The organism is Coralloluteibacterium thermophilum (assembly GCF_042654365.1).
In the GTDB taxonomy this organism is placed as follows: Bacteria; Pseudomonadota; Gammaproteobacteria; order Xanthomonadales; family Xanthomonadaceae; genus Coralloluteibacterium; species Coralloluteibacterium thermophilum.
Genome location: NZ_JBHSGG010000023.1, coordinates 1 through 56847 on the forward strand (window position 1 = coordinate 1; position 56847 = coordinate 56847).

Below are 56847 nucleotides of genomic sequence, written 5' to 3' on the forward strand. Positions count from 1 at the left end.
GGCCGGATCGACGGCAGCCTCACCGCCACCAGCAACGGTGGAAACGTGGGGCAGAGCGGCGCGCTGTCGGTCGGCGGGACCGCAGGGATCGACGCCGGCAGCGGCGACATCGCGCTTGCCGACGCCGGCAACGCCTTTGGCGACGTGGTCACCCTGACCGGCGGCGTCGCAGCGATCCACGATTCCGGCGGACTGACGCTCGGAACGCTCGACGTGGCCGGCCTGACCGCCAGCAGCGGCGGCGCCCTGAACCTCGGCCAGGGCCGCATCGGCGGCGACCTCGTCGCCGCAAGCGGCGGGAACGCGATCACCCAGTCGGGTGCGCTGACCGTGGACGGCACCAGCGCCCTCGACGCCGGCAGGGCGACCATCGACCTCACCCACGCCGGCAACGACTTCGGTGGCGCGGTGAGCCTGACCGGCGGCACCGTCACGATCCGCGATGCCAATGCGCTGACGCTGGGTACGCTCGACGTCACGGCGCTGGATGCGGCGAGCGGTGCCACGCTGGACCTGGGGCAGGGCGATATCGCCGGCAACCTCACGGCGAACGCGGGCGGCGCAGTGAGCCAGACCGGTGCGCTCGCCGTTGGCGGCATGACGACCATCGACGCGAACGGCCACGCCATCGTGCTCGACGACGCCGGCAACGACTTCGCGGGCGTGGTGAACCTCGCCGGCGGCGCAGCCGCGATCCGCGACGCGAACGCGCTGAGGCTGGGCATGCTCGACGTGGCCGCACTCGATGCCACCGCTGCCGCTGCGCTGGACCTGGGGCAGGGCGACATTGCCGGAGGTCTGATCGCGAACGCGGGCGGGGCAGTGAGCCAGAGCGGCGCGCTCGCCGTCGGCGGCACCACGCGCATCGACGCCAACGGCCATGCCATCGCGCTTGCCGATGCCGGCAACGACTTCGCGGGCGTGGTGAATCTCGCCGGCGGCGCGACCGCGATCCGGGATGCGAACGCGCTGACGCTGGGCGCGCTCGACGTGGCCGCACTGGATGCGACCGCTGCCGGCGCGCTGGACCTGGGGCAGGGCGATATTGCCGGAGACCTGACGGCGAACGCGGGCGGGGCAGTAAGCCAAGCTGGCGCGCTCACCGTCGGCGGCACCACGCGCATCGACGCCAACGGCCACACCATCGTGCTCGACGACATCGACAACGACTTCGGCGGTACGGTGAGCCTGGCCGGCGGCACCGTCGCGATCCGCGACGCGAACGCGCTGAGGTTTGGCACGCTCGACGTGGCCGCGCTGGATGCGGTGAGCGGCGGCGCGCTGGACCTGGGGCAGGGCGCCATTGCCGGCGACCTGGCGGCGAACGCGGGCGGGGCAGTCAGCCAGGTGGGCGCGCTCACCGTCGGCGGCACGACGCGCGTCGATGCCAACGGCCATGCCATCGCGCTTGCCGACGCAGGCAACGACTTCGCGGGCGTGGTGAATCTCGCCGGCGGCGCGACCGCGATCCGGGGTGCGAACGCGCTGACGCTGGGCACGCTCGACGTGACCGCACTGGATGCCACCGCTGGCGGGGCGCTGAACCTGGGCCAAGGCGACATTGCTGGCGACCTGACGGCGAATGCGGGCGGCGCAGTGACGCAGAGCGGTGCGCTCACCGTCGACGGCACCACGACCGTCGACGCCAACGGCCACGCCATCGTGCTCGACGACGCCGGCAACGACTTCGCGGGCACGGTGAACCTCGCCGGCGGCGCGACCGCGATCCGGGATGCGAACGGGTTGAGGCTGGGCGCGCTCGACGTGGCCGCACTCGACGTCGCTGCGGGTGGCGCGCTCGACCTCGGGCAGGGCGGCATCGCCGGCAACCTCACGGTGGATGCCAGCGGCGCAGTGAGCCAGCGCGCTGCGCTCACCGTCGGCGGCACCACGACCATCGACGCGAATGGCCACGCCATCGCCCTCGCCGATGCAGGCAACGACTTCCGTGGCGTGGTCAGCCTGATCGGTGGCGACACGATCATCCGCGACGTCAACGCCCTCGCGTTGGGCACGCTGGACGTGGGCGCGCTGAATGCGACCAGCCACGGCGACCTCGGCCTGGGTCGGGGCAGTGTGTTGGGCGACTTGGTCGCGACCACGAACGGCGGTGCCGTTACGCAGTCGGGAGCGCTCGGCGTAGGGGGGAGCGTGCGCATCGACAGCCAGGCGGGGGGCGGCAGCAGTCGCATGGCCGGCACGATCACGTTGGCGGACGGCGGCAACGACTTCCGGGGCGGCGTCCATCTCCGCGGTGGCGACACCACGATCCGGGATGCGAACCAATTGACCCTCGGCACGCTCGACGTCGGTGCCTTGACCGCGACGAGCCAGGGCGAGCTGGACCTGGGCCAGGGCAGCATCCGCGGCGACCTCGACGCGCGCAGCAACGGCGGCGACATCGGCCAGAGCGGTGCGCTGCGCATCGGCGGCGAGACCGTGCTGGCGGCCGGCAACGGCGACATCGTGCTGGACGACATCGGCAACGACTTCGTCGGCGGCGTGCGCGCCGGCGGGCACGGTGTACGCCTCGCCGACGCCAACGACCTGCACGTGCTCGGGCTGGACAGCGGCGGCGGCGACGTCTCGCTGCACGCGCTCGGCAGGCTGACGGTGCCGGCGCTGGACGTCGGTGGCGGCGCGCTGACCCTGATCAACGGCACCGGCAGCCTGACGACGCACGGCGCGCTGCGCGGCGCCGAGATCTCGCTCAGCGCGCAGGACGACATCGTCCTGGCGCACGACATCGCCGCCGGCAGGCTGGCGCTGGAGGCGGGCGGCGACATCGCCCAGCAGGGGGGGGCGCTCGCGGCGGATGCGCTCACCGGTCGCGCCGGCGGCGTCGTCTCGCTGGAGGGCGCCAACGCCGTCGCGGCGGTGGGCGGCTTCACCGCGGGCGCGTTCACGCTCCGCACGTCCGGCCCGCTGGCGGTCACCGGCGATCTCGTCGCCGACGGCCCGCTGTCGCTGCACGTCGGGCAGGGTGGTCTCGCCCTGGCTGCGACCGCACAGGGCCGGGATGTGCGCCTGGAGGTCGATGGCGACATCGAGGCGGGTGGGGCGGGCCGGATCGGCGCCGGGACGCTCAGCGGCCATGCCGGGGGCGCCACGCGGCTCGGCGGTGCCGACGGCTTCGTCGACAACCGCATCGGTATTCTCGGCGACTTCCGTTCGCACGGCGGCTTCAGCCTGAGCAACGGGCAGGACCTCACCCTGTCGTCGCTCAACGGCAGCGCCCATTCCGTCGATGCCGGCGAGGCCGCCTTCCACCTGTCGCTGCAGGGCAGCCTGCGACAGGCCGGAACCGCGCCGATCCTCAACGGTACCGGGAGCTACGCGGTGACCGGGGGCATCGGCACGATGGATTCGCCCATCTACGTCGTCGGCCATCAACCGCAGGTGGTCCAGGCGCTGGGCATCCCGCCGGCCTACTTCTATGCGACCCACGTCGACGGAACCCCGCTGCCGATCGAGGGAAATGCGGTGAACGTGCCCACCTCGGTGTTCTCCAGCCGCGCGCAGGCGTCGCTCAACCGCACCGTGGCCTACGTGGACCTCGGCGCGGATGCCTCCAACTACCGGCCCTACGGCGTGGTGCAGCCGGGCGTCCGCCTGCCGGCCGACCAGCAGCCGGAGTGCGATCCCGACTTCCCGTCGCCCGAGTGCGTCGAGGCGCAGGCGGCGTCCGAACCCGTCGCCAGCGCCCATCCGGGCGCGGCGGCACAGCAGAGGATGTGGCTCCAGTGAGCAACGAACACGGCATCGAGGCCCTGCTCGCTCCCCTCGGGGACGAGGCGCCGGCCGGCACCGACCTGGAATACGACCCCGAGTTCCTGGCGCTCGAGACCGCCGCGACGCCGAAGGCGGAGCGGGCCATGGGCGACAGCGTCATCGCCGCCGAGGAGCCGGACTGGGCCAGGGTCGAGGACATGGCCCTGGCCCTGTTCCGCCGCACCCGCGACCTGCGGGTCGCGGCGCACCTGTGCAGCGCCTGGGTGCGCCGGCGCGGCCTGGGCGGATGGAACGACGGCCTGGCCCTGGTGCGGGGCCTGCTCGAACAGCACTGGGAGCACGTGCATCCGCAGCTCGACGCGGAGGACGACGACGATCCGACCGCACGGGTGAATGCGGTGCTGGCGCTGACCGACCTCAACGGGCCGCTGGGCTGTTTCCGCACCACGCCGTTCGTGCAGTCGCCGCGTCTGGGACGCTTCAGCCTGCGCGACCTGCGCATCGCCAACGGCAGCATCAAGCCCGCCGGTGCGGACGAGGAGGGACTGCCCACGCTGAGCGAGATCGAGGCCTGCTGCCTGGACTGCGCGCCGGAACTGCTGGAGGGCTCCGCGAACGCCGTCGCCGAGGCGCTGGCGCACGCGCGGGCGATCGACGCGCTGTTCATGGACCGCATCGGCACCGCGGCGCCGGACCTCAAGCCGCTGCTCGGCGACCTCCACGAGCTGCACAGGTTCGTGCAGCCGCAGTGGGCCGCACGGGGCGGCGCGGCGGGCGAAGGCGACGGGGATGAGGTCACGACGGCGGACGCGGCGGCGACGCCGGCCGGCGCCGCCGCGGTCGCCGCTGCGCCCGCGCGCATCGCCAGCGCCGCCGACGTGGTCAAGCGCATCGACGAGATCTGCGAGTACTACGCGCGCGCCGAGCCGTCGAGCCCGGTGCCCATCCTGCTGCGTCGCGCCCAGCGCCTGGTCGGCCGGAACTTCATGGAACTGCTGCAGGACCTCGCGCCCGGCGGCATGAGCGAGCTGCAGCACATCTCCGGGCCGCAGGAGGAGTAGGCGCCAGGTCCGGCCCCGGCGCCCGCGGGCCTAGGGATGCAGGTCGTCGCCGCGTGTCGCGGCGCCGGCCTCGGCGGCCGCCAGCCGGTAGGCCGAGTTCACCAGGGCGACGTGCGAATAACCCTGCGGGAAGTTGCCGAGCATGCGGTCCGCGCGCGGGTCGTACTCCTCCGCGAGCAGGCCGACGTCGTTGCACAGGCCCAGCAGGCGCGCGAACAGGGCCCGCGCCTCGTCGAGGCGCCCGAGCAGGGCGTAGTTGTCGACCAGCCAGAAGCTGCAGGCGATGAAGGTGCCCTCGTCGCCGGGCAGGCCGTCGTCGGCGTCCGCGGTGTCGTAGCGCAGCACCAGTCCGTCGACGGTCAGCCGCTCGGCGATGGCGTCGGCGGTGGCGGCGACGCGCGGGTCGTCCGGCGGCAGGAAGCCGACCAGCGGGATCAGCAGCAGCGAGGCATCCAGCGCCTCGCTGCCGTAGCTCTGCACGAAGTACCCGTCGCGGTGGACGCCGCAGCGCAGGACCTCCTCGCGGATCTCCTCGGCGAGCGCCCGCCAGCGTGCGCGCGTCGCGGGGCTGGCGTCGGTCACGCCGTCGCGGGCGCCGCAGTCGAAGGCGAGCCACGCCATCACCTTGGAGTGGACGAAGTGCCGCCGGGCGTTGCGGATCTCCCAGATGCCCTCGTCCGGCTCGCGCCAGCGCCGCTCCAGTTCGTTGAGGAAGGCGCGCATCAGGTCGCGCGCATGCTGCGGCGGCGCCAGGCCGCGGGTCTGCGCGTAGTAGAAGGCGCCGACGAGTTCGCCGTAGATGTCGAGCTGGAACTGGCGTGCCGCGGCATTGCCGATGCGCACCGGTGCGGAGCCCTCGTAGCCGGGCAGCCAGTCCACGGTCCACTCGTCGATGCGGCGTTCGCCGCCCACGGCGTAGAGCGCCTGCAGCTGGTCGGGCGAGCCGGCCACCGCGCGCTTGGTCCATTCCTTGAAGGCCGCGGCCTCCTCGACGTAGCCGGCGGTGAGCAGGGCGACCAGGGTGAACACCGCGTCGCGCAGCCAGCAGTAGCGGTAGTCCCAGTTGCGCGTGCCGCCGAGCTTCTCCGGCAGCGAGGTGGTGGGCGCGGCGACGATGGCACCGGTGGGCAGGTAGCTCAGTCCCTTCAGCACCACCAGCGAGCGGCGGACCTCGTCGGTCCAGCGACCGGCCGGGGTGCAGCGCTGCGACCAGTCGCGCCAGAAGCGCTCGGTCTCGGCGAGCGCGCGTTCGGGATCGATGGCGCCGGGCCGTTCGCGGTGCGAGGTGCCGTGGCCCAGCACGAACCAGGTGCTCTCGCCGGCGGCCAGCTCGATCTCGCTCTCGGTCACCAGGTCGTGGCTGCACAGCGTCTGCGGCGAGCGCAGCACGACCTGCTCGCGGCCGGCGATCGCGGTGATGCCGTCGTCCTGGCGGGTGATCCAGGGGATCGTCCGCCCGTAGTTGAAGCGCAGGGTCAGCGCCATGTGCAGGCGCATGCGTCCGCGCAGGCCGCGGACGATGCGCACCAGGTGGCTGTGTTCCTCGTGCCCCTTGCCGGTGACCATGAAGTCGATCAGCGCGACCGCGCCGTGGTCGTCCTCGAACACCGTCTCCAGGATCAGGCTGGCGTCGCGGTAGCTGCGGGTGCTGCGCGCCGGCGCCCAGGGCCGGATGGACCAGCGGCCGTGCTCCGGCCCGCCCAGCAGGGCGGCGAACATGGCGTCGGAATCGAAGCGCGGCAGGCACAGCCAGTCGATGGAGCCGTCCCTGCACACCAGCGCGGCGCTGCGGCAGTTGCCGAGCATGGCGTAGTCCTCGATCCGTGCGGGCATGTGCTCCTCCGGGAAAACGACCTCGACTGGATAGCAGGCCGGCCGTGATCCGCGGGTGGCGTCGCGGCGTCGGCACCTGCCGGCAGGTGCCGAGTATGCCGCGTCGCGCCGTGCGGCCCCGCGCAGGCGCGGCGGTGGCCTTCCTACCGCACCACCACCTCGGCGGGCACGCGGTCGATGCGCAGTTCGCCGTCGTCGGTCCAGGTCGCGGGTGCGCCGTCGATCCGCGTCGCGCCAGGCCCCTGCGCGCCGGGCCAGCGGAAGACGATGCCGCCGGGGGGCAGGGCCGCGTCGGCGGGGATGCGCAGGGTGGTCGTGCCGGCCTCGCGGGAGAGGGCGTAGCCGAATTCGCCCCAGGGCGTGCGCAGGCGTTCGATGGCGACGCCGCCGTCGTCGAGCCAGTCGTCCGGCACGCCGGCGGCGATCACCAGCGCCGCATCGCTCTCGCGCTCGTAGGCGAACAGGTCCAGCGCGGAGCGGATGTAGTCGGAGGCGACCCAGCCGTGCGGCATGTCGCCGATGAAGACCTGCCGGCGCGGCTCGCGGGCGACCACCTCGGCCCACTGGTTCCAGGCCGCGGGGCGGCGGTCGGCATGGAAGAAGTCGAGCAGTTCGTGCGCGCGCGCGGTCCAGCCGAGGCGGACGAAGGCCGCGACGTTGCGCAGCTCGTAGGGCGTGTAGACGTCCCACGTGCGGTCCACGTCGCGGCGTGCGACGAACTCGTTCCAGTAGCGCTCGAAGGTGCCGTGCAGCAGGTCCTGCGGCAGGTTGGCGCGCTCGCCGCCGGGCGAGAGCGCGATGGTGGTGGAGGTGGCGTCGAAGTCGCCCAGTTCCGCCGCGCCGGGGATGAAGCCGATGCCGTGCAGCGCGGCGCTGGCGCGGATCGAGGCCATCAGGTCGGCGTGGAATTCGTCGCGCGAGGCGGCGATCCAGCCGGCGTCCTCCCGGCCGAGCGCCTCCGCCAGCCGTGCGCCGTCCTTGTAGCCCTTCAGCGCCCAGAAGTCGTCCCAGTAGGAGTAGGCCGGCTTCGCCGCATAGCCCTCGTGGCTGATCGAGGGCGGCATCAGCCCGTACTGCGGCCGACGTTCCGGCACGAGGTTGGCCTCGGTGCGCTCGGAGCGGCGCAGCGCGTCCATGTAGCGCAGCGCGGCCTCGGCGTGCGGCCACATCGCCTCGGCGAGGGCGCGGTCGCGGCCGTAGCGCCAGGTCTCGGCGATCAGGTGCACGAGCTGACCGTGGCTGTCGTTCTCGGGCACCGGGTCGGAACCGCGCACGTCCACGCAGCAGGGGACCTTGCCGCTGTCGAACTGGTAGGGCGCGTACCACTCCAGGAAGGCCCGCGCGACCTCGACGTGGCCCATGCGCATGAGGCCCTCGGAGGTCATCGTGCCGTCGCGGATCCAGGCGCGTGCGTAGGAGCGCGTGCCGGGCCGGATCATCGGCCCGTCGCGGTTGATCAGGATGTGCGCCAGCGCGGTGCGCACGGTGTCGGACAGCACCCGCGCGCGCTCGGGAACGCGGATGGCGACGCGGTCGAGCTTCTCGTGCCACCCGGCCTCGACGCGTCGCTGGACGGCGTCGAGCACGGCGTCCAGCGCGCCCGCCGGCAGCGGCGCGGGCGTGCCCGAGAGCGGGACGTCGAGCGCGATCGTGCGGCGTTCGCCCGGCGCGAGCGCGACGCGGTAGAGCAGGGCGCCCGACGCGAGGCCGGCCTCGTCCTCGACCGCCTGCGCATCGGGGTGCGGGCGCTGCGACAGGCGCTCCACGTCCATGCCCGCATCGAAGGACGTCGCGAAGAAGCCGTCCGGCGCGACCAGCGGCCGGATGCGGGGGGCGCCGTCGATGCGGACGTGCTCGCCGTCCCAGGCCAGGGCGCGGATCGGGCTGACCCCGCCCGGCGTGGTGAGGAACTGCACCGGGCCGTTCACCTGCAGCGGGCGCACCGCGAGCGCGAGCGTGGTCGCCCGTGGCGTGGCGCCGGTGTTCTCCAGCGTGTAGCGCACCAGCATCCGCGAGGCGTCGCGGTCGCCGTCGGCGAAGGCGGTGGTGGTGAGGGCGAGGTCCCCGGCCTGCCAGCGCACGCTCGGGATGGGCATGTAGCCCTGCGCCAGCGACTGCCGGGGCGCGACGTCGGCCCAGGTGGTGAGCGTTCCGGCGTCGTCGAGCAGGAAGGGCTCCACGGTCGCGCCGCCGCGACCGATCTCCACCGCCCCGTCCTCGGAGAGCAGGCCCTGCTCCGGGCCGCCGTCGATGCCGACCAGGGTCCAGTAGTTCTGCTCGCGGTGGAAGCCGCGCGGGAAGTGGCCGCGCGGCCGGGTCTCGGCCATCGCCGTCACCAGCGCGTTGCGGTCGGCGCCGAAGGCGACGTCGCGCACCTCGATCTCCGACAGGGCATAGGCATCGCCGGGGCCGGCGTGCAGGACCAGGCGCAGGTGGCGCGCCTCCGATTCCGGCAGGTGGATCCAGTCGGTGCCGCCGTTGCCCTCGACCACGCCGCGCAGCCTGCGCCAGTCGCGCCCGTCGTCGGACGCCTCCACGTCGTAGCGGGTGGCATGGCGACCCGCCGCCCAGTGCAGTACCAGGCCGCCGAACTCGCGCGCATGGCCCAGGTCCAGTGCCAGGGTCTGCGCGCCCGCGGCCGCACTGATCCAGGTGCTGGACGGATCGCCGTCGACGGCGCGGCCGGCGTCGCCGCCGGCGCGCTCGCTGCTCGCGGTCGCCACCGGCACGGGCGGTTCGGCGGGCGGGACGGGGAGTTCCTGCAGGGCGAGCCGGTCGAAGCAGACCTCGCCCGCGCCGCCCTCGCCGGCGTAGACGGTGAACTCGACCTGGGCGCTCTCGCGCAGCCTGCGGTCCTCGCGCGGGCCCCAGGCGAAGTCGATGTGCCGCCTGCGGTAGCGCACCTCCGTCCATTCCTGCGGAAACCGGGTGTCCGGGCGGTTCACCCACCACACGTTGTCGCCGCTGTCGTCGAGCAGCTTGAACTGCAGCGCGTTCACCGGCGCGTCGCCGCGCAGGCGGAACGAGAAGGCGTACTCGTCGGGATAGGCGATCGGCAGCCTGCGCCGCATCGCGGCGTGGCCGGACACGCCGTTGAAGTCGAAGTCGAGGCAGGCCGCACGGCCTTCGGCGCCGTCCACCGCGCGCAGGCGGGCGACGACCTGGTCCGAGACGGCGACCTCCCAGGGGCCGAGGCCCTCGAAGTCGTCGATCACCCGCTCCGGCCCGGGCGTCGCCACGGCCGGCGCACCGCTCCCGGCGGGCGCGGTCGTGGATGCCGGTCCGCCGCAGGCCGCCAGGGCCGCCACGGCCGGGAGAAGCAGGATGCGGACGACGCGGTGCGGCGCATGGATCACGCGGAGTCTCCTCGTTGTTCGGGCCGCCGGCGCACGCGGCTCAGCCCTTGACGCTGCCCAGCAGCAGTCCCTGGATGTAGTGGCGCTGCAGCAGCAGGAAGAGGGCGAGCACGGGCAGCACGGTGACCACGGCGCCGGCCATCATCATCTCGCTGTCCTGCACGTGCTCGCGCGAGAGCGCGGCGAGCGCGACGGGCAGGGTGTAGTTCTCCTGGTCGGTCAGCACGATCAGCGGCCACATGAAGTCGTTCCATGCCGCCATGAAGGTGAAGATCGCCAGCGTCACGACGATGGGCCTGAGCACCGGCAGCACGATCTGCCGGAAGATGCGGAACTCGCCCGCGCCGTCGATCCGCGCCGCCTCCAGCAGTTCGTCGGGGATCGAGCGCGCGTACTGGCGGACGAGGAAGATGCCGAACACCGTCGCCAGCGCCGGCACGACCACGCCGCCGTAGGTGTTGACCAGGCCCAGCCCCTTCATCATCAGGAACAGCGGAAGCATGGCCACCTGGGCCGGGATCACCAGTGCGGCGAGCAGGGTCTGGAACACCCGTTCGCGCCCGGCGAAGCGCAGCTTGGCGAAGGCGTAGCCGGCCATCAGGTTGAAGGCCAGCGACAGGACGGTGATGCCCCCGGCGACCAGCACGCTGTTTAGGAAGTAGCGGCCCATGCCCGCGCGCGCGAACAGCTCGCGGTAGTTGTCGAGGGTGAAGCGCGCGGGCAGCAGCGGCGGCGGGAAGGCGCTCGCCTCGCCCTGCTGCATGAAGGACACCGACAGCATCCACAGCAGCGGCGCCAGCGCGATGGCGGCCAGTCCGATCAGCAGGCCGTTGACCAGCGCGGAGACCATCGGCGATTCGCCCACGCGCCGGCTCATGCGTGGCCCCGGCGGCGGGCGCTGCGCAGCAGCACGGTGGTGACGGCCAGGATGATCAGGAACAGCAGGAAGGCCACCGCCGAGGCGCGTCCCAGGTTCCACCACTTGAAGCCCTCCTCGTACATGAAGTACAGCACGCTGACCGTGCTCTGCATCGGGTCGCCCTGGGTCATGACGTAGGGCTCGGCGAACAGCTGGAAGTAGCCGGAGATGGTGATGATGCCGACCACCAGCAGCACCGGCGCCAGCATCGGCAGGGTGATGTGCAGGAACTGGCGCCAGGCGCCCGCGCCGTCGATGCGCGCGGCCTCGTAGAGATCGCCGGGGATGGCCTGCAGGCCGGCGAGGAAGATCACCATGTTGTAGCCGAAGTTCTTCCATACGGCGAAGAGGACGATGGTCGGCATCGCCCAGCGCGGGTCGCCGAGCCAGTCCACGGGATCGATGCCGAGCCAGCCCAGGCCGTAGTTCACCAGGCCGTAGCGGGTGTGGAAGAGGTAGCGCCAGATCACCGCGACCGCCACCAGCGTGGTCACCACCGGCGCGAACAGCGCCGTGCGGAAGAAGCCCTTGAAGCGCGCCACCTGCGAATGCAGCAGCAGCGCCGCGCCGAGCGAGAGCGCGATGGACAGCGGCACGCCCAGCACGACGAAGTAGACGGTGTTGCCCAGCGCCTTCCAGAACGGCGGCGACCGCAGCAGCTCGACGTAGTTCTCCAGCCCGACGAAGCGCAGGTTGCGCAGGTCGGCCAGCGCGTACAGGTCGAAGTCGGTGAGGCTCAGGGCCAGCGCGGCCAGCACCGGCAGGCCGAAGAACACCGCGATCACCACCAGCGCGGGGCCGGCGAAGATCCAGCCGGCGAGTCCCGGCCTCATGGCGCGGTCTCGGTCGGGTCGGGGCGCCCGGCCTCGCGGTCCAGGACCCAGCGGCGCTTGGCGAGGATGGCGTCGACCCGCGCATCCAGCGCCTCCAGGCCCTCGTCGGCGGTCTGCTGGCCGCGCACCACGCGTTCGGCCATGCGCTGCATCTCGATGACGATGCGCTCCCACTCCGCGACCTTGGGCGTGGGGCGGGTGCGTTCGAGCTGCTCGCGGAAGGCCGCGGCGTGCGGGTCGGCCTGCAGGGCGGGCGCGGCCCAGGTCGATCGGCGCGGCGGCAGGTTGCCGGTGAGGGCGTGGAAGCGCTCCTGCATCGCCGGCTCCGACAGGAACTCGACGAGCTTCCACGCCGCGTCCTTGTGCCGCGAGGAGCGGAAGATCACCAGGCTGGAACCGCCCGCGACCGAGGCGCCGGGACCGTCGCGGCCGGGCAGGGGCGCGGTGCCCCACTGCTCCTGAAGCGCCTCGGGCATGCGCCGCCGGAACTCCGCGATGTTCCACGGCCCGGACACGTAGTAGGCGAAGTAGCCGCGCCCGAATTCGTTCCAGACGTTGGAGATCTGGGTGTTGGACATGCGCGGCGCCAGCCCTTCCTCGAAGGCGCCGAGGTAGAAGGCGAAGGCCTCGCGGAAGCCGGGGCCGCGGAAGTTCCCGTAGCGGCCGCCGTCGCGCAGCATCGGCTCCCCGGACTGCAGTCCCAGTGCGACCAGCGGCTCGTACTCGTTGAGCGGGAACAGGATGGCGTAGGCGTCGGGGTCCACCACGCGCCTGACCGCGCGCATGGATTCGCGCCACCCGGCCCAGGTCGTCGGCGGCGCGTCGTAGCCCGCGCGGGCGAGCAGGTCCTTGCGGTAGTAGATCAGGCGCGTGTCGACGTACCAGGACACCCCGAGGGTGCGCCCGTCCACGACGTTGGTGTCCCAGATGCCCTCGAAGTAGTCGCCGCGGTCCACCGCCGGCGAGGCGGCGATCCGCGCATCCAGCGGTTCGAGCGCACCGATGGCCGCGAACTCGGGAATCCAGGTGTTGCCGAGCGGCACGATGTCGGGCAGCGCGTCGGCCGCGAAGGCGGTCAGCAGCTTCTCGTGCGCGGAGGTCCAGGGCAGCAGCTGCAGGCGCACGCGGATGCCGGGGTTCCGCGCCTCGAACTCCGGGATGAGCTGTGCCACCACCTCGCCCTCGCGGCCCATCACCCAGAAGCGCAGGACCACCTCGTCCCGGTCGCGCGCGCAGCCGGGGTACGCGAGGGCCGCCATCGCGAGCAGCCCGCCCGCGATCCGCCGCGCCGTGCGTCGGCAGGGGCGCGGGGCGCCGGCGCGCGGCGTGGCCGGCATCGCCCGGTCAGTGCCCTGCCGGCGCGGCGGCGTCCGCGGGCCGCTGCAGCCAGCCGCCGACGAAGCCCGCGCGTTCCAGGCCGGTGCGGATGTGCGGGTTGCGGCGCATGACCCGCCACACGAAGTCGTTCCGGTAGTTCTCGATCATCGCCAGGATCGGGCCCTGGTCGATGCCGATGTACTGGTCCGCGACCCAGCCGAAGTCAGGAATGATCTGCCCCGACTTCAGCGGGATGTCGGCGTAGCGGAAGCTCTTGTTGAAGGCGTCCAGGAAGCCGTAGTCGGAGTAGATCTGCGCGCCGTAGAGGCGGTGCATCTCCTCGACCGCGGGGATGACGATCTCGGGCGCGAAGGGCAGCGAGGCCGCCGCGGCCGTGGGCGCGATGGTGCCGTCGTCGAACTCGTCGGGGAAGCCGACGCCGCCGCGTGCCGAGTAGTGGCGGAACTTGCGCGGCTCGCCCTCGAACTCCAGCTCCGACACCTGCGGCCCGTCGCTGGCGGTCAATCCCCAGACGTTCTCGCCGTAGCCGGTCCAGCGCATGGGGTTGGCGATGGCGTAGGCGCGCTGGGCATAGGTCGCGCGCCGGCTGTTCTCGAAGTAGTCGAAGCCGCGCTCGCGCATGTAGCGGTCCTGGATGCCGCGGAAATCCACCCAGACGTGGCTGTACTGGTGTCCGAAGTGCGGGCCGAAGCCGAGGTGCTCCTGCTCCTGGAACAGGCCCCAGGAGTGCTCGTAGCCGTCGGTCCAGGCCTGCCAGGCCTCCGGCTGGATCGGGTGCGTGGGCGAGGCCAGCGCCAGCAGGTAGACCAGCATGGCCTCGTTGTAGCCCTTCCAGTCGTTGGCGATGATCCCGCTCTCCGGGAACCAGCCCATCGAGATCAGCGGCGCGCGCTCCTGCAGGAAGGTCCAGTCGACGGCGGCGTAGATCTCGTCGGCCAGGCGCCGGATCTCGGCCTCCTCCGGCGTGTCCCGGTCGTAGTAGGACTGCGCGAACAGCATGCCGCCCAGGAGCAGCGCGGTATCCACCGAGGACAGCTCGACCCAGCTGTCGTAGCGGTGGCCGGTGTCGAGGTGCAGGAAGTGGTAGAAGAAGCCCTTGTGCCCGGCTCTGCCCTCGGGCTCGGGCCCCTGCGGCGCGTTGCGGAAGAAGCGCATCGTGGTGAGCGTGCGGTCGCGCGCCTGCTCGCGGGTGATCCAGCCGCGCTCGACCCCGATGGGATAGGCGGTCAGGGCGAAGCCCACCGCGGCGATGCTCGAGAACGGCTCGTCGTAGGGGTAGCGGTCGGGCACCAGCCCGTTCTCCTCGTTCGCCGTCTCCCAGAAGTAGCGGAACGTCCTGGCCTGGAGGTCCTCGAAGAGGGGCGTCAGGGCAGGGCGCTCGACCGTCTCCGCGACGGGGCGTCCGGGTTGCGCCGGAAGGCTGCTGCAGGCGGCCAGCACGGTGGCGAGGCCGGCGGAGGCGAGGACGGTCAGGAATCGGGGCATGGCGTTCACCGGTTCATGATGTAAACGTTTACATCGGGATGCGTGCGAAGGGATGGACAGTTGCGGAGTCTGAAGGTTTCCTGTCTCAGCCCCGCCGGCGACAGGTGCCGCCGGCGGTCCCGTCCCGGGTCGGCTACCAGCTCATCCCGAAGCTGAGCTTGAAGGTGCGCGGCGGCCAGAGGATCTCGGTGCCGCTGCGTGTCAGATAGCGTGCGTTGTACTCGCCCGGATCGCCCTTCCAGGTGTCGTACTGGGTGTAGTTGCGCGCGTTGGTGACGTTGAACACGTCGCCGCGGATGCGGAAGCGGAAGTCCTCGCCCACCTGGATCGTCTTCTCCAGCGCGATGTCGAGCTGCTTCTGGCCGAAGGTGGTGTCCGGCCGCACCGACTCCCAGAAGCAGTGGTTGGCGTCGGGGGCGTCGTAGCAGTTGGTCCCGGACAGGTAGTTCGGCGTCGCCAGGGTCAGCTTTGCCGAGGCGGTGATGCCCCAGGGCAGGTCGTAGATGCCGGTCGCCACCAGCCGGTGGCGGGGCACGCCCAGCGAGGTGTAGAACGGCTGGCCGTCGATGCTCGGATAGTCGAGCAGGTAGTGCTCGTCCTGCGCCGCGGCGTTCTGCCGGTTCTCGCTGGCGTCGCTGTAGGTGTAGGCGACGGTCACGCCCCAGCCCGAGGCCTCGGTGTAGGGCTTCTCCGCCGACAGCAGCACCGAGTTCAGGCGCGTCTCGATGCCGTTGTCCACGAGGATGAGGTTGCCGTAGCCGGGGACGCCCTGGTCCCACGGCAGCCCGCCCCAGGTGCCGTCGTTGTTGCGGAAGCTCCCGTCCGGATGCCGGTTGCCCAGGCGGAAGTACAGGCCGTCCTTGCCGATCACGCGCACCAGCGTGCCCGACACGTTCCAGTCGCCCCAGGTGTCGCGGATGCCGAGGCTGAACTGGTCGGAGTAGGGCGTGTCGAGGTCGTTGTTGAGCAGGTTGATCTCGCCGCCGAGGTTGGGGTTCGCCGCCGCCAGCGCTTCCAGCTCCGCCGGATCGAGGTAGCGCTCGTCCCAGGCCAGGCAGGTGCCCTCGCCCGGGGTGCAGGGGAAGCGGCCGGTGTCGAAGATGTAGGTGTAGGGCTTGTACGCGAGCTTGACCTGCTCCAGCGCGAGATAGTCGAACAGGTTCCGGTCGTAGGAGCGGCCCGCGCCGCCGAAGACCACCCGGCTCTCGTCCGCATCCGCGCTGATGTCGTAGGAGAAGCCGAGCCGCGGCGCCCAGGCGCCCTTGAAGTACGAGCGGTTGCGGCCGTCGCTGATGTAGTTCCCGATGTCGTAGTCGGCGTTCTGGAGGTTGCTCCAGCCGCGCAGCGTGGCCGCGAGGTCCGACGGTGTGACGAACTCCCGGTACGCCGGCGTCTCCTCGTAGTCGTAGCGCACGCCCAGGTTGAGCTGCAGGCGCTCGGTGACGTCCCAGTCGTCCTGGACGTAGATGCCGTACTGCCTGTTCTCCGAGACGATGCTGGCCGGAGCCCCCGGCAGCAGCGCGCTGAACTCGACCCGGTTGGGGACGGTCAGGCTCTCCTCGAGGTTGTAGTAGTACTGCGGCTGGATCGGCAGGCGCTCGAGCGAACTCACGTCCACCTGCTTGTACTTGAAGCCCGCCTTGAGCGTGTGCCCTTCGAGGCCGAACCACGTCAGGTCGTTCTGGAAGGAGTAGCCCTCCTGGCCCTTGCGCTGGAAGTTCGCCGTGCCGCCGGTGCGCAGCACGACGCGTCCGTTGCGCTCGGTGGGCACCTGTGCGTCGGTCTCGTAGATCCGCCCGATCCCGGTGGCGGCGGGCTGCGGGTTGAAGAACGCCTCCTCGTAGGTGATGTGCGCGTCGTTCAGCCAGTCGGTGCCGCTGAACTGGTAGCGCAGGTCCACGCGGGTCTCCTCGAACGCGAGGTTGCTGGCCCGGCTCTCGACGTTGACGCCGCCGAGCTCCTGCAGGTCCTGTTCGTCGCGCCTGCGGAAGCTCAGCTCGAACAGGTGCGCGTCGCCCGGGGCAAGGCTCAGCTTGCCGAAGTAGAGATCCGATTCGAAGGGCGCGTTGAAGGTCCGCACCTGCTCGCGGAGGAAGGGCGGCAGCTCGTCGGGGCGCACATTCTCGCCCGGCACCACCTCGCGCGGCGAGACGATGCTCTTGTTCTCGTGGGCGACGAAGAAGTGCAGCAGGTCGCGCACGATGGGGCCGCCGAAGGACACGCCGTACTGCTCGTCGGCCGACTGCACCTTCTCGCCCTGTTCCAGCTCCTGGGGCGTGGAGGCGCGCCACTGGTCGTCGGTGCGGTCCCAGAAGAAGTCGCCCTCGAACTCGTTGGTGCCCGAGCGCGTCACCGCGGTCACCGCCGCGCCGCTGATCTGGTCGAACTCGGCCTTGTAGTTCGAGGTGATGACCTTGTACTCGCCGATCGCCGACTGCGGGAACGGGTTGCCGCGGCTCTGGTCGGAGCCGGTGATGCCGCCCTTGAGCACGTAGTTCTTCTGGCCCACGCCGTCGATGAAGACGTTGGTCGCGTTGGCGTTCTGCGCACCGCTGCGCAGCTGCGTGGTGCCGTTGGACGCGGTGATGAACTGCACGCCCGGCACCGTCTCCGCGAAGGACAGGAAGTTGCGCGAGGCCTGCGGCAGCACCTCGATCTGCCGGGGCGAGACGTAGTCGCCCACCTCCGAGGTCTTGGTCTCGACGATGCGGGTTCCGACCACCTGCACCGCTTCCAGGGTCTGCGCATCGGCCGGCGCGGTCCCGGTCGCCGCCGCAAGGTCGAGAGTGGCGTTCTGCCCCACCTGCAGGCGCACGGTGCGGCTGCTCACCTGGCCGTCGGCAATGACCTGCACCTGGTAGGTCCCCGGCGGCAGGCCGGGAATCTGGTACTGCCCGCCTGCACCGGCGATGGCCGAGCGCGACAGGCCGGTGGCGGTGTTGCTGGCGGTCACCTGCGCGCCGGGCACGGGGGATCCGTCGGCAGTGACCGTGCCGCGCAGCGTCGCGGCGGTGGACTGGGCCACCACGTCGTGGGGCATGTAGAGGACGGGCGCGAGCGCGCCGATGAGCGCTGCGAGCGCGCAGCGCCTGAGGGGGTGTTTCATGACCTTGCCCTCCCGGGGAATGGGTCGACGTTCTTGGTCTTGGTGTGTGGACTGCGAGCGCTGGATGTCGTTGCGTTCCAGTTTCTAGTTGGTCTGCTTCCTGGTTCGATCGCCGCCGCAGCTTGCGCGTACGACGAGCTCGGGTTCGAGCGTCCTGGTCTCGATCCTGGGGTTCCCCTGGTCCGCCACCGTCGCCACCAGACGCTCCATGGCGTGGCGGCCGAGCTCGGCGATTCGTACGCGGAGCGTCGTGAGCGGCGGGTTGATGAAGCGTGCGATCGGGATGTCGTCGAAGCCGGTCACCGCGATGTCCTCCGGCACGCGCAGGCCGGCGGCCCCGAGCGCGAACAGGCAACCGATCGCCATGCTGTCGTTGGCCGCGAACACCGCGTCCGGCGGCTCGGCCATCGCCGCGATGCGGGCGCCCGCGGCATGCCCGCTCTCCTCGGTGAAGCGGCCGGCCACCACCTCCGGGCGCTGGTCCGGCAGCAGCGCGCGCAGGGCGTCCTCGTAGCCGCGGCGTCGCTCGGCGGCGTCGAAGTTCTCCGTCGGGCCGGCGACGTGGACGATGCGCCGGTGCCCGCAGGCGACCAGGTGCGTCACCATCGCCCGCGCCGCCGCATAGTTGTCGACGCTGAAGCTCGATATGCCAGTGCCGGGCATCCGGGTGTTCATCAGCACCGTGGGGAGGGCGTCGGAGAGGTTCTGCTGCAGGAAGCCCGCGTCGGCATAGGGCGACATCAGCAGCAGGCCGTCGACCCGGCCGCGCATGGCCTGGAGCGCGGTGGCGACCTCGGCCGCGTTGCCGTGCGAACTCGACACCATCAGGTGCATCCCGTTGCTGCGCGCGGCGAGGTCGATGCCCCGGATCAGTTCGGAGAAGAACTCGCCGTGCAGTTCGGGCAGCAGGGCGCCCAGCGTATGGGTGCGGCGCATGATGAGGCTGCGCGCCATGCCGTTCGGCGCGTAGTTCAGGCGCTTGGCGACCTGGAGGACCCGCGCGCGGGTCTCCTCCGCCATGCTCCCGTGCCCGTTCAGCGCCCGCGATACGCTGGCGACCGAGACATTGGCCTCCCGCGCGACGTCCTTGATGGTCGCAGTCACTCCGCCTCCAGAGAGAAGCCCACGGAGCGCCGGACTGTAAACGTTTCCAGCGACGTGTAAAGCAGGTGCCCTGCGGGCCCTTGTTGCATTGCAGCATGGCTTGGGGCAAGGTCGGTCCAGGCGGCCCTGGAGCGGCCCGCGCGCCCGTGCTGCGGCATAGCAAATGCGCCCGCCGTCCCCGCCCGCCTGGTGCACCGCGTCACCCCTCCATGCGATAGGCGCAGGTGATGGTGCGACGCCACACGGCGTCTTCACCGCCTATCGGTCAGTCTGAGCCCAGCTCCTGTGGTCCAGGCGCTCTTTCGAGGATGAATCGATGCAGGCGATGATCTGGAACGTGGTATTGGGCCCCGCCGGGGTCTGGGGCGTGAAACATCCGGGAAGCGAGCGCTTCCAGGGTTGCGGTACGCGCAGCCGCGCGATGCGGCTGGCGATCACGGCGGCGCGCGAACACCAGAACTCCATGGGCGGGTTCGCGGCGATCCGGGCACAGCGCCCCGACGGTACCTGGGAACGGGAACGGCCCTACTCGGACTTCGCGACCGACGCGCCGACGCCGATCCCCGTACTTGCCGCTGCCGGTTGATGCAGGAAGACGCCGCCTCCGGGCGGCGTCTTCGTTCGTGCGGTCCCCATCCGCTCGGTCCTGCGGGCCGCGCTTGCTAGACTGCAGGCATGAGCCGACGCGTCCATTGTGTGAAGCACCAGGTCGAGACCGAGGGTCTCGATTTCGTTCCCTGGCCGGGCCCGCTCGGCAAGCGGGTCTTCGAGAACGTGGGCAAGGCCGCCTGGGCCGAATGGCTGGCGCACCAGACCATGCTCATCAACGAGAACCGTCTCTCGCCCCTCGACCCCAAGCACCGCGCCTTCCTCGAAGGCGAGATGGAGAAGTTCTTCTTCGCAGGCGGCGCAGAGAAGCCTGCCGGCTACGTTCCCGAGGACGCCTGAGCCGCCTCGCCTCCGCCGGGCCGCGCAGCGCGTGGAACCGGTTGGCTCACGTGCCCGCGTCGTCGCCCCATTCGGTGGGCCGCTCCCGCATCTCGATGCTGCGCTCGTCGCGTTCGTGTTCGCGCAGCGCGCGCAGGTCCACCGGGCGGATGGTCTCGATGTGGCAGGGGATGTTCGAGCGGCCCGTGATCACCCGGTCGAACCGCGCCGACACGGTGCCCGCGCTCGACGTGAGCCCGATGTTGCGGACGTAGACCAGATCCTGGCAGGGGCCGGCCAGCTCCAGCAGCCAGGCCTCGCCGGGCCGCGTGCGCACCGCCAGCGCCGCATCGCCCAGCGGTTCCCACGACATCAGGTTGAAGTAGCGGAACGACCGCACCGGCTCCCCGGCCACCGCCCGGTACTCGGCCAGCCGCGCATCGTCGCGGTCGCGCGGCGAGGTGCTGGCGCAGCCGGCGACGGCCGCCGCAGCGGAGAGGACCATGCCGAAGAGGAGGGACGTGTGGCGGGCGCTGCGCGGCATCGGATCGCTCCAGGTGGGATGCCTCGATGATGCCCGCACCGCATGCAGGCCGGGTGACGCGGCGGATGCATCGCGAACGCTTGCCGGATCGCACGCGCATCGTTAAGATGCGCGGCTCGTACGGCCGGCAGGTCGAACGCGACGGCCGGGTAGCTCAGTTGGTAGAGCAGGGGATTGAAAATCCCCGTGTCGGGGGTTCGATTCCCTCCCCGGCCACCAGTAACTTATTGACGCGCCCCGCAATTTGCGGGGCGTCGTCGTTTTCGGTCGTGGAAAATCCCGCTCCCCGTAGAAAATCGGCGAGCCGGTCCGTCGATGTGTTCGTCACCCGGGAGCGACCACTCAGTACCCCACCGTGAACCGCTGCCTGATGTGGGCGGGGCGTTCGAGTTCGTCGACCAGGGCGATGGCGTAGTCCTCGAAGGAGATGCTGGAGCCGTCCTCGTTGGCGAGCAGGGTGTCCCTGCCCAGGCGGAACCGTCCGGTGCGCTCGCCGGGAACGAACAGGGCGGAGGGCGACAGGAAGGTCCAGTCGAGGTCGTCGACCTTCCTCAGGCGGTCGAGGAACGCCGCGCCGGCGCTGGCCTCTCCCTTGTATTCGGCGGGGAAGTCGGGCTCGTCGATCAGACGCTGGCCGGGCGCCACCTCGAGGCTGCCGGCGCCTCCGACCACCAGATAGCGCCCGACGCCGGCGTCGCGGACCGCGCCCACCAGGGCGTCGAAGTCGCTGGCGAGGAAGTGCACCGCGCTGATCGCTGCATCGTGGCCGCGAAGGATCTCCGCCAGGGCCGGGTGGTCGAAGAGGTTCACCGCCACGGCGACGACTCCGGGCAGCCTCGCGACCCTGTCGGGACGGCGGGCGATGGCGGTGACCGCATGCCCGCGGTCGGAGAGTTCCTTGAGGATGCGCGAGCCGGCGTTGCCGGAGGCGCCGATGAGTGCGACGTTGGCCATGGTGGGGACTTCCTGGTTGGCTGCTTCACTCGATCCGCGGGCCGGGCGCGCGGCGATCGTCGTCTGCCCTTCCTGCCTGTGCCGAGCATAGCCGCGGATGGCGGCGGCCGACGCGACGTCCGGCTATGCCGTCCGGTCGAGGCCGTCCAGCAGCCGGCGCACCGGGGCGGGAAAGCCGATGGCGGCGCGTGCGTCGGCGGCCGCCCAGCGCGCATCCGCGTCCTCGGCGATCCGCTGCTCCAGGGGGCGGGCGTTCCGCCACAGCAGGGGCGTGATGCGCAGGCGGTAGTGGCTGAAGCCGTGCTCGATCGTCGGCAGCGTCTCGACCGCGTCGAAGTCCACCTCGGCATGCCGGGCGAGGAGGGCATGCGCTGCGTCGGCGTCCTCGGCTTCCGGCAGGGACCACATGCCGGCCCACACCCCGCTGGGCGGCCGGCGGCGCAGCAGCAGGCGTCCGGCCCCATCGAGGACGACCAGCATCAGCGTGCCGCGCTGCGGCAGGGCCTTGCCGGGCTTCGGCGTCGGCAGCTCCGCGACCAGGCCCTCCCGACGCGCGACGCAGTCGTCCTGCAGCGGGCACAGCACGCAGGCAGGGTTCTGGCGCGTGCACAGGGTGGCGCCGAAATCCATGATCGCCTGGGTGTAGTCCGCCATCCGCGCCTGCGGGAGATGGCCCTCGGCCAGCCGCCACAGTTCGAGCTCCACCGCGCGCGTCCCGGGCCAGCCGCGGACGCCGTGGAAGCGCGCCAGGGTGCGCTTGACGTTGCCGTCGAGGATGGCGTGCCGCAGGCCATGCGCCTGCGCGAGGATGGCGCCCGCGGTGCTGCGCCCGATGCCGGGCAGCGCGGCGAGCGCCTCGATGTCCCGCGGCAGCTCGCCGCCATGGCGTTCCATGCAGAGCTGCGCGGCCTTGTGCAGGTTGCGCGCGCGGGCGTAGTAGCCGAGCCCGGCCCACAGGGCGATGACGGCATCCGGTTCCGCGGCAGCGAGGTCGCGCAGCGTCGGCAGCGCCTGCATCCAGCGCTCGAAGTAGGGAACGACCACGCGCACCTGGGTCTGCTGCAGCATGATCTCGCTGACCCAGACCCGGTAGGGCGAGCGCGGATGCTGCCAGGGCAGGTCGTGGCGTCCGCTGGCGTCGAACCAGCGCAGCAGGCGGGGGGCAAAACCGTCCGCCGCGACGGTGCCGTCAGCGGCCATCGGCATCCTCCGTGGCGTCGTCCTCGATGCGCGCCTCGACGCCGTGCAGCACGACGCCGCCGAACTCCAGCCGCGGCGTCACGAGCCGGCCGCGCAGGGGCGGCAGCGGCTCCGGCATGCCCGCGTCGAGCCAGGCCCGCAGCGCAGGGACCGCCAGCTCGGCCTCGGCCGCGGTGTCGCCGCGCTCGACCTTCAGGGCGAGCGGAGCGTCGAGCGCCAGCGCCCCGGCGTAGTGCGCCTCGAAGGCGACCGGCGCGTCGGAGGCGGGCAGCGCCTCGGGCAGGGCGGGCCAGTCCGCGGGCCAGTCGGCGAGCGCGCCGGCAAGCGCCAGTTCGACCTGTTCGCCGTAGGCCGCGCGGCCCTCGGCGCGGAGGGTCGGCAGCGGCGATTCGCCGCGCAGGTCCAGGGCGAGCTTCTCCAGGGCGAAGCGGCCGTCGGCGAGGAAGGGCGTGGCCGCGAGATCGGCCGCGAACGCGCGCCGTGCCTCGCCGTCCACCCAGGTGCCGGAGGCCCGCAGCCGCGCGGGCGCGCCCTCGGCGAGGAAGGGCAGGTCCAGGTCGAGGCCGTCGATCGCCCAGCCCTCGTCGCGGAGCCGGCCGCGCTCGACGCGCAGCCCTTCGCGCAGCGTCGGCAGGCGGAGGCCCGCATCGCTTTCGGGACGCGCGGCCAGCCAGCGGCGGATGCCGGGGAGGTCGGCGTCGGGAGCCACCAGGACGATGCGGGTGATGGCGAGATCCGCACCGCCGCTGCGCAGGGTCGCCCACGGCAGGGCCAGCTCGACCCGTTCCGCGCGGAGGATGGGGTCGGTCTCGCCGGGGAGCGTGGCGCTGAAGCCGGGCAGCACCAGGCGCGGTTCGGGCCGGAGCGCGTACTCGGGGCGGCCGTCGATGCGCAGTTCGAGGCCGAGCTCCGCGCCCGCGCGGCCCAGCAGCAGGGGCACCAGGCGCTGTGGCTGCGCCATGAACCAGGCGAGCCCGAGTGCGGCCAGGAAGAGCAGCGCGAGGACCGCGAGCGCGATCAGCCAGCGGCGGGCGCGTCGCGACATCGGCACGCGGCGTCAGGCGCCGATGGACTCGGGCAGCAGCGCGTCCACGAAGGCTTCGGGATCGAACTCGCGCAGGTCCTCGATGCGCTCGCCCAGGCCGACGAAGCGGATCGGGATCGCGAACTCGCGCGCCAGCGCGAACAGCACGCCGCCCTTGGCGGTGCCGTCGAGCTTGGTCACCACCAGGCCCGTCACCTTGGCCGCCTGGTTGAACTGGCGCAGCTGGTTGAGGGCGTTCTGCCCGGTGGTGCCGTCGATCACCATCAGCACCTCGTGCGGCGCGCGCGGGTCGATCTTGCCGAGCACGCGGCGGATCTTGCCCAGCTCCGACATCAGCCCCGCCTGGGTGTGCAGGCGCCCGGCGGTGTCGGCGATGAGGATCTCGGTGCCGCGGGACTTCGCCGACTGCAGCGCGTCGAACGCGACCGAGGCCGGGTCCGCATCCTGCCCCTGGGCGACCACCGGAACGTCGTTGCGCTCGCCCCAGACCCTGAGCTGCTCGACCGCGGCGGCGCGGAAGGTGTCGCCGGCGGCCAGCATCAGGCTGCGGCCCTCGCGCTGGAAGCGATGCGCGAGCTTGCCGATGGTGGTGGTCTTGCCGACGCCGTTGACGCCGATGGTCAGCACCACGAAGGGGCGCGCCTCCTCGTCGATGCGCAGGGGCTTGGCGACCGGCGCCAGCAGGGCCAGCAGCTCGCCGCGCAGCGCGCGCACCAGCGCGGCCACGTCGGGGAACTCGCGCGCCTCCATGCGGGTGCGCAGGTCGTCGACGATCCGCGTGGTGGCGGCGACGCCCACGTCGGCGGTGATGAGGGCGGTCTCGATCTCGTCGAGCAGGTTCTCGTCGAGCTTCGCGTTGCGCGTGAACAGCGAGGCGAAGCCGCGCGCCAGCGCGCTCTTGGCGACCGGCTCGGCATAGGCGGCGCGGGCCTCGGCGCGCGCCGCCTCGCGCGCGGCCTTCTCCTCCTGGTGCGCATCGAAGGCGCGGGCGAGATCCTCGGGGCTGAAGCCCCCGCGCGCCGGGGCGGGCGCCGCCTTGGGAGCCGGATCCGGAGGAACGGGCGGTTTCTTCTTGCCGAAATTGAACATGGATGCGGGGGTCGGATGGGTGCCACCGGCTGCGGCCGCGGGCGCGGCGCCGACGCGGACCGGCCGGATGGCGGACAATAGCCGGATGGTAGCACCCGCCCCCGGAGCCCCCCGATGAACGCGCGCCCGCCCCGCAGGGCCGCCGCGGCCCGTGCGCAGGCGTCCGCAGGCCGCGTCCGCATCATCGGCGGACGCTGGCGCGGGACCCGCCTGGAGGTGCCCGAGCGCCCGGGCCTGCGGCCCACCTCCGACCGCGTCCGCGAGACCCTGTTCAACTGGCTGCAGCCCGTGCTCCCGGGCGCGCGCGCGCTCGACGCCTTCGCCGGCAGCGGCGCCCTCGGCCTGGAGGCCGCCTCGCGCGGCGCGGCCGAGGTGGTGCTGGTGGAGCGCGATCCCGCCCTGGCCGCCGCGCTGCGGGCGACCGCCGGGCGCCTGGACGGGGGCGAACGGCTGCAGGTCGTGGTGGCCGACGCGCTCGCCTGGCTCGGGAGCGCGAGCGGCGGCTTCGATGTCGCCTTCCTCGATCCGCCCTTCGCGGCGGGACTCCTCGACGCCGCCGCGGCGGCGCTGGCCCCGCTGCTGGCGCCGGGGGCGCTGGTCTACGTCGAGCGCGGGGAGGAGCAGCCCTTCGCCGCGCCGCCGGGGTGGCTGCCGCACCGCGAGGGCCGGACCCGCGACGTGCGCTACGCGCTCTACCGCGCGGGGGATGCGGGCACGCTAGAATCCGGCCGATGACACCAGGTCCGACTCAATGAACCGCGAGGCTCCGGCCGCCGTCGACCGCACCCGCATCGCGGTCTATCCCGGCACCTTCGACCCGATCACCAACGGTCACATCGACCTGGTGAGCCGTGCCGCGCCGCTGTTCGAGCGCATCGTCGTCGGCGTCGCCGAGTCCCCGCGCAAGGGCCCGGCCTTCACCGTCGAGGAGCGCGTGGAGCTGGCCCGGCGCGCGCTCGCGGAGTTCGACAACGTCGAGGTGCGCGGCTTCTCGTCGCTGCTGGCGCACTTCGTGGCCGACGTCGGCGGCGGCGTGCTGCTGCGCGGCCTGCGCGCGGTGTCGGACTTCGAGTACGAATTCCAGATGGCGAGCATGAACCGCCACCTGATTCCCGAGGTCGAGACGCTGTTCCTGACCCCGGCCGAGCAGTACAGCTTCATCTCGTCGTCCCTGGTGCGCGAGATCGCGCGGCTGGGCGGCGACGTCGCCGGCTTCGTGCATCCCGCAGTGGCCGCCGCGCTCGCGCACAAGTGGTCGCGCCCGCCGCGCTGACCGCTCCTCTTCCATCCACGGGCATCGCCCTCCACTCAGGTAACGCCATGAACAAGTTCCTCGTGCTTCTCGTCCCCGCCATCGCCGCGATCGGCCTGTCGGCCTGCAACCGTGGCGGCGAGGAGACCGCAGCGGCCGCCGGCCCGGCCCCGCTGACCGCGCCGACCGGCACCGACGACGCGGCGTGGCGCGATTACCTGCGCCAGGTCGTGACCCGCAACATGGGCGGCGTGACCGGCTCTCCGTACATGTACTACCTGCCTGCGCCGCCGGCCGGCACCGCCTCGCCGGAAGACGTGGCCGCCAACGCCGAGCAGGGCGCGGACGAGGGCGCCGCTGCGGACACCACCGGCCCGAGCATCGCCTCCACCGGCCAGGTCACCGACGGTACCGACTACGAGTCGGTCTACACCCGCCAGCTCGAGAACGTGCGCACGGTCGTCCAGCGCACCGTGCCGCAGGGCAACATGCTCGCCTTCGGTTCGCCGGATTCCTCGCGCATGGCGAACCTGATCGTCGCCGCCTTCCAGGACGCCGCGCCGGGCTCGATGAACGGCGTGCGCCTGCTGTTCGTGGGCGCCGCCCAGGACGACGAGCGCGTCGCCGCGGCGGTCGAGCCCTCGGGCGTCGACTACGTCTTCGTCGAGGCGAAGTGATCGCGCGCCACGCGCATCGCAACCGCCCCATCCGCGGGTCCGCCGTTCGCGGCGGACCCGCGTGCCTCGGACGCAGCGGCCGGAGCCGGTCATGGCGCTGCTGATCAACGACCTCTGCATCAACTGCGACGTCTGCGCCCCGGCCTGCCCCAACGAGGCCATTCGCATGGGCGAGACCATCTACGAGATCCTCGCGTCGCGCTGCACAGAGTGCGTCGGGCACTTCGACGAACCGCAGTGCGTCGAGGTCTGCCCGGTCGAGTGCATCGATCCGGATCCCGATCACCCCGAAACGCGCGAGGCGCTGCTGGAGAAGTCCCTGCGTCTCGCCGGAGAGCGCGCATGAGGCTCCCGTCGCGCGGCGTCGTCCGCATCGTCATGCTCCTGCTGGTCGTGGCGCCCGCCGCGGCGCAGGACGTCGTCGTCCCGCCCCGCCAGGCCGCCATCGCCAGCGCCAACGCGCAGGCGACCGACGCCGGCCTCGAGGTGCTGGCGGCGGGCGGCAACGCCTTCGACGCGGCGGTCGCGGTCAGCGCCGCGCTCGGCCTCGTCGAACCCGAGAGCTCCGGACTCGGCGGTGGCGGCTTCATGCTGCTGCACCTGCCGGGCGAGGACGGTGCGCCGCCGCGCCAGGTCTTCATCGACGCGCGCGAGCGCGCGCCCGCCGCCGCGCATCGCGACATGTACCTCGACGCGGAGGGCCGGGTGCGCCCGGAGGCGTCGACCAACGGCGCGCTGGCCGCGGCGATTCCCGGCCTTCCGGCCGGGCTGGTGCACCTGTCGGAGCGCTACGGGCGCCTGCCGCTGTCGGCATCGCTGGCCCCGGCGATCCGCCTCGCACGCGAGGGCTGGACCTTCGGCAGCAAGAACCACGCGATGCTCGGCGCGCGGCGCGAGGTGCTGGCGCGCAGCCCGGCGGCCGCGGCCCTGTTCCTGCCCGACGGCCAGGTGCCGGAGGCGGGGACGGTGCTGCGCAACCCCGACTACGCGCGCACCCTCGAACTGCTCGCCGAGCACGGCGCCGACGGCTTCTACCGCGGCGACTACGCGCGCCGGCTGGTCGCCGGCGTGCGCGCGGGCGGCGGCATCTGGAGCGAGGAGGACCTCGCCGACTACCGCGTGGTCGAGCGCGAGCCGCTGGTCTTCGACTACCGCGGCTACCGGCTGGTGACCGCGCCGCCGCCGTCCTCGGGCGGCATCGCGCTGGCCGCGATCTTCAACATCCTCTCCGGCTATGCGCTCGACACGCTTTCCGACACCGCGCGCATCCACCTCAACGTCGAGGCGATGCGCCGCGCCTATCGCGACCGGGCGCTCTACCTCGGCGATCCGGACTTCGTGCAGGTGCCGGTCGCGATGCTGCTCGACCGCAACTACGCCGCCGGCCTGCGCGCAGGCATCAACCTGGAGCGGGCCACCCCGAGCGAACTGCTGCCGGGCATCGAGAGCCGGCCGGAACGGCCGGAGACCACGCACTTCTCCATCGTCGACGGCCATGGCAATGCGGTCGCGGTGACCCAGACCGTCAACCTGACCTTCGGCAACGCCTTCGCCGTGGAGGGCACCGGCTTCGTCCTCAACAACCAGATGGACGACTTCTCGGTGAAGCCGGGCACGCCCAACGCCTTCGGCCTGATCGGGGCCGAGGCCAATGCCATTGAGTCGGGCAAGCGGCCGCTGTCGTCCATGACGCCCACCTTCCTGATCGGGGAGGGGCGCTTCGCCGCCATCGGTACGCCGGGCGGCAGCCGGATCATCACCATGGTCCTGCTCGGGCTGCAGGACCTGATCGACGGCGGCAGCGCGCAGTCGGCGGCCGACCGTCCCCGCTACCACCACCAGTACCAGCCCGACGTGGTCTCGGCCGAACCGGGGGCGTTCACGGCCGGGCAGGTCGCGGCGCTGGAGGCGCTCGGGCACCGGGTCTCGGAGCGCGAGAGCACCTGGGGCAACATGCAGGTGGTGACCTGGGACCAGGCCACCGGCGAGGTCGAGGCCGGCAGCGACGTGCGCTGGAAGAGCGTCGGCAAGGGCGCGACCTCGGAAGGCGCCGCGATCTATCGCTGAAACGCCCCGTTTCGCCACGGCGCCTGCACATCCCGCGGCGGCGCCCGCGCCTATGATTCCGGCTCCATTCTGCCGGAGAGGCGCCATGCGGACCCTACTTGCCCTGTGCAGCATCCTGCTCGCCGCGCCGGCCGCGGCCGACGGCGTGGCCCGCTACGGGGCGCCGGTGCCGGAGGGCGAGACCGTCCCGGTCGCCGTGGCGCTCGCCGATCCGGAGGCGCATGTCGGCACGCCGCGCAGGTTCGAGGGCCGCATCGGCGAGGTCTGCCAGAAGATGGGCTGCTGGCTGATGCTCGAGGAGGACGGCCAGGCGATCCGCGTGGCGACCCGCGACCACGCCTGGTTCGTGCCCAGGGACGTGCAGGGCCGGGCGGTCGTCTACGGCACCCTCGGGCGTCGGCAGGCGGCGCCTTCCGCGGAGGGCGCCGCCGCTCCGCCGGAGCCTGGGGCGGACTACCGCATCGAGGCCGACGGCATCGAGATCGCCGGATGAGCGGGCGCCTGCGACGCGGACTGGTGCTGCTGGCGCTGGCCGCGGCGGGCGCGCAGGCGCAGCCCGCGCCGGAAGCCGTCCCGCAGGCCGCCGAGCCGCTGCGCGACGAGGACTTCGGCGTCGAGAGCCGCGGACTGGAGCTGGAGCGCCAGGTCGAGATGTACCGGTGGCGCCGCGAGGGCGAAGGCCACGTCGCCGCCTGGGTCGCCGGGCCCGTGGATGCGGACGCCCCGGATCCGGACCACCCGAACCCGCCGCTTCCGGTCGCTCCGGAGCGCTGGCGGGCGCCGGCGCTGACGCTCGACGGCCATCCGCTGCCGCGCGAGCTGGTGGCCGACCTGCGCTGGCAGCCGGTCGAGCCGGCGCGCATCCGGCTCCCCCCCAACATGGCCGCGAGCTTCCAGCCGGATGCGGAGGGGCTGACCACCGTGGACGGCGCGCCGCGGATCGGCGACCTGCGCCTGCGCTGGCGCGAGCGGGTCGGCCGTGCCGCGACCGGCCTGACACTGGTGGACGGGCGCTGGGCGCAGGCCGGTGCCGCGTCGCCGTCGCCCGCCGCCCCGGCCCCCGCGGCCGAACCCGCGCCAGGGGGAGAGCCGCCGCCCCGGGGCTACTGGGCCGTCGCCCTGCTGCTGGTGGTCGCCCTGGTCGTGGTGGTGGCGGTCGCGCGCACGCGGCGCAGGTGAGGCGGGCGCCGCGGCGCCGCCTCCGGACCGGGTGTTGCCGGAGCATGACCGGGCCCTGACGCCGCGTCGTGCAGAATGCCCGGTCCTCCTCCCCGAAACCGGAGCGCACCGATGTCGCGATGGATCCTGCTCGTGGCCGCCGCATTCGCGACGGCCCCCGCCACCGTCACCGCCGCCGACACCCTGCTGGTCGGCAACAAGGCCGACGCCAGCGTCTGGGCGTTGAGCACGGAGACCGGACTCCGCACCGGGACGTTCTCCACCGGCGACGGGCCGCACGAGGTCGTGGTCTCGCCCGATCGTTCCCTGGCGGTGGTCGGCGACTACGGCACCGACGAGCCCGGCCGCACCCTCACCGTGATCAACTGGCCCGAGCGCAAGGTCTCGCGCACCGTGGACCTCGTCGAGAACACGCGGCCGCACGGCCTGCGCTTCATCCCGGACAGCCACCGCGTGGTGGTCACCACCGAGGGCAGCCAGCGCGTGCTGGTCGTGGACCTCGGCACCGGCCGCATCGAGCACCGCATCGACGTCGGCGGCACTCCGCACATGGTCGCGCTCTCGCCCGACGGCCGACGGGCCTACGCCACCCTGCTGCGCGAGGGCGGCGTCGCCGTCATCGATGTCGAGGCGGGCGAGGTGGTCGGCCGCGTGGCCACGGGCGAGGGCGCCGAAGGCGTCGACGTCACGCCCGACGGGCGCGAGGTCTGGGTCGGCAACCGCGCTGCCGACACGGTGAGCGTGATCGACGCCGAGCGCCTGGAGGTGGTGGCGACGCTGCCCTCGGCGAGCTTCCCGATCCGCGTGGTGCTCACGCCCGACGGCCGCCATGCGCTGGTCACCAATGCCCGCTCCGCCGAGCTGGCGGTGTTCGACGTGGCGCGCCGCGAGGAGGTCGCGCGCATCGCGCTGGCCGAGGATGGGCGCGAATACCGCGAGACCATGCTCGGCCGCGCCGCGCTGCCCATCGGCGCCATCGTGCATCCGGACGGCAGTCGCGCCTTCGTCGCCGTCAGCGGCGGCGACGAGGTTGCGGTGATCGACACCTCGGACTGGAGCGTCGCCGCGCGCTGGGCCACCGGCGCCGAGCCCGACGCCCTGGCGCTGATCCCGGCGGGCGGAGGAGAGAGTGGAGAGGAGTGAGGAACGAGGGGAGGGGGCGTCGGCGCTTCCTCCCCCGCTTCTCGCTCCCGAGCCTCAGGCCTCAATCCAGGCAGCCCTCGCGCCGGTAGACGCCGACTGCCAGCGGCGCGGCGTCGGCCGTCTCCGCCGAGGCATGGAGGGTGACGCCGGCCTCGCAGCCCGACCGCGGGCTGCGGGCGAACTCGAAGGCACCGACCTCCTGCCCGCCGAGCCGGCATGCCCCGCCTGCCTCCAGCACCAGGAGCGCGCCCGCGGCGCCCACGCGCTCGGCACGGTAGCGCCGGCCGCGGCAGTCGTTCCAGTCGAGGGTCGCGCTGTCGATGCGCAGGGGGCCTTCGGCCTCCAGCGAGCGGCTGAGCGGCGTCCAGGTACCGGCGACGCTCTCGGGGCCGGCGGTCGCTGGCCCGGCCGACGCCGTGCGCAGGTAGTCGCCGGACAGCACCGCGCCGGGCGCGCAGAAGGGGAAGTCGGTGTCCACGCGCGCACGGTCTCCGTCGAGGGCGATGTCGATGCGTGCCGGTCGCTGCGCCAGGTCCTCCGCATCGACCGAAAGAAGCTCGCCTTCGAAGGGCTCGACCTGCGCGTGGATGCGGCCGCCGTCGAGGCGGCCCTCGGCCACGATCTCGCAGTCCGCGGCGGCCGCCGCACCGTCGCGCGGATCGCTCCCGCCGCGGAGCTCGATCCGCCAGTGCGCGCCGTCGGTCGGGCGCAGCGAGAGCCGGCCGGTGCGGCCGCCGGTCAGGGCGTAGTCGCCGGAGGCCGATGCCGCGGCGGGCTGCACGGCGGCGGCGCGGACGCCCTCGTCCTGCAGCGGTGCGGCCGGTGGCCGGCCGCAGGCGCAGAGCAGCGCGGCGGCGAGGAGGAAAGCGGGCAGGCGTCGCCCGTTCACCGAGGGCCTTCCGGCATGGGCTCAGCGTGCATCGAGCATGGCCAGGGCGTCGCGTCGTTCGGCGGCGAAACGCTCCAGCACGGCGCGCTGGACGTCGGCGGAGGAACTGGAAAAGTGGACCGGCACGCCGTTCGCGTCGATGCGCCCGCGCTCGTCGTAGACGGCGTGGATCAGCGCGCGGTCGTAGGCGGCTCCGTCCGCCGGCGTCAGGCCCTGCGCGGCGACCTTGCCCATCGCGCCGGCGACGATGTCGCTGGCCGGCCCATGCTGCACGGCCGTCGACCAGACCACGTCCTGCACCGCGGCCGAGCGACCGGAGACGTCGATGCCGGTCCGGGCCTGCACGCGCGCCACCTGCACGTCGTAGTGGGTGCGCTTGATGAAGTCGTGCTGCGCCTGGCCGAAGGCCTCGGGCTCGCGCGCGGCAATGGCCTTCCAGGTCCCGGTGAAGGACGCGCTGCCCGGCGCCGCGCCGCCGAATTCCGCCGCCCAGCGGCTGCCCTCGTTCGCCAGGAACTCCTGGGGCCTGCCCAGGTTCCCCGCGAGCTGGTAGGTGCCGTAGGAGACGCCGCCCGGATCGCCGTTGCCGCTGGAGACGGTTCCCGGACCGCGCCCGCTCGTCTCGTAGCGTTCGGACAGGCCGCCGAGGCCGGCGCGGTCGGGAGCGCTGCCGTCGCGTGGCGCTTCCGCGGCCGGCGCCGCGCCGGCGCTGGCGCCGGGTGCAGGGATGCGGATCACCTGCCCGACCTGGATGAGGTCCGGGTTGGCGATCTCCGGATTGGCCGCCAGCAGCGCCTGCAGCGTCACGCCGTGGGCTGCGGCGATGCCCGAGAGGGTGTCGCCCGGCCGTACCGTGTAGGTGCTTCCGCCCGGCGGCGGCGTGCCGACGTCGCCCGGGGCCTGGTTGCCGAAGAGTTCGGCCTCCGCCGCCCGGCGGTTGACCAGCCCCGGCAGCACCTGGCCGCCGGCGTGGATCCAGCGCCCGAACTCGTTCTGCGCGCCGGCATAGTCGCCGGCGTTGAGCTTCTGCAGCAGGGTCGAGCCGCCGAAGGCGCCCGCGCCGACGTTGAAGGTGAAGCTCACCAGGGCATCGAACTGGCCCTGGCCCAGCGGCACCTGCACGTTGTTGCGCACTGCGTTCTCGGCCCAGCCGACGTCCTGGCGCAGCAGCGCCTCGGCCTGCGCCTGGGTGATGGTCTGGCCGGGGCCGACCTCGGGGCCGGTGTGGCCGTAGCCGATGGTCCAGACGCCGGCGGAGTCCTGGTAGGAGGTGAGGCGCAGGCCCTCGAAGCCCTTGATCAGGTCGATGCCGGCATCGCTGATCGACATGCCCGCCGCACTGGCCGCTCCCGGCATGCCTACCGCTGCCGTGGGCAGCGACAGGACGTCGCCGGGATAGACGACGTCGGGATTCAGCACCTGCGGGTTGGCCGCGTGCAGGGCCGCGAGAGTGAGCCCGTGGCGCGCCGCCACGCTGGAGAGGGTGTCGCCGTACTCGACGGTGTAGCGGCCCTGCGCCGCCGGCGGGGCGGGCGGCGGCAGGAGGTCGGTGCGGCTGCCGGCGGCGAGGGCGGACAGGCTGGACATCGGTCGGCTCCGGGGGCGGGCGTCCGGATCAGTCTCCGCGCCCGCACCGCCCGGTTCACCCCCGGGCGGACCCCAGGGTGCGCCGGCGCCCCGCGTGCCTCAGGCCGCTTCGGCGGCGGCCTTGCGCGGACCGTGCAGCAGGGCCTCGCGCAGGCGCTCCACGACCAGTTCGACCTCGGCGTCGGTGATGCCGAAGTGCGGGGTGAAGCGCAGGGAGTTGGCGCCCCCGTGGATGACGCCGATGCCGTGCTCGCGCAGGTATTCCTCGGTGGAGCCGGCGCCGTAGCACTTGAACGCGTCCGACAGTTCGCAGGAGAACAGCAGGCCGGTGCCCTGGACCTTGGTGATGAGCCCGCCGAGTTCGTCCTTCAGCGCCTCCAGCCGCTGCACGAAGGCCCGGCCCTGGTCGCGGATGTTGGCGCGCACCGCGTCGGTGAGCGCGGCGAGGGTGGCGCAGGCCACGTCCATGGCGCGCGGATTGCTGGTCATGGTGTTGCCGTACACCCCGCGGCGGTAGAGCGCGGCGGCGGCCTCCGTCGTCGCGAGGACGCTCAGCGGGTACTGGCCGCCGTTGAGCGCCTTGGAGTAGGTCTCCATGTCCGGCGCGTCGAGCGCTTCGAACCCGGGATAGTCGACGATGGACAGCACCCCGTGCGCGCGCAGGCCGGCCTGGATCGAATCGACCAGCAGCAGCGCGCCGTGGGCGCGGGTGAGTTCGCGCGCGGCGGCATAGAACTCCGGCGTGAGCGCGCGCCCCGGGTCGCCTTCGCCCATCACCGGCTCCAGGAACACCGCCTCGATGAACTCGCCCGCGGCCTCTGCCTGCGCGAAGGCGGCACGGAGCTGCTCGACCGAGTAGGGCTCGACCGTGATCAGGCTGGTCTCGTCGCGATAGCTCGCCAGGTGCTGCTGGTAGGTCCGGCGCGAGGAGTCCGAGTACAGCGCGGGCCGCTCGGTGCGGCCGTGGAAGGCGCCCTTGACCGCGAGCCGGCGGATGCGCGCACCGGCATGCCGTGCGCCCGGCGCGGTCTGCAGGTTGGCGTTGATGTCGGCGATGCGGCCGGCGAGGGTGACCGCCTCGGAGCCGGAGTTGAGGCACATGAAGCGCGCGTAGGGATTGCCGCCGCGGGCATGCCCGATCTCGGCCTCCAGCGCGCGGGTCAGGCGCAGCTGCGACAGGCTCGGCGTCATCACGTTGGCCATGGCCTGCGGGCGCGCCATGGCTTCGAGCACCGCCTTCGGCGCATGGCCGAAGCCCAGCATCCCGTAGCCGCCCGAGTCGTGCAGCACCGCGCCCTTGAGGGTCACGATCCACGGCCCGCGCGCGGTCAGGGCCACGTAGGGATTGACCGCATCGTCCGCGTAGAAGTTGACGAAGCCGGCCTGCACCCGCGCGATCTGCTCCGCCTCGTCGAGGTCGAGCAGGTCGCCGAACTCGCGCTCGAGGTCCGGCACCATCGCCGCGGCCGCGGCGATGGCCTCGGCCAGCTCCGGGAACTGTGCGGCGAGGCGCTCGACCGTCGCGTCGTCCAGGCCGCGGGTGCGGACGGCCCCGCCGCGGGAGCGAAGGGGAGAGAGCGGTTCGATCGCGCGCATCGTGGTCCTCCTGTTCGCGTGCGACGGGCGCTGCATGGCGCCGCGTTCTGCACGTTTTCCAATAAGAAATAAAGACTTGCGTCGTGCGGAAGCCTGGGACTCTAGCACGCGCCCGGTGACGGAAGTACCCCGCATGACGGCTGTCAGGCCGTCGTCCTGATGCCGGGCACTGCCGGCGGCGCAGGCCGTGGAGGACGCTGTTCGCCCCGAACAAGGAGACGCTTCATGACGCACGAGGTCCTGGCCGCGGCGCCCCGGGAACGCGGTGCCGCACGTCGTCTCCGTGCGGGCGCAGGTCGTGCGGCGGCCCTGCGCACGGCGTGTGCCGCGGTGACGGGCGGATGGAGCCGGGGCGCACGCGCGGCCGCGGCGCGGGCCCCGGTCTTCGGCCCGCGCTTCCTCTGCACGGCGACGGCCGTCCGCGCCTGCGGTCGCGCGAGGGCCGGCATTGCCGCGGCGGCGCCGGCCGCGGAGGATGCCCGCATGGATGCAATCGCCACGGATCGCCGTCGCCCCGTCGCCGCCGGTACGACGGTGGGCCGCGCATGAGCCGTGTCCTCTTGCCGGAGTCGCCGGCCGCCGCGCAGGTCCTGCCGCGGCCGACGCCCTACGACCGCCACGAACGCGCCTTCCGCTTCTGGCGCTGGGTGAGCCTGGGCTATCTGTTCTTCGTGGCGCTTCCGATGTTCTTCTGGCGCGAAGTGCCGGCGAGCGCGGTGGTCGCCTCGCTGGTGGCGGTCCTGCTCTACCTGCCGCTGCACTTCCTGGCCTTCAGGCGCTTCGGCATCTGCGACGGATGGACGGTGCCTGCGCTGGCGTTGGCGGCGGGCGGGATCGGCTTGGCCCTCGTGCCGATCAACGGGGGCGGCAGCACCTTCGTGATCTATGCCCTGGTGTTCTGCGGCTACCGGCTGCGTCCGCGGCGGGGCAGCCTGCTGTGCGCGCTGCTGCTCGCGGCCTACGCCCTGCAGACCCTGCTCATCGGCGGCGAGTGGGTGAACTTCCTCATCACCCTGGTGGTCGGCAGCGCGACCGCCGCCAGCGGCTTCTGGACGCAGGCGCAGCTTCGCCACGACGCGGAGCTGCGCCTCAGCCACGACGAGGTGCGGCGCCTCGCGCGCATGGCGGAGCGCGAACGCATCGGCCGCGACCTGCACGACCTGCTCGGGCACACCCTGAGCCTGATCGCGCTGAAGAGCGAGCTGGCGGGCCGGCTGGTCGACCGCGTCGACGGCGATCCCGGCGCCCTCCGCAGGGCGCGGCACGAGATCGGCGAGGTCGAGCGGGTCGCGCGCGACGCCCTCGGCCAGGTGCGGCGCGCGGTCACCGGCATCCGCAATGCCGGGCTGGACGCGGAGATCGCGGCCACCCGCCTGGCGCTGCTCGGTGCCGACATCGAGCTGGTGGTCGAGCTCGCGCCGCTGGTGCTCGATGCGGACGTCGAGACGGCCCTCGCGATGGCGCTGCGCGAGGCGACCACCAACGTGCTGCGCCATGCGCGCGCCACGCGCATGCGGATCGCGCTGCAGCGGGTCGGCGGCGATGCGGTGCTGGAGATCGCGGACGATGGGCGCGGCGGCCGGCACGTGCCCGGCAACGGGCTGAACGGCATGCGCGAACGGCTGGATGCGGTCGGCGGGACGCTGCGCATCGAGGACGCGGCGCCGGGCACGCGCCTGCGCCTGCGCGTGCCCGTCGGCGTGCCGGCGGCGCTGGATGCGCCGGGCGGGTAGGGCGTGCTATGTACTTCGCGATTCCCTCCGGACGGGCCAGCCCGGCACCGCCGACGGCCCACGCATTCCATCCCGAAGTGCACAGCACGCCCCGGAAGCCCCGCATGTCGCCCCCGCACGTGTCCGCATGATCCGCATCCTCCTCGCCGAGGACCAGGCGCTGGTCGGCGGCGCCCTGGCGGCACTGCTGGGGCTCGAGCCCGACCTCGAGGTGGTCGCCGTGACGCGCGACGCCGAGTCCGCCTGGGCGCGGCTGCGGCAGGGCGGGGTGGACGTGCTGGTCACCGACATCGAGATGCCCGGCGACAGCGGCCTGGAGCTCGCGGCGCGGGTGCGCGGGGCGCTGCCGGACGTGCGGGTCGTGGTGCTGACCACCTTCGCGCGCGCCGGCTACCTGCGGCGCGCGCTCGATGCGGGCGTGAGCGGCTACCTGCTCAAGGACGCGCCGGCCGACAGGCTGGCGGAGGCGGTGCGCTGCGTGCACCGCGGCGGACGTGCGGTCGATCCTGAGCTGGCCATCGAGGCCTGGGGCGCGGCCGACCCGCTCACCGACCGCGAACGCCAGGTGCTGCGGATGGCGGGCGAGGGCAGCGCGGCCACCGAGATCGCCCAGCGCCTGCACCTGTCCCACGGCACCGTGCGCAACTACCTGTCCGAGGCCATCGGCAAGCTCGGCGTCGGCAACCGCATCGAGGCCTACCGGCTGGCGCGGCAGAAGGGCTGGCTGTAGCGGGGCGCCGTCGTCGGCGCGGTGGGACGCGCGGCCCGCGCAACCTTCTCGTCCCGCGGTGCATCGAAGGCGGGACCTCTCGCTGCCCGGACGCCGCATGCACCCGATGTCCCGTTTCGCCCTTTCCATCCTCGTTCCGCTGGCGCTGTGCGCCGCCGCCCTGCCGCCGGCCCGCAGCGCGGAGCGGATCGTCGAGTACGTCGACGCGCACTGGTTCGACGGCGAGCGCTTCGTCCACGGCAGCCGGCGCGTCGTGGACGGCAGGTTCGTCGGGAAGGACGGGGCGGAGGCGCCGTCCGAGCGCGTGGACCTCCGGGGCGGCTTCGTGGTGCCGCCCTTCGGCGAGGCGCACAACCACAACCTCCAGAACGCCTGGGGCCTGGAGCGCAACCGCGCCATGTACCTGCGCGAGGGCGTGTTCTACGCGGCGATGCTGTGCGGCGACGCCACGAGCAATGCCGGCGTGCGCGCTGGCCTGCGTCCCGCGGGCGACGTGCGCGTCGCCCTGACCGCCTGCATCTCCAGCGCCGATGGGCATCCGCTGGGCATGGCGCTGGCGTCCCTGCGCGAGGAGGATCCCGACGCGGACGCCACCGCGGTGCACGACCACGCCTACGTGGTGGTCGAGAGCGAGGCCGACGTCGCGGCCAAGTGGCCGCTGGTGCGGGCGGCGCGGCCCGACCTGGTCAAGTTGACCCTGGTCCATTCCGAGGACCCGGCGCGCCGCGAGGATCCGCGCTACCACGGCTTCAACGGCCTGCGCCCGGAACTCGTGGCGCCGCTGGTCGCGCGTGCGCACGCCGACGGTCTGCGCGTCGCGGCGCACACCGAGTCCGCGGCGGACTTCGCCGTGGCGGTCGCGGCCGGCGTCGACATCGTCGCGCACCTGCCGGGCTATGCCTTCGCGCGCGGGAAGGGCCCGGACGACTACCGCCTGTCGGACGAGGCCATCGCCGAGGCCGCCCGCCGCGGGGTGACGGTGGTGCCGACCGCGAGCGTCGCGTCCTTCATCGCCCGCGACCCGGACGCGATCTCCGACGTCCTCGCCCTGCAGCGCGAGAACCTGCGCCGGCTGAAGGAGGCGGGCGTCCCGCTCGCCATGGGCAGCGACCGCTTCACCGCGACCTCGCTGGTCGAGTACGAGCACCTCGCCGGGACCGGCCTGTTCGCGCCGGAGGAGCTGCTGCGGATGTTGTCGATGACCACGCCGCAACTGATCTTCCCGGACGATGGCGTGGGCTGCCTGGAGCCGGGCTGCCGCGCCGACTTCCTCGTCCTCGACCGCGACCCGCTGGCGGACGCCGCAGCGGTCCGCGGCGTGCGCGCCCGGGTGATGGGCGGACTGCACCTGGACCCGGACGACGCCGCGATGGAGTGAGGCGGCGCCGCGGCGGGGGCCTACAATCCGGCCCCCGTCCCCGTTCCACCCTCGCCTTGAAGAAGTCCGACTTCCACTTCGACCTTCCGCCCGAGCTGATCGCCCAGGCACCTCTGCCGGAGCGCTCCGCAAGCCGCCTGCTGGTGCTGCCGCCGGCGCCCGACCCCGTCTCCGACCGCGGCATCCGGGACCTGCCGGACCTGCTGCAGCCCGGCGACCTGCTGGTGTTCAACGACACCCGGGTGCTGCCGGCGCGCCTGTTCGGACGCAAGGCCAGCGGCGGGCGCGTCGAGATCCTGGTGGAGCGCGTGCTCGGTGCGAACGAGGCGCGCGCGCAGATCGGCGCGAGCAAGCCGTCGCGGCCAGGGACGCGCATCCTCCTCGACGCCGGCGGCGAGGCCGAGGTGCTGGGGCGCGAAGGCGAGTTCTACCGGCTGCGCGTCGAGCCGGCCGCCGAGCATGCCGACGAATCGCTGGAGAAGCTCCTGCTCCGCGCGGGTCGGCTCCCCCTGCCGCCCTACATCACCCGCGACGCCGAGCCGGCCGACGCCGAGCGCTACCAGACCGTGTTCGCGCGCGAGACCGGCGCGGTGGCCGCGCCGACCGCCGGCCTGCACTTCGACCAGCCGCTGCTCGACGCCCTGCGCGCGCGCGGCGTCGAGTTCGGCCACGTCACCCTGCACGTCGGCGCAGGCACCTTCCAGCCCATGCGCGTCGAATCCGTGCACGAGCACCGCATGCACAGCGAGTGGCTCAACGTCGGCGCCGAGCTGGTGGAGCAGGTCCGCCGCACCCGCGCCCGCGGCGGCCGCGTGATCGCGGTCGGCACCACCGTCGTGCGCGCGCTGGAGAGCGCGATGCGCGACGGCGAACTGCTGCCGTACGCCGGCGAGACCAGCATCTTCATCTTTCCCGGCTACCGCGTCCGGTCGGTCGACGCGATGGTCACCAACTTCCACCTGCCGGAATCGACCCTGCTCATGCTGGTCTCGGCCTTCGCGGGCCGCGACCGCGTCCTCGCCGCCTACCGTCATGCCGTGGAGCGGAAGTACCGCTTCTTCTCGTACGGCGACGCGATGCTGGTGTTCCCCTCGGTGGAGGGGGAGCAGGGCGCGGCGGAGGGGTAAGGGGGCGGGGGCGGGGGCGAGGGGCAGAGGGGCAGAGGGCAAAGGGCAAAGGGCAGAGGGCAGAGGGCAGAGGGCAGAGGGCAGAGGGCAGAGGGCAGAGGGCGAAGGGCAGAGGGCGAAGGGCGAAGGGCGAAGGGCGAGCCCCGAACCCCAGGCCCCAGGCCCCAGGCCCCAGGCCCCAGGCCCCAGGCCCCAGGCCCCGAGCCCCGAGCCCCGAGCCCCGAGCCCCGAGCCCCGAGCCCCGAGCCCCGAGCCCCGAGCCCCGAGCCCNAGGGCCCAGGGCCATTGGCACCCGAAGTCCAAATGAGTATGATTCCCATCTACGTGGCTGCCGCTCGTGAGAACCGCCCGCCGCGCCGTCCCGTCGACCCAGGAGATGCCATGCGCCCCCCCCGCGTCACCGCGCGCCTGTTCCGCCGCCTCGCCATCGCTGCCGCCTTCGTCGCCGGCACCGCCGCCGCCGACGTCAACCTCTACACCACGCGCGAGCCCGGGCTCGTGCAGCCGCTGCTCGACTCGTTCACCGCCGAGACCGGCATCAAGGTCAACACGGTGTTCGTGCGCGACGGCCTTCTCGAGCGCGTCCGCGCCGAGGGCGCGCGTTCGCCGGCCGACGTGCTGATGACGGTCGACATCGGCAACCTGCTCGACCTCGTGGACGGCGGCGTGACCCAGCCGGCGCCGTCGCCGGTGCTCGAGGCCGCGATTCCCGCCAACCTGCGCGGCGAGGGCGGGGCGTGGTACGCGCTGTCGCTGCGCGACCGCATCCTGTACGCCGAGCGCGACCTCGACCTCGACAGCTTCACCTACCAGGATCTCGCCGATCCGCAGTGGCGCGGCCGCGTCTGCATCCGCTCGGGGCAGCATCCGTACAACACCGGCCTGATCGCGGCGATGATCGCGCACGACGGCGTCGAGAAGACCGAGGCGTGGCTGCGCGGCGTCAAGGCCAACCTGGCGCGCAAGGCGGCGGGCGGCGACCGCGAGGTCGCCCGTGACATCCTCGGCGGCCTCTGCGACATCGGCATCGCCAACGCCTACTACGTGGGGCGCATGAAGAACAGCCCGGAGGGCTCGGAGCAGCGCCAGTGGGGCGACGCCATCAAGGTGGTCCGGCCGGTGTTCGCCGGCGGCGGCGACCGCGGCACCCACGTCAACATCAGCGGCGCGGCGATCGCGCGCCACGCGCCCAACCGCGACGACGCGGTGCGCCTGCTGGAGTACCTGGTCTCGGACGAGGCGCAGAGCCTCTACGCACGCGCCAACTACGAGTACCCGGTCAAGCCCGGCGTCGAGCTCGACCCGGTCGTCGCGAGCTTCGGCGAGCTGAAGGTCGACGCCCTGCCGCTCACGGAGATCGCCCGTTACCGGCGCCAGGCCAGCGAGCTGGTGGACCGCGTGGGCTTCGACAACTGATCCTGCGCGCGGACCGCGCCAGCCGTTCGCCAGCGGTGTCCACGATGATGCGCCTGCCGGCCGGCGTCCGCCGGCCATGATCCGGCCGCGCGCCGAGCAGGCATGGACGCTGGCCGCCGCGCTCGTCGCGGCGGCCGTGTGCCTGCCGCTGCTCGCGCTGGCGTGGGCGGCGGCGCAGGGCAGCGATGGCCTGTGGTCGCACGTCGTGCAGCACGTGTTGCCGCAGGCCACGCGCAACACCCTGCTGCTGCTGGGCGGCGTCGGCGTGCTGGTGATCGCCCTCGGCACCGGCAGCGCCTGGCTGGTCACGGCCTACGCCTTCCCCGGCCGCCGCGTGCTGGCATGGGCGCTGCTGCTGCCGCTGGCGGTGCCGACCTACATCGTCGCCTTCGCCTATCTCGACCTGCTGCACCCGCTGGGACCGATCCAGAGCGCCCTGCGCGACCTCCTGGGCATCGCCAGTCCCCGCGACTTCCGGCTCCCCGACGTGCGCTCCCTGCCCGGGGCGATCCTGCTGCTGGGCTTCGTGCTCTACCCCTACGTCTACCTCGCCACCCGGGCGATGTTCATGACCCAGGCCGCGGGCCTGCTGGAGGCGGGGCGTTCGCTCGGCGCGGGGCGCGCGGCGCTGTTCTTCCGCGTGGCGCTGCCGCTCGCGCGGCCGGCGATCGCGGTCGGCACCGCGCTGGCATTGCTGGAGACCCTCAACGACATCGGCGCCTCCGAGTTCCTCGGCGTGCGCACCCTCACCGTGACCGTGTACACCACCTGGGTCACCCGCGGCGATCTCGCCGGCGCCGCGCAGATCGCCCTGGCGATGCTGGTGGTGGCGGTCGCGCTGATCGCGCTCGAGCGTCACGGCCGGCGCCGCCAGCGCTACGCCGCGACCCAGCGGCCGCGGCCGATGCAGCCGCAGCGCCTGGGGCCGCTGGGCAGCGCCTGTGCGCTGGCGCTGGGCGCGATCCCGGTGGTGCTGGGCTTCGTGCTGCCGGCCGCCTACCTGGCCCACGAGAGCTGGAAGCGCGTGTCGCTCTACGGTGGCGTCAGCGACCAGCTCGTGGCGAGCGCCTGGAACACCGTGACCCTGGCGCTGGTCGCCACCGTGGCGACCCTGGCCCTGGGCCTGCTGGTGGCCTGGGCCCTGCGCCTGGCCCAGTTGCGGCGGCGTACGCGATCCTCGGCGCCGCTGCGGCTGGCGGCGCTCGGCTACGCCGTGCCGGGCACGGTGCTGGCGATCGGCCTGCTGGTGCCGCTGGGCTGGTTCGACGCCGCCGTCGGCGCGGTGCTGGAGCAGGCCTTCGGCATCGCGCCGCGCATGCTGCTGATGGGCTCCATGGCGGCCCTTGTGATCGCCTACACGATGCGCTTCCTGGCGATCTCGCTGGGCGGGGTCGAGGCCGGACTCGCGCGCATCTCCCCGTCTCTGGACCAGGCCGCGCGCAGCCTCGGCAGCGGCGCGGCCGGCGCGCTGTGGCGCGTGCACCTGCCCCTGCTCGCGCCGGCCCTGGCCGCGGCGGCCCTGCTGGTCTTCGTGGACGTGATGAAGGAGTTGCCGGCGACCCTGCTGCTGCGGCCCCTGAACGTCGAGACCCTGGCCACCTGGCTGTACGCCGAGGCCGCGCGCGGCACCTACGAGGAGGGCGCGGTCGCGGCCCTGCTGATCGTCGCGGTGGGCCTGCTTCCCGTCATCCTGCTGGCGCGCGTCGGCGCGCGCTTCGGCACCGCGAGACCGACCCCATGACCCTCTCCATGCTCGAGATCGACCGACTGCAGGTGGGCTACCCCGCCCCGGGCGGGCAGCGCCTCGTCGTGGATGCGCTGTCGCTGTCGCTCGCCCCCGGCGAGATCGGCGCACTGCTCGGCGCGTCCGGCTGCGGCAAGACCACGGTGCTGCGTGCGGTCGCCGGCTTCGAGCCGGCGCAGGCGGGGCGCATCGTGCTGGGCGGCCGCGTGCTGGCCGAGACCGGCACCGGCCTGCCGCCGGAGGCGCGGCAGGTGGGCATGATGTTCCAGGACTATGCGCTCTTCCCGCACCTCACCGTCGGCGGCAACGTCGCCTTCGGCCTGCGCGGGCGGCCGCGGGCCGAGCGCAGGCGCCGGGTCGCCGAGATGCTGGAGCTGGTCGGGCTCGCGGACGCGATGGACGCCTACCCGCACGAACTCTCCGGCGGCCAGCAGCAGCGTGCCGCGCTGGCCCGCGCGCTGGCGCCGGAGCCGCGCCTGCTGCTGCTGGACGAACCCTTCTCCAACCTCGATGCCGGCACCCGCGAACAGCTCGCGGGCGAGCTGCGCAACCTGCTCAAGCGCACCGGGACCACGGTGCTGATGGTCACCCACGACCAGGCCGAGGCCTTCGCCATGGCCGACCGCATCGGCGTGATGGACGGCGGCCGGATCCTGCAGTGGGCGGACGCGCGCACGCTCTACCAGAGCCCGGCGGACCGCACCGTGGCCGCCTTCGTGGGGCGGGGCAGCGTGCTGCGCGGAGCCAGCGTGGGCATGCCGGGCGAGGAGTGGGTCCTGCTCCGGCCGGACACGCTGGTGCCCGATCCCGCCGGTCCGCTGCAGGCGACGGTGGAGGGGGTCGTATTCCGGGGCCCCCACTGGGCGTGCACGGTGCGGCTGGAGAGCGGCGAGGTGCTGCTCGTCGATCTGCCGGACGCCGCGGTTCCGGCGTCCGGGAGCGTGCTGCGCCTGCGGTACGCCGCGGAGCCTCAGCGCGGCGGCACCGCCGCGACGACCTGACCCGCCCATCCGACCACTTCGATCTGGTCGGCGCCCGAGACCAGCACGTGGGTCTGGTAGTAGTACTTGCCCGTCGGGCGGCCTTCGCCGTCGAAGAACCAGATGGTGATGCGCCGGGCTTCGCCGGTGACGCGGAGCCGCTTGCCGAGGAGGGCCGTCTTCGGATCCGCGCCGAGACGTGCCTCCAGTTCCTGCGTGATGCCCGGCGGGAGCGCGAGGGTGAGGTTGCGCTGGTCGCGGTAGTCGTGCTCGGTGTTCAGGTAGGTGTTGCCGCCCTGGCTGCCCGCTGCCTGGATCCGCATGTCGAAGGTGCCCGGGACGCCGCCCGGCGCCGCTGCGGCGGCGAGCTGGATCGCATCGTACGGCGTGATGTCGCCGCTGGTGTCCCGTACCGGGGAGGTCGAGCTGCAGCCGGCGAGTGCGAACAGTGCGACGGCGAACAGGAAGGGTTTCATCGGGTGCGGTCCTTGCGTTGCGGGCGATGTCGGCCGCGGAGACTGGCGTGGGCTCCCCGACTGCCGCCACCGCGCCGGCCGCTGGCCGAAAACCTGCGACAATGGCGGGCTTTCCGCACGCCGTGCCGCCATGTCCCGACTCCAGTTCCAGCTCCATCGCACCGACGGCGCGGCGCGCCGGGGGCGCATGACCTTCCCCCGCGGGACGGTGGAGACGCCGGCCTTCATGCCGGTGGGCACCTACGGTTCGGTCAAGGGCATGTTCCCGCGCGACCTGCGCGGGATCGGCGCCGAGATGATCCTCGGCAACACCTTCCACCTCTATCTGCGGCCGGGGCTCGAGGTCATCGAGGCGCACGGCGGGCTGCACGGCTTCAACCGCTGGGACGGCCCGATCCTGACCGACTCCGGCGGATTCCAGGTGTTCTCGCTGGCGCACAAGCGCAAGATCACCGAGGCCGGCGTGCACTTCGCCTCGCCGACCGACGGCGCCCGGGTCTTCCTCGGTCCCGAGGAGAGCATGCACATCCAGAAGGTGCTCGATTCGGACGTGGTGATGATCTTCGACGAGTGCACGCCGTACCCGGCCACCGAGGAGGTCGCGCGGCGCTCGATGGAGCTGTCGCTGCGCTGGGCGGAACGTTCGAAGCGCGCGCACGAGGGCAACGACGCGGCCCTGTTCGGCATCGTACAGGGCGGGGTGTATCCGGCCCTGCGCACGCGCTCGGCGACGGGGCTGCTGGACCTGGGCTTCGACGGCTACGCGGTCGGCGGGCTCGCCGTCGGCGAGCCGGAGGCCGAGCGCAACGCGATGCTCGAACACACCTGCCCGCAACTGCCGGCGGACCGGCCGCGCTACCTGATGGGGGTGGGGCGGCCGGAGGACATCGTCGAGGCGGTGGCGCGCGGCATCGACATGTTCGACTGCGTGATGCCCACCCGCAACGCGCGCAACGGCCACTACTTCACCCGTTTCGGCACGGTCCGCATCCGCAACCAGCGCTACGAGCACGACACCCGCCCGATCGACCCGGAATGCGGCTGCCACGCCTGCGCGTCCGGCTTCAGCCGCGCCTATCTGCGCCACCTCGACAAGTGCGGCGAGATGCTCGGGCCGATGCTGGCCACGGTGCACAACCTGTACTACTACCAGGAACTGATGCGGGGCATCCGGGCGGCCATCGAGGCCGGCGAGTTCGAGGCGTTCCGGGCCCGCTTCCACGCCGAGCGGGCCGGCGCGCACGCCTGAGCGGAGGGCGGGCCATGCGCGCCGTCCGGGGAACTCTGCGTCCCTTCCGGGCGTCTGGCATACTTGCCGGCCTTTGACGCCCGTTTCACGGAACTGTGCAAATGAACCTGCTCGACCTCCTCGTTTCTCCCGCCATGGCCCAGGCCGCGCCGGCCGGCCAGCCGCCGAGCATGATGCCGACCTTCATCATGCTCGGCCTGTTCTTCGTGCTGATGTGGTTCATGATGATCCGCCCGCAGATGAAGCGGCAGAAGGAACATCGCGCCATGCTCGAGAAGCTCCAGAAGGGCGACGAGGTGGTGACGACCGGCGGCATCGCCGGCCGCGTCGACAACATCGGCGAGAACTTCATCAGCGTCGAGGTGGCGGACGGCGTGCGCATCAAGATGCAGCGCGGCGCCATCTCCACCGTTCTGCCCAAGGGCACCCTCAAGAGCGCCTGAGCGCTCCCGACGGGACTTGATGCCGGCCACGGCCGGCCCCACTGACGCCACTGCCGGCCCGGCATCCGGGTCGCGGGGGATGGAACGTACATGCTCGAGTTTGCCCGCTGGCGTTACGCGCTGGTCGCGATCGTGATCGTGATCAGCGTGATCTACGCGATCCCGAACCTGTTCCCGCAGGATCCTGCGGTGCAGATCACCGCCAACCGTACCGGGACGCTGGACGCCGCACTCGGCGAGCGCGTCCGCGGCCTGCTCGACGACGCCGGCCTGCCCTACAAGTCGGTGGCCATCGAGAACGACGCGCTGCTGGTGCGGCTGCCCGATCTCGAGAGCCAGACCCGCGCGGTCGGCGTGGTGCGCGACCAGCTCGGCACCGACTACACCGTCGCCCTCAACCTCGCCAACACCGTTCCCGACTGGCTCACCGCCATCGGCGCGCGGCCGATGCCGCTGGGCCTCGACCTGCAGGGCGGCGTGCAGTTCCTGATGGAGGTGGACCAGCAGGCCGGCCTCGAGCGCCAGCAGGAGGCCTTCGCCGGCAACGTCCGCGCGGTGCTGCGCGAGTCGGGCATCCCGGTGCGCTCGGTCGCCCATACCAACAGCGCGATCACCGCGCGGTTCGAGGACGGGGCGACGCGCGACCGCGCCCGCAGCGCGATCCAGTCCGAGATTCCGCAGCTCCAGCTGACCAACAGCGGCGACGCCGACCTGACGGCGGTCATCCGGCCGGAGGAGCTGCAGGCCATCCTCAACGGCGCGGTCGAGCAGAACATCGCCACCCTCGGCAACCGCATCAACGAGCTCGGCGTGGCCGAGCCGCTGATCCAGCGCCAGGGCGCCAACCGCATCGTCGTGCAGCTGCCGGGCGTGCAGGACACCGCCGCCGCCAAGCGCATCCTCGGTGCGACCGCCACCCTCGAATACCGCGCCCAGGTCGACGGCGACGCCTTCGCCGCCGCCTCGGGCGGCCGCGTGCCGCCGGATGCGCGCCTGTACTACATGCGCTCGGAGACGGGCGGGCAGGGCGCGCCGGTGCTGCTGTCGCGTCGCGTGATCGCCTCCGGCGACCAGCTGATGAGCGCGACCTCGGGCATCGACCCGCAGAGCGGTACGCCGATGGTCTCGGTCCGCCTGGATTCGGTCGGCGGCGCATCGATGGCGAACTTCACCCGCGACAACATCGGCCGCGGCATGGGCGTGGTGCTGATCGAGCGCATCCCCGAGGTCACCATCGGCGAGAACGGCGAGGAGGTGCGCAGCACGCGCGTGGTCGAGCAGGTCATCAGCCTCGCCACCATCCGCGGGCAGTTCGGTCGCAACTTCCAGACCACCGGCCTGAGCAGTCCGCAGGAGGCCGCCGAGGTGGCGCTGCTGCTGCGCGCAGGCTCGCTGGCCGCGCCGGTGGACATCGTCCAGGAGCGGGTGATCGGCCCGTCGCTGGGCAAGGAGAACATCGAGTCGGGCGCGCGCGCGCTGCTGTACGGCTTCGTCGCGCTCTGCATCCTGATGATCGTCTACTACCGCGTGTTCGGCCTGATCTCGGTCACGGCGCTGCTGATCAACCTGCTGCTGCTCGCCGCGGCGCTGTCGATCATGGGCGCGACGCTGACGATGCCGGGCATCGCGGGCATGGTGCTGACCCTCGGCATGGCGATCGACGGCAACGTGCTCATCTGCGAACGCATCCGCGACGAGGTCCGCAACGGCAATACGCCCGCCAACAGCATCCGTGCCGGCTACGAACGGGCCTGGTCGGTGATCTTCGACTCCAACGTCACCAAGCTGATCTCGGCCATCGCGCTCATCGCGCTGGCGGTCGGCCCGGTGCGGGGCTTCGCCGTGGTGCTCATCATCGGCACCCTGACCTCGGTGTTCACCTCGGTCACGGTCAGCCGCGCGATCGCCACCCTTCTCTTCGGCCACGGGCGCAAGCTCAAGTCGGTCCCGGTCTGACGCAGCTAGAGCCTGATCCATGGAATTCTTCAATCCGAACAGCAACGTCGACTTCATGCGGATCCGCAGGGTGTCGGTCGTCGTCGCCCTGTTCCTCGTCATCGGCTCGATCGTCACGCTCGCGACCAAGGGCCTGAACTTCGCCCTCGACTTCACCGGCGGCACGCTGGTGGAGGTCGAGTTCGACCGCCCGGTGAGCCAGTCCCAGGTGCAGGAGGCGCTGAGCGCCGCCGGCCTGGAGGGCGCGATGGTGCAGGGCTTCGACGTGTCGAGCTACGCCATCCGACTGCCTCCCAGCGAAGGCGGCTCCACGCAGGCCGAGACCGATGCCGCCGCGGCGGCCGCCGAGAGCGCGGCCGCGGAGACCGGCGTGCCGGTGGCACCGGGCGGCGAACTGGACGCGCGCAACGCCGCGGTGGCGGCTCGCGTGGTCGAGGCGCTGGCCGCGACCGGCGCCGAGGTCACCGTGCTCGGCGGCGGCTTCGTCGGCCCGCAGGTCGGCCAGGAACTGGCGACCAACGGCCTGATCGCGGTGCTCGTGGTGATCACCGGCATCGTCATCTACATCGCGATGCGCTTCGAGTGGAAGTTCGGTATCGCCACCGTCGTCGGCGAGATCCACGACGTCGTGGTGACCCTGGGCATCTTCGCGCTCACCGGGCGCGACTTCGACCTCGTGGTGCTGGCCGCGGTGCTGGCGGTCGACGGCTATTCGGTCAACGACAAGATCGTGGTGTTCGACCGCGTGCGCGAACTGTTCCGCAACACCACCAAGCTCTCGCCGGCGGAAGTGGTGAACCGTGCGATCAACAGCACGCTGTCGCGCACCATCATGACCGCGGTGACCACGCTGCTCACGGTGGTCTCGCTGTACGTCTTCGGCGGGCCGACCCTGCAGGGCTTCGCCCTGGTGATCATCATCGGCATCATCGTCGGCACGCTGTCGACCATCTTCCTCTCGGCGCCGCTGCTGCTGCGCCTGGGCGTGGCCAAGCAGGACCTCCTGCCCAAGGCCCGCGACGAGGCGGAGCTGGCGCGCCGGCCGTAACCGCCGGCCCGCGCGTTCGACCGGGAAAGCCGCGGCCTGCGCCGCGGCTTTCTTCGTTTCCGGGGGACGTAGGCGCCGCGGCCGCGCCGGCGCTATCGTTGGGGCGGCTTTCCCCGACGGGTTTCCGCATGGGCCACGACCACGATCACGGGCTGGGCGACATCCGCTACGAGCGCCTGCTGTGGTGGGCATTCGGCCTCACCGTCGCCCTCCTGGTGGCGGAGGTGATCGGCGGGATCGTGACCGGCAGCCTGGCCCTGCTCTCGGATGCCGCGCACATGGGCACCGACGCCTTCGGGCTGCTCATCGCGCTGACCGCCGTGCGGCTGGCGCGGCGCCCTCCGGACGCCAGGCGCACCTACGGATACGTCCGCCTCGAAGCCCTCGGCGCGCTCGCGAACGGCGCGCTCCTGTTCCTGGTCGCCGCCTGGATCCTGTTCGAGGCATGGCGGCGCTTCCGCGATCCCGCGCCGGTCGCGTCGGTGGGCATGGCGGCGGTGGCCGCGGCGGGACTGGCCGTGAACCTCATCGCCATGCGCCTGCTCAGGGCCGGCAGCGGCGAGAACCTCAACATGCGCGGCGCCTACCTGGAGGTCTGGGCCGACACCCTGGGGTCGGTGGGCGTGCTGCTCGCCGCGGGCGCGATCCACGTGACCGGCTGGACCGTCATCGACCCACTGGTGGCGGCCGCCATCGGCCTGTGGGTCCTGCCGCGCACGTCGGTGCTGGTCCGGGAGGCCGTGCACGTGTTGCTGGAGGGCGCGCCGCGGGACATCGACGTGCCCGCGGTACGTGCGCGGATGCTGGCGATGCCCGGCGTCGCCGGCGTGCACGACCTGCACGTGTGGTCGCTCGGCAGCCGCGCCCCTGCGCTCACCGCACACGTGGTGATGGAGGAGGGATGGAACGACCACGACGCCCTGCGCGTGGCGCTGGCCGGGTGCCTGGAGCGCGACTTCCACATCCATCACGTCACGCTGCAACTGGAGAGCGCCCACTGCGCACCCGCCCACGGCCATGCGCACGAGCCGGGGCACGGGCATCCGCCGGCGGTGCATGAGTGAGTGGGCTGGGAACGGGCTTAGGGATTAGGGCTCAGGGCGCGGGGCGTGGGGCTCAGGGCCATGCCGGTGAGTCGCCACCTCGCAGCTGAAAGCCGCTCCCGCGAGGCGCGAACGACGCTGCCCTAAGGCAGCCTTGCCAAGCCCCAAGCCCCAAGCCCCAAGCCCCAAGGCCCAAGGCCCAAGGCCCAAGGCCCAAGGCCCAAGGCCCAAGCCCCAAGCCCCGAGCCCCAAGCCCCAAGCCCCAAGCCCAGCCCGTCCAGAGTCAGAACGCCGCCGCGTACCCGCTCTCGACGATGCGCTTCTGCAGGGCCTCGGCGACCTTGAGGTTGCCGGCCACGATCTGGCGGCTCGCGGCGCCGGTGGTGTCGATGAGCTTGGCGGTGCCGCCGCGGAAGTCGGTGACCTTGCCGCCGGCCTCGCGCACCAGCAGCACGCCGGCGGCGATGTCCCACGCCTTCACGCCGGCCTCGAAGTAGGCGTCGGCACGGCCGCAGGCCACGTAGGCGAGGTCGAGGGCGGCCGAGCCGGTGCGACGGACGTCCTCGGCGGTGGCGAGCAGGTCGCCGATGGTCGCCAGGTGCGGCGCGACGCGCTCGCGCTCGCGCGGCGGGAAGCCGGTGATGATGGTGCAGCCTTCCAGATCCTTGCGTTCGGCGACGCGGATCTTCTTCTCGTTGAGCTGGGCGCCCGAGCCGCGGCTGGCGGTGAAGATGTCGTTGCGGATCGGGTCGTAGATCACCGCGTGCTGCGGCTCGCCGTTCTCGACCAGGGCGATGGACACGCAGAAGTGCGGGAAGCCGCGCAGGAAGTTGCTGGTGCCGTCCAGCGGATCGATCACGAAGATGCTGGAGCGGCCCTTGCCGACGATGCCGCCCTCCTCGCCGAGGAAGCCCGCGTCCGGGTAGGCGCGGCGCAGCTCGCGGATGATCTCGGCCTCGGCCAGCGAATCGACCTCGCTCGCATAGTCCTGCCGGGCCTTCTCGACGATCTTGAGGCTGTCGAGCTTGGCCATGTTGCGGAGGATCACGTTGCCGGCCTGACGGGCGGCCTTGACCATGACGTTGACGGCAGGCTTGAGCATGCGGGGGGACCGATTCGCGGATGGAAAGGAGCGCCGGCGCGTGCCGCCGGGAACTGCGCAGTCTAGCAGGTCGCGAGGCAAGGCCGGCGGCGGGCCGTACACTATGCGGCCGGACGTCGCCGCGACGTCGCCGCGTTCCTCGACCCGCCGCACCATGCCCCACGACATCCGTTTCGTCCTCGTCGGTACCCAGCATCCCGGCAACATCGGTTCCGCCGCCCGTGCGATGAAGACGATGGGGCTGTCGCGCCTGAGCCTGGTCGCGCCGTCGAAGTTCCCGCATGCCGAGGCCAGCGCCATGGCCGCCGGCGCCGACGACCTGATGGAGGCGGCGTCCGTGCATGCGGACCTGCCGGAGGCGCTGGCCGACTGCGTGACGGTGTTCGGGTGCACCGCGCGCAGCCGCCGCGTGCAGCTGCCCGAGCTGACGCCGCGCGAGGCGGCCGGCCGCATCCTGGAGGCGGCGCGGCAGGGGCCGGTCGCCCTGGTGTTCGGGCGCGAGCGCACGGGCCTCACCAACGAGGAGCTGATGCGCTGCGACGTCGCCATCCACATTCCGTCGGACCCGACCTTCAGCTCGCTCAACCTCGCCGCCTCGGTGCAGGTGCTGGCCTACGAACTGCGCCTGGCGCTGCTCGCGGAGGGCGAGGCCGAGGCGGCGCCGGTCGCGGGCGAGGAGGGCGAGGGCCCGGCGCCGCAGGCGGAACTGGAGCGCTTCTTCGAGCACCTGGCGCAGGCGCTGGACGACATCGATTTCCACAAGAAGCGCGCGCCGGACACGGTGATGCGCCGGCTCCGCAGGCTGTTCTCGCGGGCACGTCCGGAGTCGCGCGAGCTGCGCATCCTCCGCGGCATCCTGGCCGACGCGCAGCGCATGGCGCGGCTCGCGCGGCAGACCGACCGCGACGCCTGAGCGCAGCCTGCGCGCCCGCCCGTCCGGGCCACGCCAGGCCCAGGTCCGGTAGCTTCCCCGACCGCCAAAGAGCCGTGACGCTCCGCCTGCCGATGGGCTAGGCTGCGCGGCACATTCCCGCACCCGCCGGACGCACCACGTGGGCAGCACGCATCGACCGGATCCACTCGCCGTCTGCAGACGCTGGCTGGTCGCGTTCCTTCTCGTCCTTGGCGCCGTCCCCGCCGTGCGGGCGGACGACGGCGTGCTGGTCCTGGGGCGCATCACCGACGACCCCAAGGCGCACTACGACCAGCTCCGGCCGCTGCTGGACTACGTGGTCGCGCGCCTGCACGACGTGGGCATCCACGAGGGACGCGTGCTCATGGCGCGCGACTCGCACCAGATGGAGAGCTACCTGCGGCGCGGCCGGGTCGACTGGGTGACCGAGACCGGCGGCATGGCGGTGCTGCTCGCCGCCCGCGCCGGGGCGCGGCCGCTGCTGCTCACCGAGCGCAACGGCGTGCGGAGCTACCGCACCGTCTACGTGGCCCGGCGCGACGCCGGCATCGCGTCGTTCGACGACATCCTCGGGCGTTCGGTCGCGATGCAGACCCCGTCCTCGACCAGCGCCTACTTCGTGCCGGCCGCCGAGTTCCTGCGCCGCGGGATGGTGCTGGAGATCCTGCTCTCGCCCATGGACCGGGTCGCCGCGGACGAGGTCGGCTACGTGTTCGCGCGCACCGAGACCAACATCGCGACCTGGGTGCACAAGGGCATGGTCGACGTCGGCGTGATGAGCGATCTCGACTGGGCCGATCCCCGCCGCGTGCCCGAGACCTACCGCGAGGACCTGCTCGTGTTCGCGCAGTCCGAGCCCTATCCGCGCGGGATCGAGCTGGTGCGCGGGGGGCTGGCCCCGGCGGTGGAGGCGCGCCTGCGCGAGGTCCTGCTCGATGCGCCGCACGACGAGGAGGGGCGCGAGGCCCTGCGCCACTTCTTCGGCACCACCGCCTTCCGGCCGCTGGACGAGGAGGCGAGGGCGGCGCTGCGGCGGCTGGGCGAGGACGTCGAACTCGTGCACGGGGCGCTCGAATGAGCGCGAAGCGCGAGGACGCGCCCGAGGGCGCGACGCGCGTACGACGCCCGCGGCTCGGCCTGTCGATGCGCTTCGGCCTGCTGCTGGTCGGGGCGCTGCTGTTGCTCGTCGTGGCCGCCGGCCTGCTGTGGTACCAGCAGACCCGCAGCGTCGCCGAGGTCGTGCGGGAGGGAACCGCCTCCCTGCGCGAGCTCGCCTTCGAGAGCCTGGAGGAGCGGGGACAGGGGCAGGCGGCCCAGATCGCCGACAGCCTCGCGAATCCGCTGTACTACTTCGACCTCGCGGTGGTGGGCGACCAGATCGGCGCGCTCAAGGCGCAGGCCGACGTCGCCTACGTCTACGTCTACGACCGCGAGGGACGGGTCATCCACGACGGCAGCCGCGGCATCTCGACCTACGGCCAGCCCATGGACGATCCGCTCGCGTTCCGGTCGGTCGTCTCCGACGGGCCGGTCGTGCAGTGGTCGCCGGAGATCATGGACGTCGCGCATCCGATCACTCTCGGCAGCGAGCGCCTGGGCGGCGTCCGCATCGGCTACGGGCTGGCGCGCATCGCCGAGAGCCAGGCGAACGCGCAGCGGGCGCTGGCGGAACGCCTGCACGCGCTCGGGCGGCAGCAACTGGTGCTGGAGACGGGCCTGGTCGGGCTCGCGGTGATCGTGACCCTGCTGCTGTCGCTCTTCGTGGAGCGCGCCTTCGTGCGCCCGGTGCGGCGGCTGGCCGACACCGCGCGGGAGATCGAGGCCGGCCGCTTCGAGGCCGCGGCCGCCATGGCCGGGCAGCACGACGCGCGGCGCCACGACGAGATCGGCGACCTGGTGCGCGCCTTCGGCCGCATGAGCGAGAGCGTCGCGCGCCATGATCGCGACATCCGCACCCTGGCCTTCAGCGACGCGCTCACGGGCCTGCCCAACCGCTACGCCTTCCGCGAGCTGCTCGACGAGAGCCTGCAGGCCCGGCAGAACGCCGGCGACGAGCTCGCGCTGCTGTTCATCGACCTCGACGACTTCAAGCGCATCAACGACACGCTCGGGCACGACGCGGGCGACGACGTGCTGGAGCACTTCGCCGCGCGCATCGACGCCTGCCTCCGCCGTGCCGGCCTGGAGAACGCGCGGCTGGCGCGCTTCGGCGGCGACGAGTTCATCGCCTTCGCGACCGGACGCGAGATGCGTACCCATGCCGCCCAGCTCGCCGAGGCGATCATCGAGGTGCTGCAGCGGCCCTTCGAGGTCCGCGGCGCGCGGGTGCACCTGAGCGCCTCCATCGGCATCGCGCTCTACCCGCACGACGCCACCAGCACCGTGGTCCTGCTCAAGAGCGGCGACGTGGCGATGTACCAGGCCAAGGTCGCCGGCAAGAGCTGCTATCGCTTCTACAGTCGCGCCATGGACCAGGCGGTCGAGCGGCGCATGCGCATGGAGCAGGACCTGCACGGCGCCTGGGAGCGCGGGGAGCTCAGCGTCGAGTACCAGCCGATCTACCAGCTCGCCGACGGCCGCATGGTCGGGGCGGAGGCCCTGCTGCGCTGGGCGCACCCGCGCCAGGGGCGGATCCCGCCGTCGGTCTTCATCGACGTCGCCGAGCAGAGCGGGCTCATCGAGCAGCTCGGCCGGCACGTGCTCGAACGCGCCTGTGCCGACGCCGTGCGCTGGGGCGAGGCCATGCCCGACCAGCCGCCCTTCGTGGCGGTGAACGTCTCGGCCAGGCAACTGCGCGGCGGCGGACTTCCAGAGGTGGTGGCCAACGCGCTGGCCGCGGCCGGGCTCGACGCCGCCCGCCTGCACGTGGAGCTGACCGAGACCGCGGTGCTGGGCGACGAGCTCCAGGCCGGCTCCCTGCTGGCGCGGCTGCGCAGCAGCGGCGTGAAGGTGTGGCTCGACGACTTCGGCACCGGCTTCTCCGGGCTCAGCCACCTGCGGCGGGTGCCGGTGGACGGCGTCAAGATCGACCGCAGCTTCGTCGCCGACGTGCTCCGCGACCCCGACGACCTCGCCCTGACCTCGGCCATCATCGCGATGGCCCATTCGCTCGGCATCACCGTGGTCGCCGAGGGCGTCGAGAACGAAGGCCAGCACGACGTGCTGCGCGAACGCGGCTGCGACCTCGCCCAGGGCTACTGGCTCGGACGCCCGATGAGCGCCGACGCGCTGATGCTGCAGATGCGCACCCCGGCGCAGGGCATCGCGTCGATCGGGGAGGGGCTGGCGGGCTTGAGGAGTGAGTGGGAGGAGTGAGAAACGAGGGCGGAGCAGCTGCGCCCAACTCCTTTCTCGCTCCTCCACCTCTCACTTCTCACCGCAAAAGCTCCTTCCCCCGCCTGCGGGGGAAGGCTGGGATGGGGGTGAAGCGCGCGCAGCGCGCTGCCTGGGAGTGAGGGAGGAGCGAGAAGCGAGAGGCGAGAAACGAGAAGTGAGAAACGAGAACGAGCAGTCGCCCCACTCGTTCTTCTCGCTCCTCGATCTCCAGCCTCTCGCAGCAGAAGCGCCCCCACCCCGACCCTCCCCCGCTTCGCAGGGGAGGGAGCTGGTTGGCCGAGGAGTTGAGTGGGGAGGAGTGAGAAACGAGGGCCAGTGCGCGCGCTTCCTCTCGCTCTCACTCCTCTTCGCGCACTTTTCGCTGCAAAAGCTCCTTCCCCCGCCCGCGGGGGAAGGCTGGGATGGGGGTGAAGCGCGCGCAGCGCGCTGCCTGAGGAGTGAGGGGAAGCGAGAAGCGAGAACGAGCAGTCGCCCCACTCGTTCTTCTCGCTCCTCGATCTCCAGCCTCTCGCAGCAGAAGCGCCCCCACCCCGACCCTCCCCTGCGAAGCGGGGGAGGGAGACGGCCACGCCGTTCCCCGTTCCCCGTTTCCCGGCCCCGGCCCAGGCCTCAATACGCCGCCAGGTGCACCGCTCGGACTGCGCGTCCCGAGGGATCGACGACGTCCTTCAGCGAAGGGTCCCACTCGATGGCGGCGGCGGTGGAGCAGGCGACCGAGGGGCCGCCGGGGACGAGGCGCGCGGCCCAGTCCTGGGGATAGTGGCGGTGGAAGAGGTCGCGGTAGAGATAGGCTTCCTTGGTCGCCGGGGTGTTGTGGGGGAAGCGGGTGGCGGCTGCGGCGAGTGCCGCGTCGCTCACGGTCGCCTCGGCATGCGCCTTGAGCGAGTCGATCCAGGTGTAGCCGACGCCGTCGGAGAACTGCTCCTTCTGCCGCCAGAGCACGGCGTCCGGCAGATAGCCGGCGAAAGCCTCGCGCAGGAACTGCTTCTCGATGCGGCCGCGCGCGCTGCCCGACAGCTTGACCTCCGGGTCCAGCGACATCGCCGCGTCGATGAAGCCGCGGTCCAGGAAGGGCACCCGCGCCTCCACGCCCCACGCCGCCATGGACTTGTTCGCGCGCAGGCAGTCGTACAGGTGCAGGGCGTCGAGCTTGCGCACCGTCTCCTCGTGCAGCGCGCGCGCGTCGGGGGCCTTGTGGAAGTACAGGTAGCCGCCGAACAGCTCGTCCGAACCCTCGCCCGACAGCACCATCTTGAT

46 protein-coding genes and 1 tRNA gene (1 of these 47 only partly in view) are annotated in these 56847 nt (G+C 72.6%); 28 read left to right on the top strand and 19 right to left on the bottom strand.

The features are described 5' to 3' along the window. A partial coding sequence (locus tag ACFO3Q_RS08055; protein ID WP_377004140.1) for a beta strand repeat-containing protein occupies positions 1-3747 on the top strand: 3747 nt, incomplete at its 5' end. Then, on the top strand, positions 3744-4793 hold the full coding sequence (tssA, locus tag ACFO3Q_RS08060) for a type VI secretion system protein TssA (protein WP_377004141.1): 1050 nt from the start codon (positions 3744-3746) through the stop codon (positions 4791-4793). The genes ACFO3Q_RS08055 and tssA, both read left to right, overlap by 4 nt. 30 nt (positions 4794-4823) lie before the next feature. On the opposite strand, the gene ACFO3Q_RS08065 is transcribed toward tssA, so the two are convergent. From ACFO3Q_RS08065 to ACFO3Q_RS08100, 8 genes are all read right to left on the bottom strand, one after another. Beyond that, positions 4824-6626: a glycoside hydrolase family 15 protein gene (locus ACFO3Q_RS08065; protein ID WP_377004142.1), complete on the bottom strand. Its 1803-nt coding sequence runs from the start codon at positions 6624-6626 to the stop codon at positions 4824-4826. Between the two features lie 143 nt (positions 6627-6769). After that, complete coding sequence (locus ACFO3Q_RS08070; protein WP_417291717.1) at positions 6770-9925, bottom strand: discoidin domain-containing protein; 3156 nt, start codon at positions 9923-9925, stop codon at positions 6770-6772. A 97-nt stretch (positions 9926-10022) separates the two neighbouring features. Next, on the bottom strand, positions 10023-10859 hold the full coding sequence (locus tag ACFO3Q_RS08075) for a carbohydrate ABC transporter permease (RefSeq protein WP_377004144.1): 837 nt from the start codon (positions 10857-10859) through the stop codon (positions 10023-10025). Then, positions 10856-11734 carry a carbohydrate ABC transporter permease gene (locus ACFO3Q_RS08080; RefSeq protein WP_377004145.1) on the bottom strand — a complete coding sequence of 293 codons (879 nt, stop codon included), beginning with the start codon at positions 11732-11734 and terminating at the stop codon, positions 10856-10858. The genes ACFO3Q_RS08075 and ACFO3Q_RS08080 overlap by 4 nt, the downstream gene beginning before the upstream one ends. Then, positions 11731-12993 (bottom strand): sugar ABC transporter substrate-binding protein, encoded by a 1263-nt coding sequence (locus tag ACFO3Q_RS08085; protein WP_377004146.1) that lies wholly within the window; start codon positions 12991-12993, stop codon positions 11731-11733. The genes ACFO3Q_RS08080 and ACFO3Q_RS08085 overlap by 4 nt, the downstream gene beginning before the upstream one ends. Positions 12994-13078: 85 nt before the next feature. Beyond that, on the bottom strand, positions 13079-14557 hold the full coding sequence (locus ACFO3Q_RS08090) for a glucoamylase family protein (RefSeq protein ID WP_377004147.1): 1479 nt from the start codon (positions 14555-14557) through the stop codon (positions 13079-13081). A gap of 133 nt (positions 14558-14690) precedes the next feature. Beyond that, the gene (locus ACFO3Q_RS08095) at positions 14691-17663 is read right to left on the bottom strand and encodes a TonB-dependent receptor (protein ID WP_377004148.1); all 2973 of its coding nucleotides are present in this window, start codon (positions 17661-17663) and stop codon (positions 14691-14693) included. 84 nt (positions 17664-17747) lie between these two features. Next, entirely contained in the window at positions 17748-18767 is a 1020-nt protein-coding gene (locus ACFO3Q_RS08100; RefSeq protein ID WP_377004149.1) for a LacI family DNA-binding transcriptional regulator, read from the bottom strand. Between the two features lie 316 nt (positions 18768-19083). Here ACFO3Q_RS08100 and ACFO3Q_RS08105 point away from each other — a divergent pair, with 316 nt between their 5' ends. Both ACFO3Q_RS08105 and ACFO3Q_RS08110 read left to right on the top strand, forming a co-directional pair. Continuing rightward, positions 19084-19353 (top strand): DUF2188 domain-containing protein, encoded by a 270-nt coding sequence (locus ACFO3Q_RS08105; RefSeq protein WP_377004150.1) that lies wholly within the window; start codon positions 19084-19086, stop codon positions 19351-19353. Positions 19354-19442: 89 nt separating this feature from the next. Then, the gene (locus tag ACFO3Q_RS08110; RefSeq protein WP_377004151.1) at positions 19443-19715 is read left to right on the top strand and encodes an oxidative damage protection protein; all 273 of its coding nucleotides are present in this window, start codon (positions 19443-19445) and stop codon (positions 19713-19715) included. A 46-nt stretch (positions 19716-19761) separates the two neighbouring features. On the opposite strand, the gene ACFO3Q_RS08115 is transcribed toward ACFO3Q_RS08110, so the two are convergent. Further along, positions 19762-20238, bottom strand: a complete 477-nt coding sequence (locus ACFO3Q_RS08115) for a DUF6491 family protein (RefSeq protein ID WP_377004152.1) — start codon at positions 20236-20238, stop codon at positions 19762-19764. Positions 20239-20381: 143 nt separating this feature from the next. Between ACFO3Q_RS08115 and ACFO3Q_RS08120 the strand changes: the two genes are divergently transcribed. After that, positions 20382-20457, top strand: a tRNA-Phe gene (locus tag ACFO3Q_RS08120). Positions 20458-20580: 123 nt separating this feature from the next. On the opposite strand, the gene ACFO3Q_RS08125 is transcribed toward ACFO3Q_RS08120, so the two are convergent. The 4 genes from ACFO3Q_RS08125 to ftsY form a co-directional block, all read right to left on the bottom strand. Further along, complete coding sequence (locus ACFO3Q_RS08125; RefSeq protein ID WP_377004153.1) at positions 20581-21192, bottom strand: NAD(P)-dependent oxidoreductase; 612 nt, start codon at positions 21190-21192, stop codon at positions 20581-20583. A gap of 123 nt (positions 21193-21315) precedes the next feature. Continuing rightward, positions 21316-22392, bottom strand: a complete 1077-nt coding sequence (gene mutY / locus ACFO3Q_RS08130) for an A/G-specific adenine glycosylase (RefSeq protein ID WP_377004154.1) — start codon at positions 22390-22392, stop codon at positions 21316-21318. Next, positions 22382-23437: an AsmA family protein gene (locus ACFO3Q_RS08135; protein ID WP_377004155.1), complete on the bottom strand. Its 1056-nt coding sequence runs from the start codon at positions 23435-23437 to the stop codon at positions 22382-22384. Before ACFO3Q_RS08135 ends, mutY begins: the two co-directional genes overlap by 11 nt. Before the next feature lie 12 nt (positions 23438-23449). After that, entirely contained in the window at positions 23450-24811 is a 1362-nt protein-coding gene (ftsY, locus tag ACFO3Q_RS08140; protein WP_377004256.1) for a signal recognition particle-docking protein FtsY, read from the bottom strand. Between ftsY and rsmD the strand changes: the two genes are divergently transcribed. The 8 genes from rsmD to ACFO3Q_RS08180 all read left to right on the top strand — a co-directional run bounded on the left by rsmD (position 24743) and on the right by ACFO3Q_RS08180 (position 30844). Then, positions 24743-25261, top strand: coding sequence for a 16S rRNA (guanine(966)-N(2))-methyltransferase RsmD (rsmD, locus tag ACFO3Q_RS08145; RefSeq protein ID WP_377004257.1), 519 nt, complete (start codon positions 24743-24745; stop codon positions 25259-25261). The two genes, ftsY and rsmD, sit on opposite strands and share 69 nt — an antisense overlap. Positions 25262-25277: 16 nt before the next feature. Then, complete coding sequence (coaD, locus tag ACFO3Q_RS08150; RefSeq protein WP_377004156.1) at positions 25278-25799, top strand: pantetheine-phosphate adenylyltransferase; 522 nt, start codon at positions 25278-25280, stop codon at positions 25797-25799. A 47-nt stretch (positions 25800-25846) separates the two neighbouring features. Further along, positions 25847-26455 carry a hypothetical protein gene (locus ACFO3Q_RS08155; RefSeq protein WP_377004157.1) on the top strand — a complete coding sequence of 203 codons (609 nt, stop codon included), beginning with the start codon at positions 25847-25849 and terminating at the stop codon, positions 26453-26455. Positions 26456-26546: 91 nt separating this feature from the next. Next, positions 26547-26801 (top strand): YfhL family 4Fe-4S dicluster ferredoxin, encoded by a 255-nt coding sequence (locus ACFO3Q_RS08160; protein ID WP_377004158.1) that lies wholly within the window; start codon positions 26547-26549, stop codon positions 26799-26801. Then, entirely contained in the window at positions 26798-28522 is a 1725-nt protein-coding gene (gene ggt / locus ACFO3Q_RS08165) for a gamma-glutamyltransferase (RefSeq protein ID WP_377004159.1), read from the top strand. Before ACFO3Q_RS08160 ends, ggt begins: the two co-directional genes overlap by 4 nt. Before the next feature lie 85 nt (positions 28523-28607). Continuing rightward, positions 28608-29015 (top strand): DUF4920 domain-containing protein, encoded by a 408-nt coding sequence (locus tag ACFO3Q_RS08170; RefSeq protein ID WP_377004160.1) that lies wholly within the window; start codon positions 28608-28610, stop codon positions 29013-29015. After that, positions 29012-29701 (top strand): hypothetical protein, encoded by a 690-nt coding sequence (locus tag ACFO3Q_RS08175; RefSeq protein WP_377004161.1) that lies wholly within the window; start codon positions 29012-29014, stop codon positions 29699-29701. Before ACFO3Q_RS08170 ends, ACFO3Q_RS08175 begins: the two co-directional genes overlap by 4 nt. 111 nt (positions 29702-29812) lie before the next feature. Next, the gene (locus ACFO3Q_RS08180; RefSeq protein WP_377004162.1) at positions 29813-30844 is read left to right on the top strand and encodes a YncE family protein; all 1032 of its coding nucleotides are present in this window, start codon (positions 29813-29815) and stop codon (positions 30842-30844) included. Between the two features lie 61 nt (positions 30845-30905). Here the strand turns inward: ACFO3Q_RS08180 and ACFO3Q_RS08185 are convergent, their stop codons facing one another. The 3 genes from ACFO3Q_RS08185 to ACFO3Q_RS08195 all read right to left on the bottom strand — a co-directional run bounded on the left by ACFO3Q_RS08185 (position 30906) and on the right by ACFO3Q_RS08195 (position 34916). Continuing rightward, the gene (locus tag ACFO3Q_RS08185) at positions 30906-31733 is read right to left on the bottom strand and encodes a hypothetical protein (RefSeq protein WP_377004163.1); all 828 of its coding nucleotides are present in this window, start codon (positions 31731-31733) and stop codon (positions 30906-30908) included. A 21-nt stretch (positions 31734-31754) separates the two neighbouring features. Further along, positions 31755-33320 carry a VgrG-related protein gene (locus ACFO3Q_RS08190; protein WP_377004164.1) on the bottom strand — a complete coding sequence of 522 codons (1566 nt, stop codon included), beginning with the start codon at positions 33318-33320 and terminating at the stop codon, positions 31755-31757. 99 nt (positions 33321-33419) lie between these two features. Next, complete coding sequence (locus tag ACFO3Q_RS08195; protein ID WP_377004165.1) at positions 33420-34916, bottom strand: aminotransferase class III-fold pyridoxal phosphate-dependent enzyme; 1497 nt, start codon at positions 34914-34916, stop codon at positions 33420-33422. Positions 34917-35461: 545 nt separating this feature from the next. Here ACFO3Q_RS08195 and ACFO3Q_RS08200 point away from each other — a divergent pair. The 7 genes from ACFO3Q_RS08200 to ACFO3Q_RS08230 all read left to right on the top strand — a co-directional run bounded on the left by ACFO3Q_RS08200 (position 35462) and on the right by ACFO3Q_RS08230 (position 44045). Further along, the gene (locus ACFO3Q_RS08200) at positions 35462-36649 is read left to right on the top strand and encodes a sensor histidine kinase (protein ID WP_377004166.1); all 1188 of its coding nucleotides are present in this window, start codon (positions 35462-35464) and stop codon (positions 36647-36649) included. Positions 36650-36776: 127 nt separating this feature from the next. Further along, the gene (locus ACFO3Q_RS08205; protein ID WP_377004167.1) at positions 36777-37379 is read left to right on the top strand and encodes a response regulator transcription factor; all 603 of its coding nucleotides are present in this window, start codon (positions 36777-36779) and stop codon (positions 37377-37379) included. Positions 37380-37485: 106 nt separating this feature from the next. Continuing rightward, complete coding sequence (locus tag ACFO3Q_RS08210; RefSeq protein WP_377004168.1) at positions 37486-38757, top strand: amidohydrolase family protein; 1272 nt, start codon at positions 37486-37488, stop codon at positions 38755-38757. Between the two features lie 56 nt (positions 38758-38813). After that, entirely contained in the window at positions 38814-39884 is a 1071-nt protein-coding gene (gene queA, locus ACFO3Q_RS08215; protein WP_377004169.1) for a tRNA preQ1(34) S-adenosylmethionine ribosyltransferase-isomerase QueA, read from the top strand. A 381-nt stretch (positions 39885-40265) separates the two neighbouring features. Continuing rightward, positions 40266-41300, top strand: a complete 1035-nt coding sequence (locus ACFO3Q_RS08220; RefSeq protein WP_377004170.1) for a Fe(3+) ABC transporter substrate-binding protein — start codon at positions 40266-40268, stop codon at positions 41298-41300. Positions 41301-41376: 76 nt separating this feature from the next. Beyond that, entirely contained in the window at positions 41377-43041 is a 1665-nt protein-coding gene (locus ACFO3Q_RS08225; RefSeq protein WP_377004171.1) for an ABC transporter permease, read from the top strand. Next, positions 43038-44045, top strand: a complete 1008-nt coding sequence (locus tag ACFO3Q_RS08230) for an ABC transporter ATP-binding protein (protein WP_377004172.1) — start codon at positions 43038-43040, stop codon at positions 44043-44045. Before ACFO3Q_RS08225 ends, ACFO3Q_RS08230 begins: the two co-directional genes overlap by 4 nt. Here ACFO3Q_RS08230 and ACFO3Q_RS08235 read toward each other — a convergent pair. Further along, positions 44015-44500: a hypothetical protein gene (locus ACFO3Q_RS08235; RefSeq protein WP_377004173.1), complete on the bottom strand. Its 486-nt coding sequence runs from the start codon at positions 44498-44500 to the stop codon at positions 44015-44017. The genes ACFO3Q_RS08230 and ACFO3Q_RS08235 overlap by 31 nt on opposite strands. A gap of 130 nt (positions 44501-44630) precedes the next feature. Here ACFO3Q_RS08235 and tgt point away from each other — a divergent pair, with 130 nt between their 5' ends. The 5 genes from tgt (at position 44631) to ACFO3Q_RS08260 (ending at position 50260) form a co-directional block, all read left to right on the top strand. Beyond that, positions 44631-45749 (top strand): tRNA guanosine(34) transglycosylase Tgt, encoded by a 1119-nt coding sequence (tgt, locus tag ACFO3Q_RS08240; protein WP_377004174.1) that lies wholly within the window; start codon positions 44631-44633, stop codon positions 45747-45749. Between the two features lie 101 nt (positions 45750-45850). Continuing rightward, positions 45851-46192: a preprotein translocase subunit YajC gene (yajC, locus tag ACFO3Q_RS08245; RefSeq protein ID WP_377004175.1), complete on the top strand. Its 342-nt coding sequence runs from the start codon at positions 45851-45853 to the stop codon at positions 46190-46192. A gap of 90 nt (positions 46193-46282) precedes the next feature. Continuing rightward, positions 46283-48148 (top strand): protein translocase subunit SecD, encoded by a 1866-nt coding sequence (gene secD / locus ACFO3Q_RS08250; protein WP_377004176.1) that lies wholly within the window; start codon positions 46283-46285, stop codon positions 48146-48148. A 19-nt stretch (positions 48149-48167) separates the two neighbouring features. Further along, positions 48168-49196: a protein translocase subunit SecF gene (gene secF, locus ACFO3Q_RS08255; protein ID WP_377004177.1), complete on the top strand. Its 1029-nt coding sequence runs from the start codon at positions 48168-48170 to the stop codon at positions 49194-49196. Between the two features lie 128 nt (positions 49197-49324). Continuing rightward, entirely contained in the window at positions 49325-50260 is a 936-nt protein-coding gene (locus ACFO3Q_RS08260; RefSeq protein WP_377004178.1) for a cation diffusion facilitator family transporter, read from the top strand. Positions 50261-50522: 262 nt separating this feature from the next. Here ACFO3Q_RS08260 and ACFO3Q_RS08265 read toward each other — a convergent pair whose 3' ends face one another. Further along, positions 50523-51341, bottom strand: a complete 819-nt coding sequence (locus ACFO3Q_RS08265; RefSeq protein ID WP_377004179.1) for an inositol monophosphatase family protein — start codon at positions 51339-51341, stop codon at positions 50523-50525. A gap of 154 nt (positions 51342-51495) precedes the next feature. Between ACFO3Q_RS08265 and ACFO3Q_RS08270 the strand changes: the two genes are divergently transcribed. The 3 genes from ACFO3Q_RS08270 to ACFO3Q_RS08280 all read left to right on the top strand — a co-directional run bounded on the left by ACFO3Q_RS08270 (position 51496) and on the right by ACFO3Q_RS08280 (position 55569). After that, entirely contained in the window at positions 51496-52254 is a 759-nt protein-coding gene (locus ACFO3Q_RS08270) for an RNA methyltransferase (protein ID WP_377004180.1), read from the top strand. A 226-nt stretch (positions 52255-52480) separates the two neighbouring features. Continuing rightward, positions 52481-53332 carry a phosphate/phosphite/phosphonate ABC transporter substrate-binding protein gene (locus ACFO3Q_RS08275; RefSeq protein WP_377004181.1) on the top strand — a complete coding sequence of 284 codons (852 nt, stop codon included), beginning with the start codon at positions 52481-52483 and terminating at the stop codon, positions 53330-53332. Continuing rightward, complete coding sequence (locus ACFO3Q_RS08280; RefSeq protein WP_377004182.1) at positions 53329-55569, top strand: putative bifunctional diguanylate cyclase/phosphodiesterase; 2241 nt, start codon at positions 53329-53331, stop codon at positions 55567-55569. The genes ACFO3Q_RS08275 and ACFO3Q_RS08280 overlap by 4 nt, the downstream gene beginning before the upstream one ends. A 630-nt stretch (positions 55570-56199) precedes the next feature. On the opposite strand, the gene asnB is transcribed toward ACFO3Q_RS08280, so the two are convergent. Beyond that, positions 56200-56847, bottom strand: the 3' portion of a protein-coding gene (gene asnB, locus ACFO3Q_RS08285) for an asparagine synthase B (protein WP_377004183.1). The gene runs 1038 nt beyond the window's last position; only the last 648 of its 1686 coding nucleotides appear in the window; its start codon lies beyond the right edge, outside the window; the stop codon is at positions 56200-56202.

Bases quoted from the DNA above. Each gene is read 5' to 3' on its own strand.
- ACFO3Q_RS08065 (WP_377004142.1), bottom strand. From the start codon at position 6,626: ATGCCCGCACGGATCGAGGACTACGCCATGCTCGGCAACTGCCGCAGC.
- ACFO3Q_RS08075 (WP_377004144.1), bottom strand. From the start codon at position 10,859: ATGAGCCGGCGCGTGGGCGAATCGCCGATGGTCTCCGCGCTGGTCAAC.
- ACFO3Q_RS08080 (WP_377004145.1), bottom strand. From the start codon at position 11,734: ATGAGGCCGGGACTCGCCGGCTGGATCTTCGCCGGCCCCGCGCTGGTG.
- ACFO3Q_RS08085 (WP_377004146.1), bottom strand. From the start codon at position 12,993: ATGGCGGCCCTCGCGTACCCCGGCTGCGCGCGCGACCGGGACGAGGTG.
- ACFO3Q_RS08090 (WP_377004147.1), bottom strand. From the start codon at position 14,557: ATGCCCCGATTCCTGACCGTCCTCGCCTCCGCCGGCCTCGCCACCGTG.
- ACFO3Q_RS08095 (WP_377004148.1), bottom strand. From the start codon at position 17,663: ATGAAACACCCCCTCAGGCGCTGCGCGCTCGCAGCGCTCATCGGCGCG.
- ACFO3Q_RS08105 (WP_377004150.1), top strand. From the start codon at position 19,084: ATGCAGGCGATGATCTGGAACGTGGTATTGGGCCCCGCCGGGGTCTGG.
- ACFO3Q_RS08110 (WP_377004151.1), top strand. From the start codon at position 19,443: ATGAGCCGACGCGTCCATTGTGTGAAGCACCAGGTCGAGACCGAGGGT.
- ACFO3Q_RS08115 (WP_377004152.1), bottom strand. From the start codon at position 20,238: ATGCCGCGCAGCGCCCGCCACACGTCCCTCCTCTTCGGCATGGTCCTC.
- ACFO3Q_RS08125 (WP_377004153.1), bottom strand. From the start codon at position 21,192: ATGGCCAACGTCGCACTCATCGGCGCCTCCGGCAACGCCGGCTCGCGC.
- mutY (WP_377004154.1), bottom strand. From the start codon at position 22,392: ATGGCCGCTGACGGCACCGTCGCGGCGGACGGTTTTGCCCCCCGCCTG.
- ACFO3Q_RS08135 (WP_377004155.1), bottom strand. From the start codon at position 23,437: ATGTCGCGACGCGCCCGCCGCTGGCTGATCGCGCTCGCGGTCCTCGCG.
- coaD (WP_377004156.1), top strand. From the start codon at position 25,278: ATGAACCGCGAGGCTCCGGCCGCCGTCGACCGCACCCGCATCGCGGTC.
- ACFO3Q_RS08155 (WP_377004157.1), top strand. From the start codon at position 25,847: ATGAACAAGTTCCTCGTGCTTCTCGTCCCCGCCATCGCCGCGATCGGC.
- ACFO3Q_RS08160 (WP_377004158.1), top strand. From the start codon at position 26,547: ATGGCGCTGCTGATCAACGACCTCTGCATCAACTGCGACGTCTGCGCC.
- ggt (WP_377004159.1), top strand. From the start codon at position 26,798: ATGAGGCTCCCGTCGCGCGGCGTCGTCCGCATCGTCATGCTCCTGCTG.
- ACFO3Q_RS08170 (WP_377004160.1), top strand. From the start codon at position 28,608: ATGCGGACCCTACTTGCCCTGTGCAGCATCCTGCTCGCCGCGCCGGCC.
- ACFO3Q_RS08175 (WP_377004161.1), top strand. From the start codon at position 29,012: ATGAGCGGGCGCCTGCGACGCGGACTGGTGCTGCTGGCGCTGGCCGCG.
- ACFO3Q_RS08180 (WP_377004162.1), top strand. From the start codon at position 29,813: ATGTCGCGATGGATCCTGCTCGTGGCCGCCGCATTCGCGACGGCCCCC.
- ACFO3Q_RS08190 (WP_377004164.1), bottom strand. From the start codon at position 33,320: ATGTCCAGCCTGTCCGCCCTCGCCGCCGGCAGCCGCACCGACCTCCTG.
- ACFO3Q_RS08195 (WP_377004165.1), bottom strand. From the start codon at position 34,916: ATGCGCGCGATCGAACCGCTCTCTCCCCTTCGCTCCCGCGGCGGGGCC.
- ACFO3Q_RS08200 (WP_377004166.1), top strand. From the start codon at position 35,462: ATGAGCCGTGTCCTCTTGCCGGAGTCGCCGGCCGCCGCGCAGGTCCTG.
- ACFO3Q_RS08205 (WP_377004167.1), top strand. From the start codon at position 36,777: ATGATCCGCATCCTCCTCGCCGAGGACCAGGCGCTGGTCGGCGGCGCC.
- ACFO3Q_RS08210 (WP_377004168.1), top strand. From the start codon at position 37,486: ATGTCCCGTTTCGCCCTTTCCATCCTCGTTCCGCTGGCGCTGTGCGCC.
- ACFO3Q_RS08220 (WP_377004170.1), top strand. From the start codon at position 40,266: ATGCGCCCCCCCCGCGTCACCGCGCGCCTGTTCCGCCGCCTCGCCATC.
- ACFO3Q_RS08225 (WP_377004171.1), top strand. From the start codon at position 41,377: ATGATCCGGCCGCGCGCCGAGCAGGCATGGACGCTGGCCGCCGCGCTC.
- ACFO3Q_RS08230 (WP_377004172.1), top strand. From the start codon at position 43,038: ATGACCCTCTCCATGCTCGAGATCGACCGACTGCAGGTGGGCTACCCC.
- ACFO3Q_RS08235 (WP_377004173.1), bottom strand. From the start codon at position 44,500: ATGAAACCCTTCCTGTTCGCCGTCGCACTGTTCGCACTCGCCGGCTGC.
- tgt (WP_377004174.1), top strand. From the start codon at position 44,631: ATGTCCCGACTCCAGTTCCAGCTCCATCGCACCGACGGCGCGGCGCGC.
- yajC (WP_377004175.1), top strand. From the start codon at position 45,851: ATGAACCTGCTCGACCTCCTCGTTTCTCCCGCCATGGCCCAGGCCGCG.
- secD (WP_377004176.1), top strand. From the start codon at position 46,283: ATGCTCGAGTTTGCCCGCTGGCGTTACGCGCTGGTCGCGATCGTGATC.
- secF (WP_377004177.1), top strand. From the start codon at position 48,168: ATGGAATTCTTCAATCCGAACAGCAACGTCGACTTCATGCGGATCCGC.
- ACFO3Q_RS08260 (WP_377004178.1), top strand. From the start codon at position 49,325: ATGGGCCACGACCACGATCACGGGCTGGGCGACATCCGCTACGAGCGC.
- ACFO3Q_RS08265 (WP_377004179.1), bottom strand. From the start codon at position 51,341: ATGCTCAAGCCTGCCGTCAACGTCATGGTCAAGGCCGCCCGTCAGGCC.
- ACFO3Q_RS08270 (WP_377004180.1), top strand. From the start codon at position 51,496: ATGCCCCACGACATCCGTTTCGTCCTCGTCGGTACCCAGCATCCCGGC.
- ACFO3Q_RS08280 (WP_377004182.1), top strand. From the start codon at position 53,329: ATGAGCGCGAAGCGCGAGGACGCGCCCGAGGGCGCGACGCGCGTACGA.